This is a genomic window from Robertmurraya sp. FSL R5-0851, assembly GCF_038002965.1.
GTDB classification, from domain to species: Bacteria; Bacillota; Bacilli; order Bacillales; family Cytobacillaceae; genus Robertmurraya_A; species Robertmurraya_A beringensis.
In genome coordinates this window covers 1,437,732-1,495,402 of the sequence record NZ_JBBOOE010000001.1, presented here as the reverse complement: position 1 = coordinate 1,495,402, position 57,671 = coordinate 1,437,732, and the positions used below count along the sequence as shown (strand labels likewise).

Genomic DNA, 57,671 nt, shown 5'->3' with positions numbered 1-57,671 from the left:
TCAAGGGCAGCTAGTACGGCAATGGATAGATAATTGGAATATTCCTCAGGGACAGATATATCTGTTAATAATCCAAGGACGACTCCAATGATCAATCCTAAAAGGGGAAGCCACATGATTAACTATCTCCTTTGTCAGATTTTACTTGCTCCATACCTCTAATTCGAATAGAATCTTCAAAGGCTGGGACAGCAATGGAAAGCTCAGGCTTCTTTATGGTGACGGTTAAATTATCAATAAAGAATTCTTCTGCTGATTTAGAAACCTGCATTTGATTGTACAGCTTTTCCGCAACGGTAAAATCCTCCGTCAAAACGATAATTTCAATTGGAAATTTTGTTAAGGAACGTCCGTTTATTTTCGTTTCGCCATTTATATCACGGATTACAGTAGTATTGATCACCCTTTGACCTGCGACCGAAACATGTTTTGCACCATACATATTTATCTCATTTAGCAGTCGTTCTAATAGGTCCGGTGAAAGTGTAGCACCAGAAGTCCCTAAGATCAATTCTTCATTCAGTTGTTCTATGTATATCGTCAAACCTGGGCCAGTCAACTCTGTTAGTCCTGCTTCTTGCTTTAATTCCTCTAGAGTATTCCTTAACGTGTTTCCTTTTCCCTGTTCTCTTTCCGTTTCGTATTCGTTCAATTTTTCTTCAATGGAACGAATTTCTTTAATCAGTCGGGATTGAAGTTCCTTTTCCTTCAGTAAATCCTCACGAAGCTGCCAGGTATCCCTTGTGTCTCGTACCTCTGGTTTAGAGACCGTTTGAAATTGGATAGCAAGCATGAATCCAACAATGACCCCGATGATTACCAAGCTGTTTATTTTCTTTCTGTCCACGTAAAAATCACCTAGCTTTCTTCATTATTGTGGACAAAACATTCAAAAAGAGTTAAGTGCCTAATAACGGATCTAATATAACTTCTTCTTTTTTCTGGATCGTTACTTCAATATTGTCATTTACCAGCATATCTTTAATTCCTCCTGTTAAATTCAAAGCAGAGGTCATCACATCAGGATCACCAATAGCCGTAATAACAAAAGGAGCAGGATGTTGATATCCATCCACTTCAATCACTGGACCATTACAAAGAATATAGGAATTATGTGTGAGCCTTTGCCCATTAATCGCAATTGCCGAAGCACCCGAAATATATAACTCATTAATCACTTTAAAGACATGGTGCTCATGAACAATATAGTTATTTATGTTTTCTTCATTAGGATTGTAGTCACCATCAGCAAGGGACACTTCTACTCCCTTCCCTTTTACCTTGACTTTACCTACAAACATACGATATTTTTCCGCGTCTTCCGCGAGATTGAAGAAAACTTGTTCTTCTTTCGCTAATTCTTCTTCAATCTCTACAATTTTATCTTGTTTTTCCTTTAATTCATTCTGAAGCTCTCGGTTTCTTTCTTCCTGTGAAATCAACTGATTTCGCAATTCTAAATCACGATTCCACTGCTTGTCCGTTATCGTATTTTGTGCTTTTTCCTGCTTAGTTAAATGGTAAGAAAAAGACACCATATAACCTAATACAAGGAAAACTAACGAGAGGATAACATGTTTACCCTTCACCCTCTTCTTCACTTGTTTCAACTCCTCCTGGGTCGTATGATTTAAAATACGAACCCACCTCTAAATCAATGACACCCTTTTGTGACGGATCTAACTGACTAACGATGGAAGGGTAGTGTATCATTTTTTTTGAGAAACTCCTTAAAGATGCACTGACTTCATTTCCATCATTCATATATAAAGAAATATGGAAACGATCCGTTTCTTTCGGTGTGTAGTTCACTTCTGAAATGGAGTAAAGAATTTCAAACGGGAGCTCTTTCAGGCTATTAACCATCTCTTCAAGGATCTCACCTTCTGTAAAACCAATTAATATCGGGGCATTAGAAGGGGAGCTTGTAATCCCTTCATCCTCTAGTATTTCACCATTCTCTAACACGGGAATAAACGAATTTTCATTTGCAATAACGGCAATCCGATCATATTCCTCTACAGTAATTAATACACTATTAGGAAATGACCATTTTACAGTTGCTGATTTTATTTCCGGAAGCTTCTCTATTTTCGTTTCCACTTCTTTCTTATCAAGCTTCCAAATATTCATTCCAGTGGACAAGCCACTGTTTTTCACAAGAAGTTCAGCCTTATATAAGTCATTACCACTAACACTTATTTTTTTAATATGACTGAGCGGTGATTGGAAATAAACGACACAAACGATTAACAAGAAGAATAAACTTAATAAGGTTACAAGTCTTCTATTTGCCTTTTTTCGTCTTTGTTGTTTCAATTTGGGAATCCGTTCTTCAATCGAGACTATTTTCCCCTGATCCAATCCAATCACCTCACTATCGCTAATATATTTTGTGTAAAAAACAGAGAATCCAATAATTTTTTATAAGTGAAAACAACGGCACGAGAAATCATGCCGTTATTTTTAGGTAATAAGTAATTTCCCAAGTATTTATTATATCACATACTGATACTTTGTAAGGGGGACAATCATCCTATTTTATTCCTATTATTTCAACTTCTGTTTCCATTTTTACTTCATACAAATCATATATCGTATCCTTAACATGCTGAATTAACTGTAAAACATCGTCAGCTTTTGCGTTTCCTGTATTTACGATGAAATTCCCATGCATTTCTGATATTTTAGCCCCACCGATTTGGTATCCCTTTAAGCCAGCAACCTCAATTAACTTACCTGCATAATTTGGCAGTGGATTACGAAAAATGCTACCCGCACACGGGAAATTCCATGGCTGGGTTTCTTTGCGGTAGTCTTTGTTCTTTTGCATTTCACCAAAAATAGAATCCTTGTTTCCTTCTTTCAATGAAAAAACAGCTTCAACAACAACACCTGGACGCTTTTTTTGCAACACAGAGGTTCGGTAAGAAAACTCCATTTCCTCATTAGCTACCCATTCTAATGTGCCGTCTTCAAAAAGCACAAGAGCTTTTTCGAGTATCTTTGATATATCAGAGCCATGTGCCCCCGCGTTCATAAACACTGCACCACCGACAGACCCAGGAATCCCACTAGCAAACTCTAATCCGGATAACCCTTTTCTACTGATGGAAGTTGCCAAGCTTACAAGTGAATGTCCACCACCAACCGTAAGTGTAGTTCCATTAATTTCAACCTTATCTACCCCTGCACCAAGCTTAATTACCACACCGGAAATTCCTCGATCAGACACGAGTAAGTTTGACCCTCTTCCAATAGCAATCCACTGTACTCTATACTTGCGGATCAAATTCATGGTCGCTTCTAAGTTTTCTACTGATGAGGGCTCTACAAAAAGTTCTGCAGGTCCACCAATCTTAATCGTTGTATGATTCGCCATTGGCTCATTTTCTTTTACCGTTCCAATCTTAGACTGCTTTAATTCTTCAGCTAATCCAATCATTCCTACCTCCCCTTTCAGTCGGAGTTATTTTATCTTATGCATCGTGTCAAACCTAGGCTACAAACCTAGGAATCATTATTATCGACCGTTTCTTTTTGTTAGTAACGTCTCCATTAATCGATACAGTCTCTGGGCCGCATCACGAATCCCTAATTTATAGGCTGCTTTCTTCATTTCTTTTAAGCTCTCTTTATTAAGTAAGAGAGAATCCATTTGCTCTACTAATTTAGTAGCCGTTAGGTCTTTTTCAAGCATTAAAATGGCAGCACCATGATCACTTAAGGCGCGAGCATTTTTTTCCTGATGATTGTTTGTCACATATGGGCTAGGAACAAGTATGCTAGGTACGCCTAAAGATGTCAATTCAGCTAATGTCGTTGCACCTGCTCGAGCAACAATTAGATCCATTCCTGCAAGCACTTCTGGCATATTATGAATAAAAGGCTTTACTATGACGTTATCAGGGTTCCCGACTAATTCCACTTCTTTGAGTACTTCATCATAGTGAACCTCTCCGGTTACATATAATACTTGATAAGGTTTTTCACTAAGCACTGACAATGATTTTAAAATGGCTTCATTTATAGGCCGTGCTCCACGACTTCCACCTACTACTAATACAGATGGAACATTTGTTTTTAAACCAACAGACAGTTTCCCCTTAATCCCATCCTTATTTAATACTTCAGATGCTCTGGGATTTCCTGTAAGTTCAACCTTTTCTTGAGGAAAATAGCTTTTCGCTTCTTCAAAACAAATAGCAACTTTATCGACATATCGACTTAAAAACTTATTCGTTAATCCCGGTACACTGTTTTGTTCATGTATGATTGTTGGAATTCCAAGCTTAGAAGCAGCATACACAACAGGACCGCATACGTACCCGCCCGTTCCTATGACTACATCTGCTTTAAATTCTTTTAAATATTGCTTACTTTTCTGAACACCCTTTAAGAATCTAATCACCGTTTTCACATTATCTATTGAAAGTTTACGTTTAAACCCAGTAATATGTATGGATTGAAAAGGAATGTTTTCTCTTTTAACAATGGTATTTTCTAATCCTTTTTCAGTACCGATATATAAAAACTCAGCATTATTATGTTCCTTTTGTATCTCTCTAATAAGCGCAAGAGCCGGATAAATATGACCACCGGTTCCACCACCACTTACAACTATACGCAATTCTTTCCACTCTCCTTAACGTTGAAAAATCAACTATTCATAGGTGATAGTCATGATGTCTTCTGAAAAAAATCACCCTCACGTTTTACCCCATTTTACTATATTTCAAACGACAAATCGAAAAACAACGAACGATTGTCATCTAAATGTAATAATAAACAGAAGAGAACCCTGCATGAATAACAGGGTTCTTAAACTTACCTATCTCATAATTTCGAGTGTTTACTAATATTCAGTAGCACCCCAATGGCCATAAGCATGAGTGTTAAGGAAGAACCTCCATAGCTTAGAAACGGGAGAGTAATTCCAGTTACCGGCATAAGCCCTGTAACCACACCCACATTGATCATTACTTGAATAGCAACCATTGCCACAATTCCAACAGCTAAGAAACTTCCATATAAATCTGGAGCACCCAGTGCAATACGAATTCCACGCCATAATAATAAAGCGAAAAGAAGTAGTACAAAGGAGCCTCCAATGAAACCTAATTCTTCTGCCAAGATAGCAAAGATAAAATCGGTTTGTGGTTCAGGTAGATAAAAGAATTTTTGCCTACTTTGTCCTAATCCTAAACCAAATAACCCGCCTGGTCCAATCGCATATAGTGACTGAATGATTTGAAAACCACTTCCGAGTGGATCCTCCCATGGATCTAAAAAGGAGGTAATCCTTTTGATTCGGTAAGGAGCTGAGATAACTAAGCCAACAAACCCAATTACCCCAAGCAGCCCTAAGCCGACAAAATGACCAATCCTCGCACCAGCAATAAAAATCATGACAACCGATGTTCCAACCATCACCGTTCCAGTCCCTAAGTCAGGCTGTAGCATAATCATCCCGAAGGCAAGAAATACTAAACCAAGGGATGGCATTAAACCTTTTCTGAACGAAGTGATCTTTTTTTGATTTTCTGAAAGAAACTTAGCTAAAAACGCAATCATTGCAAGCTTCATAAACTCTGAAGGCTGAATTGAAAACGCACCTACCCCAATCCAGCTTCGGGAACCATTTCTTACATTTCCTATCCCTGGGATGAGTACAAGAATAAGAAGCACAAAGCAGATGATTATGATCATTTTTGCAAAAGTTCGCCACGTCCAATAATCGACATTCATAATGAAGAACATGGTCACAATGCCGACCCCTGCAAACAACATTTGTCGTTTAGCAAAATAAAAAGAATCATCAAATTTATAGTCAGCCCAAATGGCACTCGCACTATAAACCATAATTAATCCGGTCGCTAATAGGGTAAATGTTACAATCAATAATATCAGATCTGGAGTAGCTTTTTTAGTCGGCAAAAGAACACACCTCGAATGCAAGTTTTAGGGCTTACAGTGAGGATTAAACCTTAATTAGAAACGATTATGTTAAAATTGTCTCCATAAGACAAGCCCTTACTTAAGCTTATGCACCGCATTGATAAAAATGTCTCCTCTAACCTCAAAAGTTTTGTATTGATCCCAGCTAGCACATGCAGGTGATAAAAGGATCACATCTCCTGCATTTGAGTGTGTAAAGGCAACAGGTACGGCTTTTTCCACATTATCGACACGGAGAATTGTTTTTATTCCTGCCTTCTGTGCTACTTCCTCAATTTTACGAGCCGTTTGTCCAAACGTGACAACAGTTTTCACATTGTGCAAGAATGGAATTAACTCGTCAAATCCGTTTCCACGATCCAATCCTCCGGCAAGTAACACAATAGGTGTCTTGAATGCAGTCAAAGCTTTTTCTGTCGCTAATATATTTGTTGCTTTTGAATCATTATAAAACTTACGTCCTTCGATCTCTCCTATATATTGAAGACGATGCTTAACACCTGTAAAGGTCGTCAAAACCTCAACAATGGCTTCGTTTGAAACATTTGTAAGCTTCGCTGCAGCTACTGCTGAAAGGATATTTTCAAGGTTATGCGCTCCAGGTAAAACAATATCAGAGATTTCAATAATCTTTTCATCTTTAAAATACAAATAATCATCTAATACATAAGCACCATTTGATTGGAATTCTCTTGTAGAAAAAGGAACACAGTCTGCCTTGCTTTTTTGACCAATTTCGAAAGTGCTCTCTTGATCTCCATTAACGATAAAGTAATCCTCTTCTGTTTGGTACTTAGTTATATTTGCTTTCGCGCTCCAATACTCTCCTTTGGTACCATGATAGTCTAAATGGGCCTCATACAGATTAGTGAGTATAGCAATCCTCGGCTTGAATGTTGTAATTCCCATTAGCTGAAACGATGATAGTTCAATAACAATTGTATTTTCAGATGTAGCTTGCTGAGCCACCTCTGATGCGACTGTTCCAATGTTCCCCGCAATCAAAGGAGCCTTATTTCCCGCCTTTAACATTTCAAAGATAAGAGTGGTTGTTGTAGTTTTTCCATTTGTACCTGTTATAGCAATAAAAGGAGCTTCAGAAATTTGATACGCAAGCTCAACTTCAGTAATAATGGGAATCCCTTTTTCAATGGCCGCTTGGATCATCTCATTATGATAAGGAATACCTGGGTTCTTTACGATAAGCTCGAAGCCATCATCTAAAAGCTCGACGGGATGACTTCCGCAAATAACTGTAATCCCTTGTTCAAGCAATCCTTGAGCTTCTGGATTCTCAAACAATGGTTTGTTATCATTTACAGTGACAAACGCACCTAAACGGTGCAACAAATTTGCTGCACCGACCCCACTCTTCGCTAAACCTAGTACAAGTACTTTTTTATGAACATAATCTTTAATATCTCTCAATTACAACCACACCTCAATATAGATTCCTAATACTGCACATAATAACCCAACTGTCCAGAATGTGACAACTACTCTCCATTCGGACCAACCGATTAACTCATAATGATGGTGCAAAGGACTCATACGGAATATCCTTTTACCAGTTGTTTTAAAAGAAATCACCTGCAGAATGACAGACAGGGTTTCAACAACAAATATTCCTCCGATAATGATAAGCAGAATTTCTAGTTTAGTTAAGATGGCAATAGTTGCAATCGCTCCCCCTAAAGCAAGAGATCCAGTATCTCCCATAAATACTTTAGCGGGATGGGCATTAAAAACAAGAAATCCTAGGACTGCACCAACAACTGCTAAAGAGAAAATGGCTACATCATATGCCTCTTGGTTCCAAGACAATACTGCAAAAGCTCCAAAAGCAATAGCCGCTGTCCCCGAAACAAGACCATCTAGACCATCTGTTAAATTGACAGCATTCGAAAATCCGACCAACCAGAAAATGATAAAAAATACATACAGCCATCCAAGGTCAAAAGAAATGTCAGTTAGTGGAATGGAGACTGTTGTTGAAAATTCATTTTGTCTTAAAATAAAATAAAAAATAAACGAAATAACGATTTGTCCAAATAGTTTTTGTTTTGAGGTTAATCCTAAATTTCTCTTCATGACTACTTTAATAAAGTCATCTAAAAATCCTAATAAACCAAATCCAATGGTTACAAAAAGTAGTAAATATGTTTGTACGGAAAGCTCTGAATACTTCGATGTCATCACAATAGTTGTAACAACGATAGATAATAAAATCATTGTTCCGCCCATCGTCGGAGTACCTGATTTCTTTTGATGCGATTTAGGTCCTTCTTCTCTAATGCTTTGTCCGAATTTCAACCTTCTTAAAAACGGAATCAAAATTGGGGATAGGATGACCGAAATAAGAAATCCCACTAATATTGTGAATAAAATAACTTGCTCCATCACTTTCCCCCCACTTTTTCCATCACGGAAACACTAGTATGAATAAGCTGTTTATGTAGTACAGCAATATCATATGTTTGTTCCTCTGTATTCAGAAGTTTTTCATGTGAAAATTTGTATAATATCATGTAAATTCTAGCCTTCCTTGCTTTACGCTTTATTTTTTTAATATGGCATCCTTTGCAACAAGTCTGTCGTCAAAATGGTGGATATCTTTTCCTACTTGCTGATAGGTTTCATGACCTTTACCAGCAATGAGAATAATATCATTTTCTTCGGCTTGGCTAATCGCCTCGAAAATCGCCTGCTTTCGATCTTCGATGACTTTATATTCTCTTCCTTCAACCCCTGTTTCCATCTCTTTTAAAATCGCAAATGGATCTTCACTTCTCGGATTATCAGAAGTAAAAATGGCTTCATCGGCAAAATCACAAGCAATTCTCGCCATCAATGGTCTCTTTGTACGGTCACGGTCACCGCCGCAGCCAACAACCACATGCGTCTTCCCTACAGCAAATTCTTGAATGGTCTCAAGTGCATTCTGTAGACTATCTGGTGTATGCGAGTAATCAACAATAACCGTAAAGTTTTGCCCTGCGTCGACGAGTTCAAATCTTCCTGCTACCCCTTCCATTATACTTAAAGCGTCCGTTATGACGGATAATGGAATTCCAAGTGCCATTGCTGCACCTATAGCCGCGAGTACATTGTATACATTAAATTTCCCAACGAGTTTGATCGTCACGTTAGAGGTACCGAATGGAGTAACTAATAAAAAAGTAGTCCCTTTAGCTGACATGGAAATACCAGATGCTTTAATATCTGCATCATTCTGAATTCCATATGTTAGGATATGTGCTGAAGTGGAATGTGCGTACTGCTCACTAGCCTCGTCATCTGCATTTAGTACAGCATATTTTGGTTGATTGAGTGTAAACTTATTCCCTAGCTGGGCAAACAATAAACCTTTTGCTCTCTTATACTCCTCCATCGAACCATGAAAATCTAAATGATCCTGTGATAAATTGGTAAATACAGCAACATCAAAGTCCGTTCCGTGTACTCTTCCTTCCACTAGCGCATGAGAGGAAACCTCCATAACCGCACTATCAACAAGATTTTCAATCATTTGATGAAAAATGTTCTGTAAAGTTAAGCTTTCAGGAGTCGTATTTTTTGTTTCAAGAACATCCTCACCAATTTTTGTATACATGGTCCCAATTAGCCCAGTTTTTTTTCCTGCCTCTTTCAGAATATGTTCGATAATATGACTCGTTGTTGTTTTCCCGTTTGTCCCGGTGATTCCAACAACTTTCATTTTCTGACTTGGCTGCCCATAGAATGCATCTGCTATAACCGCCATTGCACGTTTTGTATCTTTTACAATTACAACAGGTACATCCACTTGTAAAGGTCTTTCTGCTATAACGGCTACCGCACCAGACTTAACTGCATTCTCAGCAAAGTCATGACCATCGACAGTAAAACCTTTTATACAAATAAATAAACTTCCATCTGTTACTTTACGATTATCATTATGTATGTGTAATATGTCTGGATTCTCACCCTTAAAAGGAACAAACGGTTGAAGGTAATTGACCAGTGTATGTAGTTTCATTTCCTCAAATCCTCTCATAATTTAACCTACTTCCCAAAAAAAGCATGCGCCTATCTATTTTACATGAAGTTACTCTATTTCGCTATTCTATAATGTAGCATTTTGAAAAGACGGCGAAAAAATTTCGCCGCCTGCTCACTGAATCAGTCTATTCTTCTTTCTCTTTCTCTTTCTCGTCTTCTTTCTGTTCCACATTATCAAAATACAATCGAATGGTTGATCCTTCTTTTAACTTTACCCCTGCTTCCGGAGTTTGTTTTACAACTACATTCCCCTCTCCGGAGGTTTCAATTTTTAGATTAACAAATAGATCACCAAGTTCTGTTTTTGTCATCCCAACAACATCAGGAACCTCAATCAATGGTACATCAGGCCACTTGTATTCTTTTTCTAGCTGCCCCTTCCTTGGTTCAACTCCTAAAGCCCTCAAACTATCACCCATAATGCTACCTACAATTGGTGCGGAAACCACTCCCCCAAACTGCGTGGTTCCCTTAGGATTGTCAACAGCCACATACACAACGAGTTGCGGGTCGTCCGCTGGAGCAAATCCAATAAAAGACACGATATGATTGTTTTCCATATACCTTCCGTCCTTTACCTTTTGCGCTGTTCCTGTTTTACCACCTACTCGGTAACCTTCAACAAAAGCCCTTCCACCTGACCCTTGTGCCACTACACTTTCAAGAGCGTATCGAATTTTCTCTGACGTTTCTTCTGAAATTACCTTTCGTTTCGCTACTGGTGATTTTTTCATTACAATTTCACCCGTTCGCGGGTCAACTAATTCCTTCGCAATATAAGGGGTGTATAACGTTCCACCGTTAATTGCTGCCGATATCGCAGCCACCTGTTGAATAGGCGTAACTGAAACCCCTTGACCAAATGCAGTCGTAGCTAACTCCACTGGTCCAACTCGATCTAGATTAAATAAGATTCCTTTTCCTTCTCCTTGCAAGTCAATTCCTGTTTTCTGTCCAAATCCAAAATCTTTAATATACTTAAATAATGTATCTTTTCCGAGACTTTCACCTAATTGGACAAAACCTGGGTTACAGGAATTTTGCACAACCTCCAAATAGGTTTGCGACCCATGTCCCCCTCGTTTCCAGCATCTTAGTGTCGCTCCACCAACCTTGACCGATCCAGAATCATGAAAGTGATCATTCTCTAAATCTACTTTCCCCTCTTCAAGTGCAGCTGCTAGTGTAATAACCTTAAAGGTTGATCCTGGTTCATACGTACTCCAAACAGGGAGATTTCGGTTATATACTTCAGGATCTACCTCTTGGAACTCAGCTGGATCAAACCCTGGCCGGCTTGACATAGCCAAAATCTCTCCTGTATTCGGGTCCATAGCTATAGCGATCATACCGTCAGGATTATATTGTGCTTGCGCATTATCTAACTCTCGTTCAACGATTGTTTGTACTTTAGAATCTATTGTTAGTTTTAAATCTAATCCATCAACAGGAGCCTCATAGTCATCTGCCATATCATTCATTCTTTGCCCTTTGGCATTTGCATAGAATTTTACAGATCCTTCTTCCCCCATGAGCTCTTTGTCATAATACGCTTCAAGTCCTGTTAATCCCTGATTATCACTTCCAGTGAAACCGAGAACATGAGATAAATAGTTACCAAACGGGTAGTGGCGTTTCGAATCTTCTCCGATATATACACCTTCTAAGTTCAAATCACGAACTTCATTCGCCTTTTCATGGGTAATTTTTCGCCCCTCATTAATTCTCACGATCGACGCTGACTTTGTTACATATTGGTACGCTTTCTCTTTTGAAAAGTTTAAAACGGCAGCTAGCTGCTCTGCTGTTTTCGCAGGATCCTTCACCTGTCTTGGCACTACATAAACGGTCGGTGCACTTTTATTTGTAGCGAGTGCAACACCGTTACGATCAACAATTTCACCCCGCTCGGGTTCAAAAGGAATATTCCGACTCCAAAGATCCTTCGCTCCGTCAGTTAAAATATTTCCTAAGGCAAATTGTACATACCCTAGCCTTACATCAATAATAAAGAAAATGAGAAACCCTACTAAAAGTGAGATCGTTAGTCTTTTTCGTACTGTAACATTTGACACTCGCATCTTCGTTAGAACCTCCTAACAACATATATGGCTCGTTCCACTATATGCTTGTACAAAAAAAAATAGAACGCACAAGCATCACTTGTACGTTCTAAGATTATTCTGATTCCACTTCTTCTGTTTGCTCTTCTGTTTACTCTTCTGTTTGCTCTTCTGTTCCTTCCTCTGTTTCCGTTTCCTCAGAGGCATCATCACCGAGCTTCGTTTCTTCGTCTGTCGGTGCCTTCAAGTGAATCACTAAATGATCACCCGCTGCTATAACACTACCTACACTGATATTTTGCTTTGTCACATAGCCGCTTCCAGTTGTATTTAGTTGTAAATTTGCAAGTGAAGCAATCTTAACAACATCCCTTAAGGACCAGCCTGTAACATCCGGCATCGTTAAGTCTCCATCTGTTACAAGGAATACTTTTTCTCCGGCGAGTATTTTCTCTCCCGCTTGTGGAGATTGTGCAATTACGCTCGTTCCATTCCCTATAACAATACTGTGCGCTCCAAAGCCAGTTATTTGCTCTCCAGCTTCTCCAATATTTTTATTTAAGAAATCTGGAACAGTAATTGGCTCTACTTCCTTTTGTTCAGCTGGCTCAATATTTAAATACTGAAGACTGTTTTTCATCACAGGATTAAAAATCATAGAAACCGGTATAGATCCTTCTGAATAATGTTCTACCTTCGGCTGCTGTACGGCAACATAAATAATTAATCTCGGATCATCTGCTGGTGCCATTCCTAAAAACGAAAACACATAATCATTTTTCCCATTTAAGTACACACCATTTTGGGTCATGCTTGCAGTACCTGTTTTCCCAGCAACCTGATAGCCTTCAATATTATATCGGTTATACCCTGTTCCCTTCGGCGAACTAACCACGGTCTCTAGATACTCAAGAACCTGGTTGGCGGTTTCCTCGGAGATCGGTGTTCCGACAACTTCTGTTTCTGTTTGCTTAATCGTCTTTCCTGACGCTGGATCAACAATCTTATCAATCACATGGGGTTTTACCATCTTACCGCCGTTTGCAATGGCAGTGGCTGCTTGAATTTGCTGAATGGGTGTGATGGCTGTACCTTGGCCATACCCTGTTGTAATTTTATCGATTGGGTATTGGTAGACAATTTTTCCACTCGTTTCGTTTGGAAGGTCAATCCCAGTTGGCTGATCAAATCCAAACTTCGTTAAATACTCTCGAAACGTATCATACCCGATCTTTTCCTTCACAAGTTTAGCAAACGCTACATTTGAAGATCTTTGTAATCCTTCTAAGTAGGAAATTGTCCCCCACCCGCTACCATTATGGTCGTGAATCCTTTGCGAATTTTCCGTTGGTTTATATGAACCTGATTGGTACCCTTCGTTGGGATTGAAAACCCCTTCCTGAACGGCAGCCGCAAGAGTGAAGATTTTCATTGTTGATCCTGGTTCAAATGAGTTTTCGATCACTTCATTATGCCAGGTATCAGAAATTCCTTCTCTTGTTGTTGGATGGAACGTTGGTCTTTGCGCCATCGCTAAAATTTCACCTGTCTTCGGATCAGCTACCACCGCAACCATTTTAGCTGGATCATACTCCTCTTCCACTTTGTTCAAAGCATCTTCAAGAAGACTCTGGATCTTTTTATCGAGTGTTAAATAAATATCATATCCATCCTTAGCCGCTGTTACATTTTCTTCACCGCCGGGTAGGATATCCCCCCAAAAGTCACCAGGGTAGTTTACTTTCCCGTTAATACCGGTTAATTCCTCATTCATGGATTTTTCGATCCCAAGCTGCCCAACCGTTTGATTCGTTTCTTCATCCACATCAACATAGCCTACGACGTGAGAGGAAAAAATGCCGTTTGGATAAAAACGCTTTGATCCACGTATAAATGTAATTCCTGGAAGTTTCAGATTCTCAATTTCCTTCTTAACTTGAATTGAAATATCTCTCCCCTTCGTTCCGAACTCTACCTGCTTAGCACCTTCTTTAGAAAGAATTCTATAAATCTCTGATTCTTCTAAATCAATCACTTTTGACAACTCTCTGGCCGTCTTTTCTTTGTCAACAACATGTCTTGGATTTTTAGGATTAGTAGTTAATGTTTCATCCAGAATCGCAACTAACTTGAAGGAAGCTGTATCTTCTGCAATCACTTCACCATTGTTGTCATAGATCGTTCCTCTTGTAGCCTCAATCGTTGCCTCTTTCTCATATTTTTGCTGAGCGATAGCAGACAAGTTCTGCCCGTGCACTTCTCCTGTTGCCAAAATCGTTACATACCGAAAAATTAAGACAAAAAAGAGCAGGCTAAATATTATAAATAATATCGCTGCTCCCACATTCATATTGGGCTGTTTCTTTGTCATTACTCCTGCACAACCTTAACATTATTGTCATTAAGCTTTAATCCAAGCTTTTCTGCCATGCTGCGGATTCGATCTGGAGTGCTTAACTCTCCTACTTGCATACTCAAATCATTATTAATCTTTTGTTGATCCTCTAACTTGACAGAGGTATTTTGAATATCCTTATTCAATTCATAAATTGCCGCTTGATTTGAGATAATATGTACGGCACCAAAGCATAGAGCGGCACAAAAAGTGACACCAAGGATTTTCTCTCCAGGAGACAACCATGAGTTGGTCTTTCTTACCTTTTGAGGTGCTTGTACGGTTTGTTGCTGCTGTTCCTGCTGAAGCTTCCTTGCTAAGTTACTCATCCTATTCCCTCCTAGATAGGTTTACAGCTTTTCGGCAACACGTAGTTTTGCCGAACGTGCTCGATTGTTATGTTCTAATTCTTCTTCTGATGGCACAATTGGTTTTCTCGTAATTAACTTTAGTTCTGGTTTGTATTCATCCGGGATAATAGGCAATCCTTTTGGAAGGTCTGGTGTTTCACTGCCCTTCTTAAATATCACCTTACATATCCGATCCTCTAATGAGTGGAAAGTAATGACACTAATTCTTCCACCAGGATTCAGTAAATCAATTGCTTGATTTAACGAATCTTCAAATACACCTAATTCGTCATTAACTGCAATTCGGATGGCTTGAAAAATTCGTTTAGCTGGATGTCCACCTTTTCTTCGAGCCGGAGCCGGTATTCCCTCTTTGATTAAGTCTACTAGCTCTCCTGTTGTTGAAATTGGCTTTATTTCCCTTGCCGCCTCAATTTTCCTAGCAATTTGTTTGGAGAATTTCTCTTCTCCATACTTAAAAAATATTTTCACTAATTCTTCAAAACTCCAGGAATTAATAACATCGTATGCGGAGAGATCTGCCTGTTGATCCATTCTCATGTCTAAAGGGGCATCATGGTGATAACTAAATCCTCGTTCCGGTGTGTCTAATTGTGGGGAGGAAACGCCTAAATCATAAAGAACTCCATCAACCTTTTCAATCCCTCGCTTGTTTAATTCCTCTTGAAGGTATCGAAAATTACTTTTTACAATAATTAATTGCCCTTCATATGCTGCTAATTTTTCCTTTGCATTTTCAATAGCTACGTCATCTTGGTCAAAGGCAAATAATCTTCCTTCCTTTGACAACTTGGATAGGATAAGCCCACTATGCCCCGCTCCACCCATTGTACAGTCCACATATATACCATCAGGTTTAATATTGAGTCCATCAACCGTTTCGTGCAAAAGCACGGTAGTATGTTCAAACATTGTTGTCCACCTTTCGAATTACGCCCATGAATAGAATACTTAAATATCAAACCCAATCATATTCTCTGCAATTTCAGCAAAAGATTGCTCAGATTCTGTAAAGTATTCTTCCCATAATGTCTTACTCCAAATTTCAATTCGGTTTGAGACTCCGAGAACGACGCATTCTTTTTCAAGCTTTGCGTATTGCATTAGTGGAGTAGCAATGTTTATTCTTCCTTGTTTATCCACTTCACATTCAGTCGCACCTGAGAAGAAAAAACGGGTAAATGCACGAGCGTCTTTTTTAGTTAATGGTAACCCTTTGAGCTTTTCCTCAATCAGATCCCATTCACTAAGAGGATAACCAAATAAACATTGATCTAAGCCGCGTGTTAACACAAAGGTTTCTCCTAAGTGTTCACGGAACTTTGCAGGCACAATTAAGCGTCCCTTCGTATCAACATTATGATGGTATTCACCCATAAACATGCCCGCTACCCCCACTCTCTACCCTAAATGTACCACAATCCCCCACTTTCCTCCACATGTTTTTATAAATTCTCCCCACACTGATATTTTCCTGCAAAAATAGAATGAGAATGATTCCCCTTTTTCTTATAAAAACCTTTAAAATCATATAAAAATTTATAAAAACCGACAAAAAAGACCTTATCATAACGACAAGGTCTTTCCTAGTTTATAATTTTACCACTTGGTGACTACCATCAAACAAATACGATTGTGTTATTAATTCATCGATAAACGACAATCCGTACTGGTTAAGGAAATAAAAGAGGTTCCAAATTCTTTCTTGCGGTGAACCAGATGGCTTAAGTCTACGTTCGATTCGATTATATTTTTCTATAACCACTTCATGCTTTTGTAGCAACGCAAGTTCAAGTCGATTTTCCATAAAATCAATTTGCTTTAATAATAAGCTCTCATTTTTTTTCAACAATGGTAGCATGCCTTTATAATGCTGCTCTGTCTTTTTCTCAATTTCCAGGTAGTTCTTAACTAACTGGTCTTTTGTTTGAGCAAACAATGCTTGGAAACTACTGTCACGGTTGGTATCTAGAAATAATTCCTTTTGCTTTCCTGTTCCCGCAGTTAATACGTCTTCTAGCTTTAACCCTAATTCTTCCATGTCTGAGCTCACATTTCGTTCAATCAAACTAATGTTTAACCGCGGAACAATCGGAGGCATTTTCATATCAAAATGCTCAAACACTTCCTTTAACTCAGCCCAGTAAGCAATCTCTCCAGGTCCTGCAATAAAGGCTAATGTTGGAAACAGGCATTCTTGCATTAGAGGTCTTGTCACGACATTATTGCTTAAGCGTTCAGGAAACTCACTAGCAATCTCTAGCATTTCATCATATGAAAAAGAGATAGAACCAGACGCACCAACAAATTGTTTTTGTTCCGGAATATAATCTAATAAAATCCTCTCATGAGAAACTTCATCGTAATAAAAAAGGTTCGCACAAGAATCATTGATCACAATCGTTTGTGACATTCCTATACCTTCAAGCTCTTGCTGCTTCTTTTTTACTTTTTCAGTGATCTCTTTCGTACTTTTAATTTGATTAATAAAATATTCTTTTTCCAGTTTTCTTAATCCCTTATCACCGGAGTCAACGATTAGTAAACCATATTCTTTAAACAAACTCATCGTAATATGTGCAAAAAAGTCAACAAACGTTACTGAATTTTCAATAGCAGCATCAGCAAATTGAAGCAGGGATTTCGTGTGTTCCGTCTCCCCATAGGAGGAGATGATGTCAATAACCCAATTCTTTAAAACATCCTTCTTGATTTCAATATGGCTAACCATTCGTTTATCAAGAACTTTCTCAGGGTAGATTGACTTTTCAAGTTGATTTTCTTTTTCTACAAAAATATGATTCACTTCATCATAGTCGTGGTCTTCACCTGCTATCCAGAAAACCGGAACCACCGGGACAGATAGTTCAGCTTCCTGCTTCTTAGCAAATAAAATAATAGAGAGGATTTTATGTATACTGTATAGAGGTCCAGTTAAGATACCTGCTTGTTGTCCCCCGATGACCACCACGCTATCCGGGTTCCTTAGTTTAGAAATGGATGCAACAACTTCATTCGAACTCGGGAAATTACTCATATACTCCCCAATATAGTCAGCAAGCTCTTCCCTTTTAAAGCTTATATTTTCTAGATCTTTTACTCTTTCCTGATAGCTCGCTGTTTCTTGAAATTGATAATGAAATAACGGACGTATGAATGAATTCCCAGTACTATAATCGGTAGCAAACTGATTCGTTGATGGGAGAAAGAGATTAACCATCTCCATTTATGTACTTCCTTTCTCTTTACAGTATTTCTAATCTTCAGTATAGCACTGTGTTAATGGAAAATAAAAACCTTTGCATTTTCATTAAGCAATCAATTACGAAATCGATCTTGTCACACTTAAAAAGATACCTACGCATATTAATATGATATAGGCAGAGAAAAACAATAAGAAATTAAATCTCCAAAATCCCCGAAATACTTTTTTCAAATCAACTTCTTCATTTAATTTATACTGAAGGAGCAAAGATAGAATAGCCATGACAATCATTAAAATAAGAATAAGCCAGAATAATGAAAAGTCCCAGATCGTAACAATAAGATAATGAACAGAAAGGATAAAAAGTACTGTAGAGAAATCCAACGCAATATGAACTGCTTTTCTATGTTTTTTTGTCATTTGTTTAGCAATAACAAAAACAATAAAATAACCTATAATTGGAACAGTCACTAATGTGGCAAACACTGTAGCAAAAAAGCTTCCCATTTTACATCCTCTCCCCCTTTATTTCTTTTCCTTTAATACAATGATAAAAGGCTAAAGTGAGCGGCGCTTCTATGTCCTTTCTTTTTGCTTCCTCAAGCACGTACCCGAGAATGGCATCAATTTCTGTCCTTCTATCATTTTTTACATCCTTCAGCATAGAAGACTCGTTTTTTGCTGTATTTTTACACACGTGAACAAGATTTTCATAATATGCATGAGGGTCTAAACTCAGTGCCAGACAAACCTCATCAAACAACTGTTCAAATAGCATTTGATAGTATTTATTTGTTAATAGACTTCCATTGGTAACACCTAAAATAGCGGTTAAAGGATTAATTACTGCATTCACAACGAGCTTTTTTGTCAGCATGAACATGTAATCCTGTTCGAATTGAGCCGGAAAATTCTTGATGGACTGTAAGACAAGCTCATCAAGAATCCACAGGTCTCCTTCAACCGAACGAAGAATTGCTAGTTTTGTTACCCCTATCCCTGTATGACTCACGGAATGGTTATTTATTCTTAATGCTCCATGCTCAACGGAACCTATAAATAGGGACCTTGTATTTATTTTGTTCAAAAGAGATAAATGTCCCATTCCATTCTGAACAAACAATAGTGGTAAATTCTTAGGAAACGATAGATCCTTTACTATTTCTTCTAACATATATTCCTTCACACAAAGAATCACAAGTTCAATTTCATTTTCGTCCCATTCACTAATCGGTCGAACGTTAATGGGCAAACAGATAGATTCTTCACCGTTTTTCCTTACTATACCATTCGTACGTATACTTTCACTCTGATCCTCTGACCTCGTGTAAAGGATTACATCATTTTCTTCTTGTAAGTAAGAAGAAAACAAAAGACCTACTGCTCCACCGCCAATGATCGCAATTTTCATTCTATCTCCCTCGATGCGTCAATATTACTATTAGTTTACCAGAAGAAATTGAAAGAAGGTATTAGAAAGGTCATTCGTATCAAAAAAGACCTCCAAAAAGAGGTCTTTACTCACACCGGATACACCGGATGCTTTCTATTACTAAATACAACATCCTTTGTTTCATACATTGAAAATCTCTGAATCAATACATGACGTAAATCATTTGCTCCTACAACGTCATCCACGATTAATTCAGAAGCTAATTTATAAATATCAATATGCTCTTTATATTCTTCATGCTTCTGTTTCACAAAAGCTAAACGCTCCTTTGGATCAGAGATTTCATTAATTTTATTCGAGTACACTGCGTTTACCGCAGCCTCCGGACCCATGACAGCAATTTGAGCTGTTGGTAACGCAACACAATAATCAGGTTCAAATGCGGGGCCAGCCATCGCGTATAGTCCCGCACCATAAGCTTTTCTAACAATGACGGAGATTTTTGGAACGGTAGCTGAACTCATAGCAGCAATCAATTTTGCTCCGTGACGAATAATTCCAGCCCTTTCTACTTTTGTACCTATCATAAAGCCTGGAACATCTGCTAAAAACAATAACGGGATATGAAAGGCGTCGCATAATTGAATGAACTTTGCTCCTTTATCAGCTGAATCAATAAACAAGACACCACCTTTTACCTTTGGCTGATTGGCTATAATCCCTATAACCCTACCATTCATCCTAGCCAATCCGGTAATAAGTTCGCTTGCAAACAGCTTTTTAATTTCAAAAAAGCTTCCTTCATCCACCAATGTATTGATACAGTCATACATATTAAATGGTGCATTTTGATTTGAGGGTATGATCTCCTCCAGATGCTTTTCAAATTTCACATCCACGGCTTTGATTATACTTGGCGCCGCTTGATAGTTTTGAGGGAAGTATTGTAAATAGGTGATAGCTTTTTCAATGGCATCCTCTTCACTTTGAGCGAGTACATCCCCACAGCCACTGACTGAACAATGCATCCTTGCTCCACCCATCTCTTCTAATGTGACCTTTTCACCAATAACCTTTTCTGCCATACGCGGTGATCCAAGGTACATCGAGGCGTTACCATCGACCATAATCACAATATCACAAAAAGCAGGAATATAAGCCCCACCTGCTGCAGATGGACCAAACAAAATACAAATTTGAGGGATCATCCCTGATAACTTTACTTGATTGTGGAATATTTTCCCTGCTCCACGACGATTTGGGAACATCTCAAGTTGATCAGTAATCCGAGCCCCTGCGGAATCGACCAAGTATAGAAGTGGAACCTTTAATTTCTCAGCCACTTCCTGAATTCGAATAATCTTTTCTACCGTTCTAGCTCCCCATGAACCAGCTTTCACCGTGGAGTCATTGGCCATGACACAAACCGTTCGCCCTTTAATCTTCCCTAGAGCTGTAATGACACCATCTGCCGGAAGTTCCTCCTTTTGACAATTGGCAAACTTCCCATCCTCTTCATATAGGCCATCATCGAATAATAGCTCTAATCTTTTTCTGACAAAAAGCTTTTTTTGTTCCTCAAGTTTCTCATGATATTTCCTTTGACCACCTTCTTCAATCTTCCTAATTCTTTTCCCTAATTGTTCCGAAAAATGCTTCTCCATCTTTATCCCTCCTCGGCTGGTTCATGGAATTTACCCTTTATTCCAATACGATTAAGACGTCCCCTTCATTAACAAAATCACCCTCAGAAACCTTTATTTCCTTCACTATCCCTGCTTCTTGACTTTCCACAGGAATTTCCATTTTCATTGATTCCAGGATAACCATTTCTTGATTTCTTTCTACTTGATCCCCAACTGATATGTTGATTTGAAGAATAGTCCCAGCCATTGTTGAAGTAATTTGTAACATAAAAACTCCCCCTTGTTAGTTAAATTTTTTCACTGATAGGTAATTAGTAAAATACTTTCCAGTTTTAAAATCAGCATCGTTTATAATATGCTTAAATAATGGAGCATTGGTTTTAATTCCTTGAATTTGAAGTTGGTTAAAAAAACCAGATGCTTTCTCAATAGCCTCATTTCTGTTTTCCCCATGAACAATACATTTCGCGATCATTGGATCATAAAATGGAGTTACCACTACACCCTCTTTATATCCAGAGTCCACTCTCGTATCACCTTTCCCCCAATCCAATACCTCAATATGCCCCGGTGAAGGCAAAAAGCTCACAGGGTCTTCTGCATATAATCGAAACTCAATGGCATGCCCTTTTGATTCAAGCTCCTCCTGCTTATACGGCAATATTTCTCCCCTCGCTACGAGAATTTGCCATTCTACAAGATCCATGCCAGTAATAGCTTCTGTAACCGGATGCTCTACTTGTAATCTCGTATTCATCTCAAGGAAATAAAAATTCTCTTCCTCATCGACGATAAATTCCACAGTTCCAGCATTCTCATACCCTACTGCTTTTGCTGCCCGGACAGCCGCCTGTAGCATTTTCTCTTTAGCACCCTCTGTTAAAAATGGAGAAGGTGATTCTTCTACCACCTTTTGATGGCGACGCTGAATCGAACAATCCCTTTCAAATAAATGAACGATGTTACCAAGCTTATCACCAAAGATCTGGACTTCTATATGTCGTGCATATTGTATGTACTTTTCAACATAAACTTTTTCATTTGCAAAATATGTTTTTGCTCTTTTTTTGGTAGTTTCTAAGTTTTTACGTAGAGTTTTTTCATCCTCGCACCGAACCATTCCGATCCCACCACCACCTCCACTTGCTTTTAAGATCACAGGATAACCTATAGAATTAGCTGCTGCTACTGCCTCTTCTTCTGTCGTAAGCTCTTCATTACTGCCAGGTACAACAGGAATTCCTGCTTCCAACATCTTTTTACGTGAAAGAAGCTTATCTCCCATCATTTGTATAGTTTTGGAATTTGGACCAATAAAAATAGTACCCTCTTTTCGAATGATTTCAGCAAAGCTAGCATTTTCAGATAAGAATCCATACCCAGGATGAACAGCGTCAACCTTCTCTTTTTTAACAACATCTAATATTGCTTTCTGATTCATATAAGACTTTCCGACAGGAGCTTCACCTATTCGATAGGAGGTGGTTGCCTCAGATACAAAAGGTAAATCCTTGTCGGCATCTGAATAAATAGCAATGGTTTGTATACCCATTTTGTTGCATGTTTTAATTATTCTTGAAGCTATTTCTCCCCGATTAGCAATTAGAATCTTTTGCATCATTGTTCCCCTTTCTAATTGGACATTTAGGCATCTAAAATCATTTCTTCATGAGCAAGCCAATATCCTTCAAATTTTGAAAGCGTTTTCGTAAATAATAAAGCAGAATTTTTTGTTAATTTGTTATATAATTAAAGCAAGTCTAGTTCATATGCAGTAGTGAAGATTCCATTCATGTTTATTCAAGGGGAAATAAACTTATACAAAATAAAACGAATTTCACTGCAACAAGACAAGGGGGAAGCTATATGGGGTACAAGGTTGAAAAACTAAAAGTAAATTATAAAACGCTAGAAGAGTTTAAAAAGTTTAAGGAATATGGATTACAAGAGCTCTCGATGGTAGAAGATTTAGAGGCAAATATTATAGAGAACGATAGTGAATCTCCTTTTTACGGAATTTATTTTGGAGATAAGCTTGTAGCTCGTATGAGCTTATATCAAGTGGATGCAAAATACAACCGCTACTTTGTTCCACCGTGTGACTATTTAGAGCTTTGGAAGCTTGAAGTTTTACCAGATTACCAACACAAAGGGTACGGTTCTGCATTAGTAGCATTTGCGAAAAATATCGGTCTTCCAATCAAGACAAACCCAAGAGTAAATTCAAGAGAATTTTGGATTCATATGGGCTTTCAACCAGTTGAGTACGATCTCGGACGTGACTTTGGAGAAAATCCATTAATATGGTCAACCGATCTGGAAAAGGAATAGTAGCGAACAAATAGAAAAGCGGACATTTGTCCGCTTTATCTGTTTGTTCTTTATTTTTTCTGCCGGTCTTCTTCGTGTAATACTACCATCTTTCTAGCTCTCTCCATAATATCGATAAGCGCTTTATAATCTTGTTCCATGAGCTTTAGTTCCTTTTCAAGCTTCTCATTTTCTGCCGCTAAATAATAAAGCTGTTTTTCTAATTCTTGAATGTGCTTTTTATAGTTATCATGCTCTTCCTTTTGACTTGAATCTGCTTTCTCGTACAGTTCCTTTAAAAATGTAACAAGATCATTGAACTCTATTTGAAAGGAGCTAGTCTGTGTTACTTCTACAGCAGGTTGCTCATTCAATTCATTTTCTTCCAATTCCTCAAACTCACTTGGAGCAATAGCATTCTTCTTAAGTTCTTTTCTCTGTCTTTTTGCTATTTCAATTCCAGATTTGTATTGCTTACGTACGTATGAATTCCATCTGAATCCACAAGCAGCAGCGGTTCTTGAAAGTTGTTTTCCTACTTCCTCGAATGCTTGTAGCTGTGTTCCACCTCCTCTAATATTACGTAAAACTACTTCTGCAAGTAGCAAATCTTCATCTTGTGACCAAGCATCTTGACGATTTGTTGGCATTGTCAAATCCCTCCTAGTGTTTTTTATTCATTCATATGCTTCTACTAGGAAAGATAGACTGATAATGTAAGAGGTTTCGTAACAATTTCTCTTTTAAACGTAAAAAATGTTTATATATTACTATTTTTTCTGTTAATGAAACGGTTCACCTTCTCATGGTGGGCATCCTTTTCCCATAGAATGGAACATTGACGAACTTCCCTTAACACTTGCTCCTTCAACTTAAGTGGGTCTCTTCTACTAAGAACAATTTGCTTATAGGCTTGAAGCACATCTGTCTCTATGGACGGCATCGTCTCTAATCCAGACCGTAGGCCCTCCAAATGACTTCCTTCATACATAAAATCAATAAATCCCATTTCTTTTAATTCCGAAGCTTCGTATATTTTTGCTTTCATTAGCATTGATAGAGCTTGACTAGAAGACATCCTCTCAAGGAGCATCGTCCCCCCACCCCACCCCGTCGTAATGGCTAGATTTCCTTGTACAAATCCAGCTCTGGCACCAGAATGAGCAAATCGAAAATCACATGCGGCAGCAATTTCACACCCGCCACCGATTGCTATTCCGTTTATTAATGCAATGGTCGGCTTAGGAAGCATAAATAAGTCATACAGTATGTTTGCCATTCGAGAGAGCATCGCATATGCTTCTTCCTCAGTCTTTAATTTATGAAAAACAGACAAATCTCCACCAGAACAAAAGGCTTTATCTCCTTCACCTGTTACAACCAGTCCTAGATGGTTGGATTTCTTCACGGTATCGATAGCTTTTTGAAGCCCATCCATCACTTCAAAATTCACTGCATTTCTTCTTTCATGCCTCTTGATAACAAATTGTAAAAATCCTTCTTTTAATTCAATAATCTCATAAACCAAAAGAATCCCTCCAGCAGATAAAAGAGTAAAAAATAAAAAAATGCAAAAAGCGCCTTACTATTAAGTAAGACGCTTACGCCAATCAAATTAGTCGTTTACAACTTCTTTTCCTTTGTATGTTCCACAAGCTTTACATACACGGTGAGCAAGTTTCATTTCACCACAGTTTGGGCATGCTACCATACCAGGTACTTGTAGTTTAAAGTGAGTACGACGCTTTCTTTTCGCAGTTTTAGATGTTCTTCTAAAAGGTACAGCCATTCTTCCCACCTCCTTAAAGAGTATTAAGAAAGTTATGAAGTCCAAGTTTCCTCGAGCTTCAAATGTTTCTTGTCTTCTTCACATTCATTGTGAAGAAGGATCATTTTGATCCAGTAATTTCGCAAGTCCTGCTAGACGAGGATCAATCTTATCCTGCTTCTCCTGTTCATGAATAACTTCCCAATCTTTACCCGATTGAGGAGCACCATCCGTCCCAGTGTAGTCTTCACAAAATACTTGCATAGGCACTTCTAGCAAAAGGATTTCTTGTATGACCGGTAAAAGATCAATCACTTCACCTTTTACTTGATGAACTTCCTCTTCAAGCTCATAATCGAGTCCTTTTAAGAGGAAAGTTTCTGTTGTTTCGACATCAATTGGAAAATTCACGTCAACTAACGTACGAGAACAAGGCAACACGAGATAACCCTTTATTTTTAAATGAAAGGTTACTTTTGACGAATCTATATCAGCTCGTCCCGTCACACGAATTGGTGATACGCGACGTATGGTTGGATCAATCTTTATAATCTCTTCCATATTAACTGTTTCATCGACAGGAAAGTCCTTGCTTCGATATTTTTGTAACTGACTTAATGTCCATTTCATACGAATCACCTCAAGGCAACAAAGGTAATTATAGCTTTCATATAATTATTTGTCAATATTTTTTCTTTACACTATAATGTAGACATTAAACACTGTTTTTAATCGTAAAAAAGCATTATTTGCTTATTATCTTTATTTTTCACAATAAAATCAAGGAGTTTTTTATGAAGGCTGTTGGAGTAGTAGTTGAGTACAACCCATTTCATAACGGACATTTCTACCATGTAGAACAATCAAAGATATTGTCAGGTGCTGATGTGGTCATTGCTGTCATGAGCGGTCCCTTTTTACAACGTGGAGAACCTGCCCTATTATCAAAGTGGCAACGCGCTAAGATGGCTTTATTAGGTGGAGTTGATATTGTCTTTGAACTTCCTTACGCTTTTGCCACACAAAAGGCAGAGATTTTTGCTCGTGGAGCGATTGACATTTTAGCTGCTTCAGGTTGTGATTATGTCTGCTTTGGTAGCGAATCGGGTCATTTAGAAGACTTTTATTCTACACTAAATTTTATAAATACCCATCAAGAAACGTTTGACCATCATATCAAAAAGAATATGGATGAGGGAATGAGCTATCCAAGAGCAACTTCTTCCGCTTTCCAAGAGCTTAGACCCTCCAGTCAGATGATGGACCTTTCAAAACCAAACAATATTCTTGGCTTTCAATATATTCGAGCAATTGAAGAATTAAACCTAAGCTTAACACCGCTTACGGTAGCCAGAAAAAATGCGGATTATCATGATCAAGAATTATCGTCCACCCATATTGCAAGTGCAACAAGCATTCGTAAATCTATCTTTACGAATAATGGACAATTGGATGAACTTTCTTCTTATGTCCCTAACACAACCTACACTGAACTTGTGGACTATAAAAGACAGTTCGGGCAATTTCTTCAATGGGAAAACTTTTGGCCACTTCTTCAGTATCGTTTATTAACAACTGATCAAAATGATCTTGCTAAAATTTACGAAGTAGAAGAAGGCATTGAAAATCGAATCTTACAACTGGTTGAAAAAGCTAGTTCATTTTCTGAGTTTATGACGTTGCTAAAAACAAAAAGATATACATGGACACGTTTGCAACGGCTTTGCGTTCATATTCTAACAAATACAAGTAAAGAGCAAATACGAGACCTGAGCGACCGTGCTAGCTATCTATGCCTACTCGGGATGACAGATTTGGGAAGGCAGTATTTAAACAAGTGGAAAAAGCACAGTAGCCTACCAATTGTCTCAAGACTTGCCTCCTACAAAGGAAAAGAGATTGAGCTTGATATTAAGGCGGCTAAAACATATGCACTCGGATTCGAGAAAGCCTATCGTCACATTGCTTTATCCTTAGACTATAAGAGTGCGCCTATGTTCATTACAAAAAAAGAAGAATAGCTCGGGAGGCTATTCTTCTTTTTGCTTTAATGCTTCTAAATACGTTATTGCATCTTCAAATGTATTAATTGGAACGATTTTCATCTTTGTATCAATATCCTTTGCCGTTTGGACAGCTGCTAAGTAGTTTGAATTCGCAGCCCCATCTTCATTTGGGGCAAAGAAAATTTCAGCATCTGCTTTATCTGCAGCAATTACCTTTTGTTCAATGCCTCCGATACGTCCGACTGTTCCGTTTACATCGATTGTTCCTGTCCCTGCGATATTGTATCCTTTAGTTAAATCCTCTTTTACCAATTGATTATATATTTCTAGAGAGAACATGAGTCCCGCTGAAGGGCCTCCAATATCACTCGTCTCAACTGTAACCTCTGGATCCACAATAATTTCTTTATCATCCACTAAACCAATTCCTACACCAACCTTTGTTTGATCAGCTTCAAATGCTTTTAATGGAAGAGTAACATTTTCTTCTTTCTCATTACGTTCAAAATATAAAGTGATTGTATCCCCTGCTTGTTTATCACCTACATAGGTAATAAACTCTTCTGAAGATTTAAAGTTAAGTTCATCTACTTGAAAAATACGATCACCAGGCTCTAATTGCCCCATCGCAGGCATTCCATCCATTACACTTAATACATAAACTCCATTATATTCAAATGAAATCGGTTTATTCGCTTTTTTATAAGCTACCTCAATAGCTGCAAGCTTAGAGGTTGACATTGAATGCAACTGCCTAACTTTATATTCTTCATCGCTTTCTTCTTCCGCTCGAATGGCTGATAGAGGATAGATTTCTTGGTACTCACTGATTTTTGCTAACAAATACGTATATATATTTGCTTGCCCCATGACAACCGTAGTAAGCATGAAGCTCCCTTCTTCCTTGTACCCACCTTCCACCTCAATAATAGGTTCGAGTTCCTTTGCCATTCCGGGCTTTGTTATATAATAGGGTAGTGAAAAAAAGGCGCCGACTAGTAAAGCGATGGCTATTGTATATAGTACAGCACGCCCGATCCATTTTTTGTTCATTTTATTCTAGTACCCCTTCCAATTACTTAGCAGCTCTTTTATCTTCGGTACGGTTTTTAGAGCCTCTTCTTCACCAATTGCAATAATCTCTTCGATATTTGTAAACGCGCGAGAATTAAACATTTGTACAGGAGGACGAATCATAATATCAGACTTTACTTCCCGATTTGAAACGAGCTCCATTTGCATAATGTCAATACTTTGCATAATCACATCATAAATTGTTGTAATTTCTGCTGTGGATTTTACTGGACTAACATCAACCGCAACAATAATATCTGCACCCATATCTTCCACGACAGAAACCGGAATTCGATCAACAACGCCCCCGTCTACAAGTAAGCGACCATTATGCTTTTCTGGCACAAAGATTCCAGGAATAGAGATGCTAGCCCGTACTGCATCAGCTATTGGGCCCTGCCTGAAAACGACCTTTTCACCAGTCATTAAATCAGTCGCTATCACTGCAACAGGGATGTCTAATTCTTCAATATTTTTTCCATGAGTAAATACTCGGATAAGCTCCTTTACTCGTTTTCCAGCAACAAAGCCCATCTTGGGTACAGTATAATCTAAATAATATTTTCTTTTAAATGCTTTAGAAAGCTTATATAGCCTCTCTACATCTAATCCTGCACCATAAAAACAGCCGACAAGTGCCCCCATGCTGCTTCCAGCAACAAAATCGATAGGGATTCCTTCAGCTTGTAACACTTTAATTACACCTAAATGGGCAAAGCCTCTTGCCCCACCAGAACCAAGTGCTAATCCAATTTTCGGACGAGACAAGTACTCCTCCCCCTTTAAAAAGATTGTGTTACACATTCTAATCTTATGGTCTATTTTCATTTTGTATGAGTATATTGATTTATGAGGACAAGACCTATTAAAGAAATCCGTATTTGTAACCTTCCATGTAGGGGTCCCCACTTTTCTCATATTTTATCACTTCTTTCCATACTTGCACAGTAAGTTCACCTTCAAGGGAGGATATAGGTGTGTTTCGATCGAGACTAAAAACCGTAGTATTAGCACTATCCGTAACATTAATGGCCATTTCGTTGATAGCATTCCCACAAGAATCTGTTGATGCATCAATTCGTGGCTTAGACATGTGGTGGGAGATTGTCTTTCCTTCTTTGCTTCCTTTTTTTATCGTTTCAGAAATGCTTATAGGTTTTGGAGTTGTTAAGTTTATCGGAGTATTATTAGAGCCCCTGATGCGCCCACTATTTAAAGTACCTGGTGTAGGAGGCTTTGTTTGGGCAATGGGGATGGCATCTGGATACCCTTCAGGAGCTAAACTCACTGCTAGATTAAGACAGGAAGGACAATTAACTAAAATAGAAGCAGAAAGATTAGTTTCCTTTACGAATTGCTCTAACCCCCTCTTTATATTTGGAGCTGTTTCCATTGGTTTTTTTGGAAATGCAAAACTCGGCTTTCTATTGGCATTAGCGCACTATTTAGGCAATATTACGGTTGGGTTAATTATGAGATTTTACGGAAATGACACGGAGGAGAAAAAACGTACCAAGGAGCAAAAATTCTCTATTACTCTCGCATTAAGAGAATTGCATCGTACAAGATTGAAAGAACAGAGACCTTTAGGCCGTATGCTCGGTGATGCCGTTATGTCATCTGTGCAGACATTACTTATGATTGGCGGATTTATCATATTATTTTCAGTGATAAACAAGCTTTTGTTCCATCTACACATCACCGCTTTTTTAGGACAGTTTGTTGAATTTATCCTTGTAAGCTTGCATTTACCCGATGTATTAAGCATTCCATATATTTCTGGATTGTTTGAGATTACCTTGGGAAGTCAGCTAACTAGTCAGGTTCAGGAAGCAACCCTTATGCAACAAGCGGTTATTACTAGTTTTATACTTGCCTTTAGCGGATTTAGTGTACAGGCACAAGTAGCAAGTATCACCTCTCAAACCGATATTGCGTTTAAGCCTTTTTTTATTGCTCGTATTATGCATGGTTTTTTTGCTGCAATATATGCCTTTTTGCTATGGGGAACCGTTTATGAAGGACTGGCAAAAAGTGATCAGCCCTCAAACGCCATACCCGTGTCTGTCCTAGAAACAGGATCTTGGGCTTTAAACACGTACTCTTACCTAGCACAAATCGGTCCACTCGTGACCATTGTTTCTCTAGTAATCTATATTTTTGTTTATACAAGAAGATTAAATGTAAAATGAAAACGAGCACTTCTAGGTGCTCGTTTTCTTATGTATTTATTTGACTGTGTTCTTCTCCATTAGTGCTTTTTCTACTAGAGGTGGAACCAATTCAGATATTTTCCCTTTGTATTTTGCTACTTCTTTTACAATGCTTGAGCTTAAGAAAGAATACTGACTATTCGTCATGATAAAGAATGTCTCAATTTGGTCATTTAAAACTCTATTCATACTAGTGATTTGCATTTCATATTCAAAGTCCGAAACGGCTCGTAATCCACGAATAATGGCACTTGCCCCGACTGAACTAGCATAATCCACAAGTAACCCCTGAAATGAGTCGACCTTCACATTCGGCAAGTGCTTTGTGACTTCTCGGATCATTTCCGTACGTTCTTCAACTGAAAATAAAGGTTTTTTAGATGAATTACTTAAGACTACGACAAAAACCTCGTCAAATACTTTAGCACCTCGTGTAATAATATCTAGATGGCCGTATGTAATCGGGTCAAAACTCCCTGGACAAACAGCAATACTTGCCATAAGATGTCACTCCCTATTCTTCTTCCGATTTAAGTGCATAAATTGAAATAGATATGATCCCATAATTCTCAAATTTCATTTGCTGCAAACTTCCAACCTCAACAGGAAGGACAACATCCTTTGAGTGTTCACAAACAATAATTCCATTATTCGTAAGGAGTTTTTCATTTTGTATGGTTTCAAGCAAGTGCTCAAGTTGTTGTTTCTTATATGGAGGATCAAGAAAAATATAGTCAAACTTGATCTCCCTTTTCATTATTGCTTTTAAAGCTCGATCCGCATCGTTTCTATATACTTCTGATTGATCTAATAACCCACATGTTTGTAGGTTCTCCTTAATTGTAGCTATTGCCTTTCCATCACGATCGACAAAAATTACGTTTTCTACTCCGCGACTCAGCGCTTCAATCCCAAGACTACCGCTACCAGCAAATAAATCCAGTCCTATTCCACCATTGAAATAAGGCCCTATGATATTAAAAATCGATTCTTTCACTTTATCTGTAGTAGGTCTTGTTGAGTTTCCAGGAACCGCTTTCAATGCTATCCCTTTATATTCACCAGATACAACCCTCATTGTCTCACCACTATCAATTCATAATCATGTAAATTTCCTTCTTATCCTATCATAATGTCCTTATGAAGCCAATAGTTGTAACTTATAAAGAAAATATCGTTTTTTCGTGTATATCCATCCAAGGAGTGGAAATAATGTAAATAACAACATCTATTCGAGATGTTGTTGCCAACCGCGGAGAAGACTTACGTTTCCCCATAAGTTCTTCCTCCGGTTTCTCCTCTCCCTTTGCCTTCTATCCAGTAGGATATAGAAGGACCCTGCAGAAAATTTTCTGCAGGGTTTTCTTTTTTTAATGGGTTGATTCCTTCAGATAAACCGTATTCTCATCCTCATCAATCTGTATGTTAAACAATGAGGTTAACCATTGATAATCAATATAAATGGTATCATTAATCATCGTCAGTGGATTTTCTAACAGTCCATAGTCTTCTTCATTATAAATAAAGATATTTTGATTAACGTAAAAGCGATAACTATTTAGTCCCTTTGTAAGCAATAAGGTCTCATGATCAGAAAGAACCTTTACTTGAAAACCTAGGGATGATAACGTCTCCTCAAATGGGAAAAGTTTTTGATCTCCCATATAAATAATGTGAAGATTCTTCTGAACTTTACCCTTTACAGAAATATTTCTCTTTTCTAAGAAATATAACGGAATCAATTTCGTGTCTTCATTTTTATTTTCATCAAAGAAGCTTGTTCGTTTCCCCATTACACCTGCAAGTACTTCATCTAAATATGGAGGAGTATAAAGTGTTTCCTCTGACAAAAACGTTTGGAGATAGCTCTCTAACTCCTTTTCAGTCAGCTTCGATTTTAATTCTTGGATTGCTTGATTACTTTTAGAAATTTGGCTTTCCATGTTTAATAACAAGGACACATGAAGATCAACTAACCAGCTTTGTTCCATCGGAAGATTCTCAAACTTTAATTTTAATAATGAGTAAAGTAGTTTCTTTTCTATCATTTCTGGTTTTATGTTTGGACGAGTAATCATTATTCCGTTGCCATTGCCCTCTTGTAGCTCGTTGGTTATTATCACAGATACATGAGGTCTGTTAGAGATCTGCTTTAAGGAGTTAAATATTGGGTGAAGATTTCCCTCCTCCTCGGAGTAAAATAGACTCTCGGCATTCGCCGAGTTAGATGGTACAAGGATTTTCTTGTACCATTTTTATTTGATTCCTCCTACTTTTAGTAGGGGGATGTTTCACGTTTTATAAGAAGAATTGGAAATTCCTCAGTGAAATTTTGTTGATTTTTTTGTCGAAAATACTTGACTTTTTGAAAACACCACAATAATCGCCGGCGAAGGGATTTATTTCCTTATAAACCGTGAATTGGGGTGTTGAGGTGAAGCCAACTGTCGTTAGTCATGAAGATTACCAAAACTTCGTTTTAGAACAATTAAGAAAGCATTACTCTGGTAACGTCCTTACTATTGTAAATAATGATTGGCCCATTATTTACAAGTTATGGATCACTGACCTTTCTCAGATTACCTCGTGGCTTCGGAGCTCTTATTCGAATAAAGGTCCGGAGCCTCGTGATCCGTCTTCTATGATGCGCTCTTACCTTTTGCTTCTTTTGGCTAAACCAACTCTCAGTATTACTGAATGGGTTGATGAATTGTATCGAGTGCCTTTCTATGCCATCATGAGTGGCTTTGAACCGGGGAAAGTTCCTGGTATAGGGACTTTCTACGATTTTTTCCACCGTTTATGGGGAAGGGATAACGCTAATATAAAACCCAATATCAAACCGAAACGCCAAAAAAAGAAAAAGAAGAAACCCAAGAAAGGCGAAAAAGCGTCCCCATCAAGTCCAGGTATAGTTAGAAAGTTAATCGATCGTTTTTTTCGTTATGATGCTAAGAAAAAAGTGCTGCCAAGCGATCGATTATTTGAATTATTTCAATCTCAATTTCTCCATGTATCAGCGAACCTAGGCTTACTCGGAGACTTGGACGCTCTAGGGGTTGTCGGAGACGGTACCCCGATTGAAACGGCTAGATTTCCAAGAAGCAAGCGTACTTGTGAATGCAGTGCCCAAGGACTAACGAATTGTAACCATCCTCGTCATTATTCCCAACCTGACATCGACTCAGGGTGGGACAGTTCACGGGAACGCTACTTCAACGGATACCATCTCTACATGTTATCCACTAGCGACAGTCGATACGACCTACCCTTGTATCCAAGACTTCAACCAGCTTCCCGGCATGATTCTGTCAGTCTTGTTGCCAGTTCTATTGAATTTTCGCAACGCACTACCTTGGGCACAATTGGTAAGATTCTCTTGGATGCTGCTCATGATGCGGAACCTATTTATGAATTGCTAGATCATTATAATATCGAGCCTTTCATTGATCTGAATGTTCGAACCAAGAAAAATTTCAGCACTGAAAGCGATATACAAATATCTCCCGAAGGGACACCAATTTGTTCTGCAGGGTTAAAAATGAAGCCCAATGGTTTTGATAAATCCAAAAACCGGCAGAAATGGAGATGTCCACTCGCATGCGGCACAAAAATTACTTGTGAGAATCCCTGTTCTAAAGCTAAATACGGTCGAACATTTCATACATTCCGGAAGGACAACCTTCGGTTGTTTACTAAGACTCCGAGAACGTCTGAAAAGTGGAAGCTAACTTATAAGCGTCGTACATCTGTAGAACGGTCGAACAAACGTGAAAAGGTTGATTATCATTTAGAATTAGGTCGTCATCGTTCCACGAAAATGTGGTACATTCGGACTTATGCCATTATGATGTGCCAACATATTGATGCTTGGTACGACGTTAAAAAAGAAAAGCTGAATCTCGAAAATGTCATTTTTAAAAAGTCTGCTTAATCATTTTTAAAAATTTTATAAGCAAGGCTTATTTGGTATGCATTTTTTTGAAAAAGGAAATGAAAAAAAGGAATTTTCATCGAATCGAAGCTAATTTCCAGTTATTTTTTTACAAATCCCATAAAAATGACTTAGTTATTCCGAGAGTCTATTAAATCATAAGCTTGCTGTCGACTTCTTCTTGTAATAAAGAATCAGCCTGCCAATAAAGGGAGGGATTAGCTAATTGGCCCTCAAATACATAATAATCAATAAGATCAAGCTTTTTGTTTCCTTTTAAGGGAATACCCATTACCCATGTTCCATTTCTTTTTGTTGAATCGATAAGCTCGACCTTTGTTTCAGTCACTTGTACATTTGAAAACGAAGCTAACCATTGATTAAAAAGAAAGGCTTTTTCATTTACTTTTATCGGTAGTGTGAATTGTATTTGGATATTTCCTTTACTATCAGGTTTAAGTGATGTTTCACTTTCTTCCTGTCTTCCACATTCACTTCCATCCTCAAGAAGACATTTCCAGGAAATTACTTCACTAGGAAGTACAAAAGGAATTTCCTTTTTTCCTGTAAGACCACTTAGCTTTTGCGTGATTACTAATATGTCTGTTTCTGTTTGAATAGAAATCCTTTGATTCGCATTCTCCATGTCAGCAGGCTGTTCAAGTTCTTTTGAATAGGCATCCCATTGCCAAAATAACAAGCCACTGATAACAGCTGATAATATGATAAAAAATGTGAACGGTATCTTCCACATATCCATTCCCCTTGTTAAAATCTCTTAAATCTCTTACCATTACAATAGCAGATAGAGAGAATCACGTCACACAGTATTTTTGAAAGAAATACGAAATTTGACTTAGTTCGACACCACTCTGCAAGTCCATATACAAAAAAAGGAGGTCATTTCATTGATCCAGAGGTTTATTGAATTAGGAGAGGGCTATTCAGATATATACGAGTTACTAGAAATTGCTAAAGCAAATAAACATCGACTCATGCATTTCATGGCGTTACATACAGAAATAAATAAAAGATCAGTCACTTCATTAGTCGTTGTTTTAAAGCCCACTGATCCTGGCAACTTCCAACCACTGTATGTTTGTCGTGAAGGAATTCCGAATCCACATGTGACAAAAAACAAGCGTTTTGAGTTATTTGAAAAGTTAGCTAGTGAATATAGGAAAGAAATTATTCAATTTGATGTAAAACCTTCTACTGATTTTTCGGAAAAGGAATTATTCTATCAATATATAATAGGCATCTTGCGTTTAAATCATTATATCGCTCCACTACAATAAAAGATCAGGAGGTTATCCCCTCCTGATCTTTTATATTCCCATTTTATAGTCGTATTCCTTTGCCTTATCTGGTCTCGAATTCTCGTATTCAACCTTTAAGAAAGGTTTAAAGGATGGCTCGACTTTTTTAACAAAGGAGTAGCTTTTTATTTTTTCCATGACTGTTTCCGTTTCATCTTGATTGCAATATAAGACCACGTACTTCAATCTTTTTGATACGTAATGAACATTCCCAAATTTGCGAAGCATTTTCGCTTGCTTAAGAGAAAATAGCCATACAATAATTCCTTGACGTTGACCTAGCATCGCTTTACTCCTTTTTAATTACACAATTGTCTTTTTATTCTAACACATACATGGGCATAAAAAAAGCATAGGAATTCTCCTATGCTTACAGTTAATTTATGAACATCCACAGCTACCGCCTGTGCTGCAACCTCCACCACAACTTGATTCAAAGAAAGGATTTCCGGTTGGAACTTTAATAAAGTCAGAAACTGACCGACCTATAAGTACACTTATTTCATCAAGAAGTGCTTGTAGATCATTCTCCGCTTTTTTGAATTCAGCTACATTAAGGTCGAGATCGACTTCTCTCTTCAAGTTGCGGATTTCCATCATGACAGTTTTATAGTCAGGATGGTATCTTCCAAAACGTTCCACCTCTTCATAACGATCCTTCATTTGTATGAACGCTTTAATTTTGTTTTGTGTTTCTCTATCTTTTTTTACATTATTCAAGCATATATTATAAGCCTCAACGACGGTTGACTCTAGCACCATTGAAGCCAATTCCTCTGCATACTCTAGAATTTCTATAGTTTCTGATGTAGCAAGCAATCCGCTCACCTCCGATTCATATTTTACCATGAATGAGCGAAGAAATGAACTTTTTACATCCTACCTTATGAGAACTTCAAAATCTTTTATCATATCTTCTTGTTTTTGATTTTTTTCAACTACTTGTAATTGAATTTGGTGAGAGCCTTTTGAAAGCCCTTTAATAATAAAGGCAGCTGTTGTTACTACTTTTTTCTGTTTCCCATCCACAGAGACAATTAAGCTCGTATTACGATTGGTAAATGAAATATCAGGAATAAAACACTCAACGTAAACATTATTTCTCTTCACATGATGCTGAACTGTAAATGAATGTTCCGATTTCATTCCTAATACGACCACATCATTTTCTGCTCGTACAGTGTGCATAGGAACAATAGATATTTCTTTTTTCACTTCAGGATCTGGGATATCTTTATGACAAGCATTTAACATAAGTCCAATCAGAAAAACACATACCATTTTCTTTACCAACTTTGCTGCCCCCAATCACACAATTTTACATATTTTGTGCAATTATCAGCAAGCTTAGTCAAAAATCCAACCAAAAAGCCTTCAAACTCTTGTAAAGTGAAGGCTGCTTATTGGTTACTATTCATGGCTTGAAACATGCTCATCATCATATTCGCCATTTGCACACTATGATTGAGTTGCTCCACACGATGAGGAATGGTCTTTTTATAATGGTGTAATGCTGAAATTTCAAAGCTTTGTATGTCATGTGGATTTCTTCCTAGCTTTCTGTACCAAATGGGCTGTTCCCTTAAGAATTGTTTTAATTGCGGTTGCATACGTAAATACTCATTAATTTCTTCTCTCATCTAATAGCCCCCTTCTAATCTTGTCTAAAGTGAAACGGATGTGACGGTGGGCTTACATTTTTTTTAGGTGGATTTGGGCTACTATTCCCTCCTTGTAGGGAGGAAATCACACCTTGAATCGCACCTAAGGCAGAACTAATACTCACGATATGATGTTGAAGCTGGTTTGGATCCATATTCCTTACAGCACCTAGTACCGTTGACATCCAGTCCTTTTTAGATGATTCTTCCGTTGAAGTTTCTTTTGTAGATTCCGTTGATTGGCTACGATGATCATCAGTTCCATCTTCTTTAGAATCCTCCTCACCGAATAGATACCATTCCTCGTATAACTCTTGCCAAGTATTTGTCCCGCTTCTAACCTGCTTAATAAGTTCAGGGTGGGCTCGAACATACTCCTTGAACTTTTGTACGGAAGGATGTAGTTGCTTTTTGGCCATTTTATTTCACCTCAACATAAACGAATGCCTATAATACGATATGAAAAAAAGAAAAATATGTGCACCAAAGATTTCATGATAAAATGGAAAGGATAGGAAAGATAAAGGGAGGGATATAATGGGATAACACCACGTTTATCTCTAGCCTTTTGCAAATGGAACGGAAAATATCGGATGATGATTGTGAAATAACCATTCCTATTTCTCCACTTTTATATAATACTTTGCATATTGTACATGGAGGAATGACCGCAACTTTGCTTGATACAGCAATGGGTGTATTAGCAAATTCACTTGTCCCTGAAGGGTATGGTGCCGTCACAACTCAGTTGAATATAAATTATATTGCCGCTGGAATTGGAGAACATATGGTCTGTACAGCGAAAATGGAACATAAAGGCTCAAAAACACTCGTATTATCCGCAGAAATTCACCGTTCAGATGGTGTTAAGATAGCCATTGGGACAGGTAGTTTTCTTGTCATTGAAAAAAAAATATAGGGTGAACCCACTTGGTAACTGCCATTGTAATACCTATCATTATTATTTATTTTTATCTTATTTCAAAGCGTGAGTTACAATCTCATACGGAGCAATGGTTAGCATTAGAGCAAGTATATGAAGAAGCAATTGTAACAGGAAAGATTCATCAAATAAATATAACAAAAGAACGTTTTTATTATCATCGATATATACATATAGTCAAACTCACACTTATTCATAACGGGACAACAACTGTTGTCTCAAAGATTACTCCAATTGTAAAAGGGAAAGTCCTTACCAATGATTTCGAGATCGGAGTTGAAGTGCGAGTGTACGGTAATTGGAAGGAAGGTCATTTTCGATTTGGTAGATATGATATACTTTAAAGTAAAAAAAGGAGCACTCAGCTCCTTTTTGTCATTCTTTCCAAGCTTGGATAAAGTTTTGCGTGTAATACTTTTTATACACACCTACTCCGATATGGGTAAAGTCTTCGTTTAATAAGCTTTCCCGGTGACCTTTACTATTTAACCAGCCTTCCATAACTGCTGGAGCATCCGCATAGTTTGCGGCAATATTCTCACCAGCTACCTGATAAAAAACTTCCCCGGCCTCTAAGCGATCGGTGAGCTCGCCGAACTTTTCAGATGTATGCGAAAAAGTATTGCTTTCTTCCATATCCTTGCTATGTCCATAGGCTACTGTTGCCGTTTTCTCGTCCCACTGTAAGCTAGCCAGTCCAAATCTCATTCTCATAATATTTGTAATATCATATATTTGTTTTTCATTTGCATCCTCTACTTTTTCATCTGGTACCATCTCATCTGGTTCAATCTCTTGCAACTCACCAAAATAAACCAGTTCATATGGTCTTAGCTTCAATAAAGTTTCTGCATCCATTACCCTAAAACTAGATAATGTAGCCGTAAATTTATCAATATAGAGTTGAACGAAAATATCCCCCATTTTCAACAATGGCCTTGTATTTAGATCCGATTCTGATAATTCAAATTGATAGGAACTCCCCTCAAAATCTAACCCTATTTCTGTTTCTACATAACTAGAAGAAAAGATTTCATCTACATGTTGGCCTATCTTAAAGGGACTTATATTCACTTCCGAACCGATGGCATAAACGGTTACTACCTTCCCGTCTTTCACACCAATCTGAGAATAATTTGCAGGGTCTGCATTATAAATCCACCAATCAAACCCATAATAAGTCTGATCTACTCTGTTAGGTTGGCCTAGGTTTTCCTCTAAGGTTTCTTTAGACATTCCGATATAAGTAGAAACTCCGTCCGTTGGTCTTTCAGAGTTTGTTCCTTCATCGCTCGAATTATTTGAAATGTCCTGGTTACTTCCTTTCTTTTGCGTACCGTCTTCTACGAGTATCTCCTCGTCACCATTTTGAATATTTAAATAAAATACAATTCCTAAGATTGCAGTAATCAATATCAATATTCTTCCTAAACTTCTCAGAGGCCATCCTCCTCTCTATCATTCTTTCTATCATTGTATGCAAGCATTATATAAATAGTATAGTATTTCATAGAAAATAAAATAGGATAATAAAGTAGTTATTATCTTATTATACTCTACCAGGCTCTGTACATAAATAAAATAAAGACACCAAAAGGTGCCTTTATTAATGCATGTCAGAAGAAGTATGTTCGGAAATGTCAGATAAGGCCTTACCGGCTTGATAGTCGGTGATCTTTTCAACAGCCAAATCCCCTAGAGCTACTATTCCAACTAGTTTTTTTCCTTCTGTTACTGGAAGACGTCGAATTTGATGCTTGGCCATTAATTCAGCTGCCTCTCTAGCAGTTGTTTCAGGTGATACCGTTATAATCTGCTTACTCATGATATCTTCGACTTTTGTCGAACCAGGATGTTTTTCAGCAACACCTCTAACGACAATATCACGATCGGTAATCATTCCGATTAACTTATCACCATCGACAATTGGAATCGCACCTACGTTTAGCTCTTTCATTTTAAGTGCGACCTCGTACACATTATCAAGAAGCGTGCAGCATTCGACTTCCTTAGTCATCAACTCATTTATGGTCTTCATCCTGAGCCCTCCTAAAAAATATCATCAGTTTTATCGTTCCCTTTTGTATGGTCAACTATTCCGCAGTGTATATGAGAAAACATATGTTACTTTTGTGAACGTTCTCATTGCAACTTCCTATAATTTCTACTATTATTAAAAATGAAGAATTTATCGTTACATATTGAACATTTCAGTTTCAAGTAGACGGGGATCGTGTTTGTAGGAGGGAAAATAATGAAGTTTGAAAATGTAGGTCTTGAGAGCGTAAAAGCAGATTTAAATCGTTTAGACGAAGTGATGCTTGATCATGGGTTAGTTCGTGAAGGACAATGGGACTATGAAAGAGTAACATACGACCGTAAGTTTATCCTAAAAGAAGGAACTTTCTATCTTCGTGTATTCGGATATGCTGTAGAAGGTGATGTTGGAGCACACAAAGCAACCGTTCAATTAATGACACCGCTATTAGGAAAGCATTATTATCCACACGGTGTAGAATACGGTGAAGGTGAAACTTTTCCAAAAGGACTTGTCAGCCAATGCGAAAAGCTTCTAAACGAAGTAAAAGTAGAAGTGGAGAAATTTTCTAAATAAAAAAGACGCATTTTGCGTCTTTTTTATTATCTAAGTTTCACGTCAATATAACTTACTTTATACCCCGTCAACAGGTATACTTCCTCTTGAATTGCAGCCTGTAAATTTTCTATTTTACCGATAATTCCCCTATAATTAATGGCACTTATTCTTAATATAATCCCAACAACACTTTCTTTCAAAATCACTTCATACGTTTGACTTTTTTTGGAATGAAATGGTCCTTGGAAGCAATCAATAATAGGTCCTCTTTTTTTGAATAGGACATAGTCATCGCTTTCATTTATATTAGACTCGACTATTGCTGAAATAATGTTGTGAACGGCTCGATTGCTTTCATTTTGCTCAAACATACTTACCAACATAATCCCTCCTTTTAGGCTCGTCTAATAAACACAACAAACTATTTAAATTCATATTTTTATTATTTTCATTGGTTATTTTATTAAATGCATACTATAATTTAAGTGTTCCGAAATTAACAAATATTTTTTATTTATGGAAGGAGAACAACTTTGTTACTCAGCTTTTTTAAGAAACGGTATTTATTAATTTTTATAGGTGTCTGTATAGCAGCCCTGTTGTTATATCTTATTCTGCCCGTATCTATTCCTTTGATCACTGCATTTATAACAGCATTATTCCTTGACCCTCTCGTACGAATGTTACAAAATCGCACCAAACTTAATCGGAAAGTATCTGTTTTAGTTGTATTTTTGGGCTTCTTACTCTTCGTGGGGGTGACCGGCTATTTCATTGTTACAAAAGTCATTACAGAAGCCATACAAGTTGTTGAATACGCTCCTCAGCTAATAAATGAGATCAATCGGGCTTGGCTAGATACTGAAGAGAAATTAACCTCTGCTGCTAAGGAATTACCGAAGGAAGTAGTAGATGGAATTAGCAACCAGGTACAAACCTTTCTTAATGGAACGAAAAACGATTTAGTAGCTTACGTAAACATCGATAATGTTCGGTCATTGCTTACAAATATACCCAGCTATCTTGTCAGCTTCTTAGTGTATTTGATTGCACTATTTCTTTTCCTATTAGATTTACAAAGGTTAAAAATTTCTTTATATAGCCATTTAACTGAGAAAACAGCTGATAAAGTTAATTTTATGACCTCCCGTCTATCCTTTGTTGTAATCGGATTTTTTAAGGCTCAATTTCTTGTTTCTGTACTCATTTTCTTAGTTACACTAATTGGGTTATTCATTATTACTCCAAAAGTAGCTTTATTAATGGCCACTATCATTTGGATTATAGATTTTATCCCCATCATTGGGTCTATAGTGATCATGGCACCATGGGCATTATTTCATTTCATAACTGGAGATGTAGTGTTAGGTACAAAACTATCTATTTTAGCAGCTATATTGTTAATTATCCGTCGGACGGTCGAGCCGAAAGTGATGGGAACACATATTGGTCTCTCACCATTATCTACTTTAATAGCAATGTACCTTGGTCTTAAGTTGCTAGGAATTCTAGGGTTTATTATTGGCCCTTTACTATTAATCGCATTCAATTCGGCAAAAGAAGCTGGCATTATTAAGCTGAATTTTAAAATTTAAAAAAGCGCAGTCTTCATATTTGAAGTCTGCGCATTTTACATGCATTAAAAGAAATCCGGAAAATATGGACGTAATCTTGGAATTTTCCTTTTAAGCTTCTGTAGATCATCTATGCTTCCTGTAATTTCTCCAAGGTGATACAGCTCATCAGCAGTTTTGTATCCTAACAATAGCGTAGACAATGTTCCTATGCCCATTTGCAACCCAACCTTAGGTGGATGTGCACAAACACTTCCTTCTTTCTCCTTGTAAGCTGTAAAAGAATCATCAGAAAGTAAATACGAACCAATATTCCAACTACAGTATTCATCATTTACATGAATAAATACCTTTTCACCAGTTAACTCGAAGGAGTAGGATTTTAAAAACCCTTCTACATTAACAATTCTAGCCATAAAGTATGGGTGAACATCCGTCTTTTGTTTTGGTTGTTTTAAGTAGTATGGAAATAGGTCATGAGTCGAAGTGGTAACTACTACCTTGTCAATCATGGAGTCATGCTGACAGATAAAATTCCATAGTCCAATGGCTGCCTGATGAGTACAAGTAATAATTTCAATGATTTCCATCTCTTTATTTTTCACTGAATAGACGAGATAACCTTCGTAATCACCATTGTCATTCACATACGCAGCCAAATGGTCCTCACTGTATACGTGGTCTTTCCACCATTTTTGTGTTCGAACAAGCATACCACTATGAGATGCTGCATAAGTCTCATATACTCTTTCAATTTGTGCTCTTTCATCCTTAGGAATGTCTCTTAAAATTTTCCCTTGGTTTGAAGGCAACATATCTAAATCTTTCTTCTCAATCGTTACCTTTTTGTTATCTGCAAAAAGCTCCCAACCGAATCTACGATAAAACTGGACATCAAAAGGGTGAAGAAAGGATATGTATTGCTGTTTCTGATTCATATGTTGTAAGGCTTCAGTAATAAGTTGTTTCACATAGCCGTGACGCCGGTATTCTGGATACGTTGACACTCCAGCTATGCCTCCCATTTGAAATTTGTTATCGTTTATATAAATAGAAAACGGGATAATATGTAATTTTGCAACAAGTTTTTCTCCATCCTTGACCGCAAGAATGTCGTGGGATTTTAGCATCTGTTTTCTTTTAGGGATATCATCCGCACTTACCTTATATTGAAAGGCATACATTGACAATTTCATGGCTTCCTCATAATCATTTTCTGTTAATACAACAAATTCCATCATTCTCACCCCATATCACAACTTCTGTAAAACATATTCAAAAAAAAGCGCCACAATTACTTGTAGCGCTTTTATGCATCATTAAAACCCTAGTATTGCTTTAATAACAGAGGTGGTTTCTCCTCCGTGGTATATGACGTACAATAGCAGGTATACCGCTACACCTGTAATAGCAGTAAAAAACCACACGATGCTAGTAATGGGCCCAAGTTTTCTATGCTTTTCTAGTTGCTTTTTATAGCCTGTATACAACGAAATGATCCCTAATACTGCTCCAACCGTTGCTAATGTAATATGAAAGATCAAAAAGATTGTATAGTAAATTTTAATATCATCTGGTCCACCAAACGCTGTATTACCAATAAAGATGGTTCGGCTAGCATAGATGACAAAGAAGATAATAGCGAATATTCCTGCTAAAAACATCGTTTTTTGATGGGCCTCTATTTTACGTTGCTTGATTTGCCACCATCCAATCGCAACAGTTAGACCACTTAGCACAATAAAGGTTGTACTAATTGTAGGTAAAATAGGTAATGTGAAATCCATTTGTTTCTCCTCTTAAAAACTTATTTTATTTAGTAGGCTCTGGTTGAAAGGTAGTTTGATTTACAGGTAACTCATCAATCGTTTGTTCCTTTCTGAACCAATTAAAGAACACCTGTGCTAAGATCACACCATACACAACCTCTTGTATGACCTTCATGAGCACTCCACCCGTTTGTTGATCCTCAAGCAGCGACATTGAATTAAACATCTCTGGCCCACTTAAATTTAATGAAGCTAGCGTCGTTGATGGAACACATAATTCAAGTGCGCTTGCCCATGCGTTTGGATCAGAAAAAGTAGTATACATCGGTGTATCTGCAAAGATAATTAAAGCACATGCTGGTGTTAATAAAATTCCATCTGCAAAGATATAACCTACCTTTTTCAACCCGTTTAATGTTTCATACTCTTCTAACTCGTTCACTAGTGGCCACCACATACAAATCGCTAATAAAAATAATGCCGAAGTATAGATGGCATGCAACCACATATCTGTTTTTACAATATCAAAAATATTAGGAACGTGGTAGAAAGAAAACACTCCATTAAAAAGAATAAGTGCAATTAGAGGTTTTGTGAAAAATCCAAACAATGGTTTGATGATTGGTTTAGATAATACCGATCTCCACATCCATGGAGGAATTCCATAAATAAATAGAATAGGAATCACTAAGTATAGAATGGCCATTTGGATCATATGAACGTAAAACATTATATGTCCTAACAAATCAATGGGAGATCCCTTCACCACATACAAAAGTACCATAGCTGATGTAAAGCTAATCCATTGTTTTTTAGTTAATACCTCAGATTTTGAAAAGAGAGATCGGTACTTCGTAGTTACGAGAAAATAGGTAGCTAAAAACACAAGTAAAAGGATTAGGAAAAATGGACTCCACAATGCCCTAAATCCAAATATATCAAGCGACAATGACGATCACCTCGTTATTTTTAAGTCAGTTATATTATACCTGATTTGTCTTGCATACTACAACGATTGAGGTTTTCTTCCTATATTTAGCGCAAAAAGAAAATCGGCTCAGGAAGCCGATTTTCTTTCATACACTTACCACCAAATAATGGTCATAAAAGCTAATATTGTTATTAACCCAACTAATAAACCTGAATATAGGAAAAGCGCTGGCGCTTCATGTCCCTTATGACTCATATGCATGAAGTAATATAATTGAAAGACTACTTGCACGACAGCTAGCAAAAGAATGAAAGGAACGATAAACCATGCCGAAAAATCACCATAGCCTACAGCAATAAATGCTACAAATGTCAAAAAGATCATCATAGAAAATGATACAATTTGATAGCGCATTTCCTCTGCACTTTTCTTTTTACGATATTCAATGTCTACTCTAGGGTTACCTGAATGTGTTTGTTCACTTGCCATCAGTTTATCCCACCATTCCCATTAAATATACTACCGTGAAAATAAATACCCACACCACGTCAATAAAGTGCCAGTAAAGACTTGCAACATAGAACTTTGGCGCATTGTACAAATCTAACCCACGCTTTGCATTTCTCACCATTAAAGTGACGATCCATAGAAGACCGAAAGCAACGTGACCCCCGTGGAAACCAACAAGAGTATAAAAGGCAGATCCAAATGCACTACTAGTAAATGTATGATGATATTCATGTACATAGTGATTGAACTCGTAAATTTCAAGAAGCAAGAATGCAAATCCTAGCAGCACAGTTAAGCCTAACCATAGCTGCATCTTTTTGAAATTGAAGTTTTTCATGTGGTACATTGCATATACACTTGTTAACGAACTAGTTAAAAGTAGCATCGTTGCTACAAATACTAGCGGTAATTCGAAAAGATCCTTTGCTAGAGCGTGTTCAGCATTTGGAACCTTATCCTTTAAGGCTAAGTAAGTTGCAAAAAGTGATGCAAAGAGAACCGTTTCTCCACCTAAAAATAACCAAAAACCTAAAAACTTATTTTTTCCTTCAAGGGTTTGCTTTTCAGGTGCGGCAGGCCATGTTTCAGCAGTAAACTTATCTTCTACATGCATTATGCCTTCCCCCCCTTATCATCATCGTTTAATAAATCTTCCTTGTGAATATGGAAGCCATGGTCATCCTTAACAGAACGAACAAACATTGATAAAAGTGTGATACCCATTCCTGCGATCAGAACCAATACACCCCAATTATAATCTTCACGGTATAGCGCACCAAATGCGGCCACAAATAATCCTAGTGAAATCATAAATGGAGTAAATGAGTTGTTTGGCATATGAATGTCACCAAGCGGCTCAGCAGGTGTCATACCTTTTTTGCCTTCCATTTTTTCAATCCATAGTGGATCTAATCCACGAACAAGCGGAAGCTGTTTAAAGTTGTAGAAAGGTGGTGGTGATGGAATTGCCCACTCAAGTGTACGTCCATCTTCCCAAGGATCATTTCCAACCTTTTCATTTTTCACACTTGTAATCACAATGTTGATTAACAAGATTAATGTAGCAATCGCCATAAAGAATGCACCAATTGTACTTATTAAGTTCCCAGCATCCAAACCTTGGTTAGGTAAGAATGTAAAAATACGTCTTGGCATCCCCATTAATCCAAGGAAATGCTGGATAAAGAATGTTAAGTGGAATCCAATTAAGAATAACCAGAAAGTGATTTTTCCTAATGCTTCGTTTAACATTGTTCCAAACATTTTTGGCCAATAGAAATGGGTTGCTGCTAAAAGACCAAATACAACTCCACCAACAATAACATAGTGGAAATGGGCAACTACGAAATAAGAATCATGGTATTGGTAGTCAGCTGCTGCTGAAGCAAGCATAACCCCTGTTACCCCTCCACCTACGAAAGATGGAATGAATGCAACGGCATAAAGCATAGGTGTTGTGAACTTGATGCTTCCTCCCCACATAGTGAAGAGCCAGTTAAAGATTTTTATACCAGTTGGAACAGCAATTGCCATCGTTGCAACAGCAAAGATTGCATTAGCAATTGGACCTAATCCAGTTGTAAACATATGGTGAGCCCAAACCATGAATCCTAAGAATCCAATAAGAACCGTAGCGAACACCATAGATGAGTATCCAAACAGACGCTTTCTCGAGAAAGTAGCAAAAATTTCCGAGAAAATACCGAATGCCGGTAAGACTAAAATATACACTTCTGGGTGTCCAAAGATCCAGAATAAATGCTCCCAAATGACTGTATTTCCACCATTTGCAACATCAAAGAAGTTTGAACCAAACATACGGTCAAAAATCAGCAAGAATAGTCCCACTGTAAGCGGAGGAAATGCAAATAGGATAAGTGCTGATGCCACGAACGTAGACCATGTAAACAATGGCATTCTCATGTATGTCATACCAGGTGCACGCATATTGATAATCGTTACTAGAAAGTTAATTCCCCCCATTAACGTTCCCGCACCAGAAATCTGTAACCCTAGTGCATAAAAATCTATCCCGTGTCCTTCAGATGCCATCGATAGAGATGCATAAGAGGTCCAACCTGCATCTGGTGCTCCTCCTAAAAACCAAGATAGATTTAAGAAGATACCACCAAAAAAGAATAACCAGAATCCAAGTGCATTGACAAATGGAAACGCAACGTCACGAGCTCCGATTTGTAATGGCATAATGGCATTCATAAAAGCAAATAACAGTGGCATAGCTGCTAAGAAAATCATTGTTGTTCCATGCATGGTTAAAATTTCATTATATAATCCAGCGCTTACAAAATCATTGTTTGGTACAGCTAGCTGGATACGAATAAACATTGCTTCTAGACCACCTAGAACGAAGAATAGTCCACCAGCAATTAAGTAAAGGATAGCGATCTTTTTATGGTCTACTGTAGTTAAGTATTCCCACAAAGTCGCACCGAACCCCTTTTTCTGAGCATAGGTACTCACAATTCTGCCTCCCTTTCAAACAAAGTCCCCTATTAATCCTGTACCTTTAAGTTCATTAAGTATTCTGATACAGCATCTAGTTCTTCTGGAGTTAATGTGTTGTATGCATTTGTCATTTTGTTCCCTGGCTTATAAGCTTCAGGATCAGAAATCCAGTTTTTAAGTTCTTCTTCTGTATGGTCTAATACACCTGCAATACGAGATCTTTCACCAAAGTTTGTTAGATTTGGTCCAAGACGAGCAGCTTCTGGAGCACCAGTTGCTGGTGTTACAGCATGACAACCAATACAGCTGTTATTAAAGACTTCTTGACCTTGTTGAGCTAAAGGAGTTTCAGCCGTTTCAGGTTCCTTGACAGATTGCATATCAGCAACCCACTGGTCAAACTCATCTGGTGAAATCGCTTTAACTTTAAAGTCCATTAGAGCGTGAGATGGTCCGCAAAGCTCCGCACATTTCCCGTAAAATAAATCTCCAGCTTCATTTGCTTTTTGTTCATCAAATTGCAAATAAAATCGGTTCACGTTATCAGTGTTTGTATCCATCTTTCCACCAACCGCTGGAATCCAGAAAGAGTGCTTTACATCAGACGCCTTTAAGTTAAAGTACACCTTTTGTCCTGTAGGAACAACCAAGTCCTGACTCGTAATAATTTCTTCGTTTGGATACTCAAATTCCCACCAATAAAGGCTAGCACGGACATTGATAACTAATGCATCCGTTTTACCCTCTTCATTTTTCTTATCCATCTCAGAAACATCAGCAAACTTAAATGTAGAAGCTACTGTTGGAACAGCAAGAATAAGAAGTAGAATAATTGGGATAACAGTCCAAATGATTTCTAGCTTATGACTTCCTTCCACCTGTTTTGGAATGCTATCATCCTTGCGGCGGAATTTTACAACCACGATCGCGAAGATCAAGGTTACGACGATAATTACCCCTACCATTATCGCCACAGATAACATCATTAAATCGAATTGCTCTTTAGCAACCTCACCGGCTGGCTGTAGCGTTGACAAGAACGGTTCACCACATCCGGAAAGTAGTAGCGTTATGATTGCAATCATTGAAATCATTCGCCATTTCGCAAGCCTTTTCATAGCTTAATCAAACCCCTCTTTCGTAAAATATTTCTTCCCTGAAATGTTTGATCAGTAAAAAAATTTATAGACAACCTCTCCCTAATGACAGTAGGGAAAGGTTTTTCTAACAAAACATATTTTATATTAGTGTGACAATTACCATAGCTACAAAAAGAATAGTTAGATATTGTAGAGAATAGACAAACATGATCTTTGCCCATTTCATATCGTCCTTTTTCTTATAGCCATATAAACCAGTAACTAACCATCCTACATTTAAAGCTGACGCTAGGATTAGGAATGGTATACCTAAGCTGGTCAATAAGAATGGAAGCGGCAACAAGGAAACAATCCATAAAATGATATGTTTTTTTGTTGTTTCAAAGCCTTTTACTACTGGTAACATAGGAATGTTAGCAGCCCTATACTCTTCTACTCTTCTCATCGCTAGGGCATAAAAATGCGGTGGTTGCCAAGCAAACATGATTAGGAATAAACTCCATGCCATGATACTCAAATCCCCATCAACCGCTGACCAACCAATCAGTGGTGGTACGGCACCTGATATACTTCCTATGATGGTATTTGAAACAAGTTGGCGTTTTGACCACATTGTATAAAGGACAACATAGCTAAACACTCCTACAAGTCCAATTACAACAGCTGTTAATGTGGTTAATGCGAGAAAAATAGTACCTATAGTTATAAGAGTTAACCCCATTATAATCACTTTTCGTGGTTGAACATTTCCCGTTACTGTTGGTCTATCCTTAGTACGTTCCATAAGAGGATCAATATCTCTATCAATGTAGTTATTTATGGCACAGGAACCTGCTATAATGAGCGACGATCCTATCAACGTATAAAAAACAATATCTAGATTTGAAAAGAAGCTTTTTTCTCCAAAGTGAAGCGCTAACCAAAGTCCAGTAAAGGTAGTAATTAAATTGGAGTTTACAATGCCAATTTTAATTAGTGCAAGGAAATCCTTCCATGCATTTGTCTTTGGTAGATCAATGCCGTTATCATCGCCGTTTATCGTTGCTTCACTTATTGATCTTGAGCCCGCCATTTCATCTCCTCCTTTCCATGAACACAAATCCGGTCTCACGACACTACAATAACTATAGTACATTATTAGCTTTAATGCTATATTGTAATGAAAAACGACTATCACCGATTTTAGTCAATATTCTGCCAATAGTTTTCATTATCTTAATAGTGGAAATAATGTTAAATATTTGTGTAGAAAAATAACATTTCCTCAATCTATTAAATCATACTTCGTTCCATTTTTGTGAACTTTTTTTGAATTATTTTTGAATAATTTGTGTCTCGGTTTCTTTATTAAAACAGCCCATTTATTTTGTTAATATAACTTTTTCGCAGTTATATTAAGTGTGTATTTCCTTTAAAACAAATTAAAATATGTATTCCATCCATACCTATAATTATATTTCGAAAACAACCTATTAGTTTCCAATTCATTCATATTGTTAAATACATAATATATATTGTAAAAATTAAGTAGTTTGTGTAGTATCAAAAATGCAGTATTTCTCATATTAACTTCTATTTTTTTTTCTACTTATTCGTTATGATAAAGATATATTAAAATGTGGTTATTATTATACTGTTCATTATACATGTCAATAGAAACTTATGACAAATTTGTGAACTTGGAATGAGAAGGTGATTTTTTTGAACAGGGCCTTAAAATGGTTTTCTGTCCTTACAACGATTGGTATGTTATTCATTCTCTTAGGAGGAGCACTTGTTACAAAAACAGAGTCCGGGATGGGTTGTGGCCGTTCTTGGCCGTTATGTAATGGTCAACTTATTCCAACTGACATATCACTCGAGTTAATTATTGAACTTGCTCACCGTGTTGTTTCTGGTGTAGTTGGCTTAATGGTATTGGTATTATCCATTTGGTCATGGAAAACGATTGGTCATATCCGTGAGACAAAATTTTTATCGGCATTATCTTTTTTCTTCCTCGTATTACAAGGATTAATCGGTGCTGCCGCAGTTGTTTGGGGACAGTCAGATTTTGTACTAGCTTTACATTTTGGTATCTCTTTGATTTCATTCGCTGCTGTTTTACTTTTAACACTTCTTATTTTTGAGATAGACAAGCGTTTTGAAGCTCATAAATTAATCATTGATTCACGTTTGCGTAAGCATATTATAGGAGTTAGCGTATACAGTTATGTAGTCGTTTACACTGGCGCACTAGTAAGGCATGTGAATGCTAGCCTCGTATGTAGAGACTGGCCTTTCTGTTTGAATAACGCAATTGGCTTACCTACGAATTTTTTTGAATGGGTACAGATGGGACATAGATTCGCAGCTGGTTTAATTTTCCTTTGGATTGGTTATATTACTGTATTAGCTTATAAACATTACAAAAATGAGAAGGTTATTGTTTGGGGTTGGACAATAGCATTTATTCTAGTATCACTCCAAGTAATGACTGGAGCCTTAATCGTTTTCACTCGACTGAACTTAACAGTCGCATTAGCTCACGCATTTTTTATCTCTTGCTTATTCGGAGTATTAAGCTATTTTATCCTCCTCGTTACTCGAAGTAAAAAGAATCAGATTGCTCTTAATAAGAAAAATAATCACGCTCTATAAAAAAGGTGTTGCACATATGTGCAACACCTTTTTTCTGTTTATTTCTGTAACTCGATTAGTAGGTCACCCGTTTGAATGGCTTCACCATTTGAAACATAAATATCTTTAACAAAGCCTGAGAACGGAGCTTGAACGGTCGTTTCCATTTTCATAGCTTCTGTAATCATCAAGTGATCACCTTTTTCGACCTTTTCGTCTTTAGAGACTAACACTTTAATCACTGTCCCTGGCATTGAAGCTCCGATATGAGTTTCTTTCTTCGGATCAGCTTTAATCTTAGTGGCAACTGTGGATTTAATACTTTCATCCTTAATAACTACTTCTCTCGGCTGTCCATTTAACTCAAAGTAGACGATACGAGTACCATCAGCTTGAGGCTGACCAATAGAGATAAGCTTCACGATTAATGTTTTACCTGTTTCAATTTCGACTTCTATTTCCTCTCCTAGTCTCATCCCGTATAGGAAAGTAGGTGTATCTAACACCGAAATTTCGCCAAACTGCTCCACCATAGCCGTATAGTCTTTAAATACCTTTGGATATAATGCATAAGCAATGGCATCAAAGCTCGTTACAGGTCTTCCTAATTCTTTGAATAACTTTTCTTTTAAAGCTGTAAAATCAACATCCTCCAATAGTTCTCCAGGTCTTACCGTGATTGGCTCGCGACCTTTTAGGATCACTTTTTGAAGTTCTTCTGGGAAGCCTCCAACAGGCTGTCCTAAATATCCTTCAAATAATTCTACAACCGAATTAGGGAAATCAAGACTATCTCCTTTAGAAAGGACATCTTCTTCCGTTAGATCGTTTTGAACCATATACAATGCCATATCACCTACGACTTTTGAAGACGGAGTAACTTTAACGATATCACCAAACATATGATTTACTCGCGCGTACATTTCTTTCACATCTTCCCACTGGTCAGCAAGGCCAACTGCTTTAGCTTGTTGTTGAAGATTGCTATATTGACCACCTGGCATTTCGTGCTGATACACTTCTGTATGTGGAGACATCATTCCACTTTCGAAATCGTGGTAGTACTTTCTCACATCTTCCCAGTAGTAAGAAAGCTGTTCTAACGCTTTAATATCTACCTTCGGCTTACGATCATTGCCTTCAAGTGCATAGTACAATGTATTTGCACTTGGCTGTGATGTTAATCCTGCCATTGTGCTTAATGCTGTATCTACAATATCAACACCAGCCTCGATGGCTTTTGCATACGTAAATATTCCATTTCCACTTGTATCATGAGTGTGTAGGTGAATCGGAATATCAATGGTTTCTTTTAATTCAGAAATTAATTGATATGCAGCTTCTGGTTTTAATAAACCTGCCATATCCTTAATAGCTAAAATATGTGCCCCTTGATTTTGGAGTTCTTTAGCCAAATCCTTATAGTAGTTTAAGTTATACTTCGGTCTCGATGTATCAAGGATGTCTCCTGTATAACAAATGGCCGCTTCAGCTATTTTCCCCGTATCTCTTACGGCTTGAATAGCTACTTCCATCCCTTTAACCCAGTTCAGACTATCAAAAATACGGAATACGTCGATACCTGCATATGCAGATTTCTCCACAAACTCACGAATCACATTGTCTGGATAATTTTTATATCCAACAGCATTTGAAGCTCGGAGTAGCATTTGGAATAATACATTTGGAATCTGCTTTCTTAAAGTTAAAAGTCTATCCCATGGATCTTCCTTTAAGAAATTGTACGCCACATCAAATGTAGCTCCACCCCACATCTCCAAAGAAAACATATCAGGTAGTAATAACGATGTCGGCTCTGCGATATGCTTTAAATCTGTCGTACGAACACGAGTAGCTAGTAATGACTGATGTGCATCTCTAAAAGTAGTATCTGTTAAAAGAACTTCAGGTTGCTCTTTAATCCACTTTACTAAGCCCTCGGCTCCTCTTTCATCAAGAATTTGCTTTGTTCCACTTTGAACACTAAATGAATCTGTTACTGGGATTCTTGGCTTATCAAAAACAGGCTTTTTCTTTCTCTCAATTCCCGGGAAACCGTTAATGGTTACATTCCCGATATAAGAAAGCATTTTTGTACCTCTGTCTTTACGAACAGGGAACATAAATAACTCTGGTGAAGAATCAATAAATGACGTATCATAATTCCCACTGCGGAAATCTTTGTGCTTTACAACATTCTCCAAGAAAGGAATATTCGTTTTAATTCCTCGAATACGGAACTCTTGTAAATTTCTTACCATTTTTGCACAAGCTTGTTCATACGTTAAGGCATGTGTTGATAACTTAACAAGCAAGGAATCATAATATGGAGTAATAATAGCTCCTTGGAAACCGTTACCTGCATCCAATCTAACTCCAAAACCACCACCTGAACGGTACGTCATTAACCTTCCTGTATCCGGCATAAAATTGTTCAACGGATCCTCCGTTGTCACACGAGATTGAATGGCATATCCCATAATTCGAATATCTTCTTGCTTTGGAATACCTACCGTTTCATCATGTAGCTCATGACCTTCTGCAACCAATATTTGTGTTTGAACAATATCAACACCAGTGATCATCTCTGTAATGGTATGTTCAACCTGTACACGCGGGTTTACTTCAATAAAGTAGAAATCTTCTCCTGAAACAAGGAATTCTACTGTTCCAGCATTTAAATAATCTACATTTTTCATTAAATCAACAGCAGCAGCACAAATTCTATCTCTAAGATCTTCTGAAATAGAGATACACGGTGCAACCTCTACTACTTTTTGATGACGACGTTGGACTGAACAATCTCTTTCATAAAGATGGACAATATTACCAAACTGATCCCCAATAATTTGAACCTCAATATGCTTTGGCTTTTCAATATATTTTTCAACATATACTTCGTCATTTCCAAACGCTGCTTTCGCTTCAGATTTTGCTCGCTCGTAGGCTTCTTTTACTTCTTCTAAATGCCTAACGATACGCATACCTCTTCCACCACCACCGAGTGATGCTTTAATGATAATCGGATAGTGATATTCTTTCCCGAAAGCAATAACTTCCTCTAAGCTATTTACAGGACCATCGCTACCAGGAATGACTGGAATCTTTGCAGCTTGGGCTTGCGTCCTTGCTTTTACTTTGTCACCAAACATGTCAAGATGCCTTGATTTTGGACCAATAAAGATAATCCCTTCCTCTTCACATCTTCTTGCAAAATGGATGTTTTCTGAAAGAAATCCATAACCTGGGTGAATAGCATCTACATCACTGTGTTTTGCTATGTTAATAATTCCTTCAATGTCTAAATAAGCATCAATTGGTTTTTTACCTTCTCCAACGAGGTATGCTTCATCAGCTTTATAACGATGATATGCACCGGAATCTTCCTTTGAATATATAGCAACTGTTCGTATATTAAGCTCTGTACAAGCTCTAAACACACGTATAGCTATTTCTCCTCGATTTGCAACTAACACCTTATTAATCTTTCTTTGCAAGTAAAACACCCCATTCTGTATATTTATACTAGTTTGTATTTATAAAAAGCGCTTGGTCAAGTAACCAAGAGCGCTTATTTTTTTATTTGAAAGCCTTCAAAACGGTTATTAGTAGGAATCGTTTCTACTTTTTTATCGTTCGTTTCTTTAAACTTTTTCTCATAATTAACGAACATAGAAACATTTACCAAGATACCCATTGCAATGGAAAGTTGCAGAATAGATGAGCCTCCATAACTAATAAATGGCAATGGAACCCCTGTTAACGGAATGACTCCCGAAACACCTGCTAAATTTACAAATGATTGAATTCCTACCATCCCTGAGATACCTATAGCTAGTAAACTACCAAAAGCATCCTTTCCTTTTAAACCAATATAGATTCCTTTTAAGACGATAAAACCCAAGCTGAATAATACAAATGCAACACCAAATATTCCAAGTTCCTCGGATATTACAGCCATTATAAAATCGGTATGTGGCTCAGGTAAATACCCTAATTTTTGGACACTTTGTCCCAATCCAAGACCTTTAATGCCACCAGCACCTAATGCAAGGAACGAATTAACCATATGATAGCCTTCCTTTTGGGCTATCTCTTCAGCAAAAGGATTGAAAAATGCTTCAAACCTTCCGACACGTACGGAGGAAAATATTTTATCCTTAAATAATATAAGCAGTGGAATAGAAGGAATTGCACCTAACATAACTAATTTGCCTATATTTTTTAAATTCATTCCAGACGAAAGGATGATCACACCTGAAATAGCAACAATGAGTGCAGCTGTTCCAAAGTCTGGCTGAAGTGCAATTAAAAAACAAACAATGATAATAAAAGCGAGAGGTGGAAGTACACCATGATTAAACTGATTAATATACGATTGTTTTTTTGCATACACAGCCGATAAGTAAACGATAGCACTTACCTTTACAAATTCAGATGGTTGCAGGCTTAGTGGGCCTATCTTATACCAACTTTGAGCATTTCCCGCGGAATGACCGAAGGGAAAAATAAATATGAGCAACGTAAAAGAAAATATCACAATTGGAATTAAAAAACGATTGCTTAGCATAATTTTGTATGGAAATGCAGAAAAGAAAAGAAATAAAACAGCCCCAACAATTAAAAATATTTTTTGGCGATCATAAAAATGATCACTTTCATATCCATACCTTTGAATAGCTGTAACCATACTTGAGCTATATATCATAACAAGTCCAAATATCGATAACAATACCACAACTAGGATTAATGAATAATCATATGATTTTAGTATTTTTTTAAACATGTAACCCTCTTCCCCATCTTCTTAGTCGTAATATGTATTATATTATAACATTGAATTTCCTGCATTTGATGTGAAGAAAAGTTCAACTGAAAATTATTATCTTAATAATATCAAATTTTCAGAATAAATACTTTATAAAAAAACTCAAACAGTCTCTCTTGAGAAAGTTTGAGCTTTCGAAAGTACGTTATTTTCTTTGCGATGCTTCATGAAGGGCTGATAGTTCTCTTTCTAGTTCTCCTAAAATCGCCTTACCTTCTTTTTCTTCAATCAAGCCAAGGCGAACAGCAAAATCTATTTCACGAGATAGACCAAACATTTGTGTATCCAGAACCTCTTCATATAATGGACACTGAGGCATCGTTAAGTTATCCATTTGTACTTTAATTAACTTTAGAATTTTATCAGCGTCAGCCTTTAATAAGGCATTTGCTCTTTCTTTATGATCTAATACCATGTCAGACGCCAACTTAGTCCCCCCGTTTCCGAGCGTTTATCCTATCTATAAATTTTATACGTTTAAGAGGAAAATTGCAAGGATAATCAAGAGAACCCGTAGAAAGATTCAGCAAATTTTGAATATCCTCCAAAAATGACTTTTATTGGTTTTACGTCTATACTAAGGATACAAAGGGGGAACAGTTATGGAAAATATTATACCAATCAAAGGGAAAGTAAATTTTACAATCACCTTAGACCCTGGAGTTTGGATCTTTGACGATCGTAGAGTGGATTTGACTACCTATTTTGAGAGAAGTCAAGAAGAAGTAGATGATTTAGAAGAATATAAAAAGAGCATGTCTAAGCATTGGGATCGTGAAATAATGGAGGGAGCTGTTTTTCCACCGACTTTAAAGACCGAGAAGAAATTTGAAAAAGAAAAAGTTCTTACAGGAACATTTGGGATGCCACTAAAGCCATTTTTAAAAAATGCAGATATTAAAACTGGTGCTAAAAGCTTAACACTAGTGACAACAGATGGCGAAGTATCTATGCCTCTAGAGTTAGGACAAGAGTTAA

Annotated in this window: 61 protein-coding genes (2 of these 61 cut by a window edge); 11 read left to right on the top strand and 50 right to left on the bottom strand. The window is 37.4% G+C overall.

The annotated features are described in order from the left end of the window. The 21 genes from MKX65_RS07795 to MKX65_RS07695 form a co-directional block, all read right to left on the bottom strand. On the bottom strand, positions 1-116 hold the 5' portion of the coding sequence (locus MKX65_RS07795; RefSeq protein ID WP_160545668.1) for a small basic family protein. 235 nt of this gene lie to the left of the window's left edge; only the first 116 of its 351 coding nucleotides appear in the window; it begins with the start codon at positions 114-116; the stop codon falls past the left edge of the window. Between the two features lie 2 nt (positions 117-118). Next, entirely contained in the window at positions 119-847 is a 729-nt protein-coding gene (locus tag MKX65_RS07790; protein WP_340903123.1) for a DUF881 domain-containing protein, read from the bottom strand. Positions 848-899: 52 nt separating this feature from the next. Further along, on the bottom strand, positions 900-1,601 hold the full coding sequence (locus tag MKX65_RS07785; protein WP_340903122.1) for a DUF881 domain-containing protein: 702 nt from the start codon (positions 1,599-1,601) through the stop codon (positions 900-902). Further along, positions 1,579-2,373, bottom strand: coding sequence for a cell division protein FtsQ/DivIB (locus MKX65_RS07780; RefSeq protein ID WP_340903121.1), 795 nt, complete (start codon positions 2,371-2,373; stop codon positions 1,579-1,581). Before MKX65_RS07780 ends, MKX65_RS07785 begins: the two co-directional genes overlap by 23 nt. A gap of 163 nt (positions 2,374-2,536) precedes the next feature. Continuing rightward, positions 2,537-3,445 (bottom strand): UDP-N-acetylmuramate dehydrogenase, encoded by a 909-nt coding sequence (gene murB, locus MKX65_RS07775; protein WP_340903119.1) that lies wholly within the window; start codon positions 3,443-3,445, stop codon positions 2,537-2,539. A 78-nt stretch (positions 3,446-3,523) separates the two neighbouring features. Further along, a complete protein-coding gene (gene murG, locus MKX65_RS07770) occupies positions 3,524-4,630 on the bottom strand; it encodes an undecaprenyldiphospho-muramoylpentapeptide beta-N-acetylglucosaminyltransferase (RefSeq protein WP_340903116.1) in 1,107 nt (368 codons plus the stop codon). Positions 4,631-4,836: 206 nt separating this feature from the next. Further along, on the bottom strand, positions 4,837-5,937 hold the full coding sequence (spoVE, locus tag MKX65_RS07765) for a stage V sporulation protein E (protein ID WP_160545672.1): 1,101 nt from the start codon (positions 5,935-5,937) through the stop codon (positions 4,837-4,839). Positions 5,938-6,033: 96 nt separating this feature from the next. After that, positions 6,034-7,386 (bottom strand): UDP-N-acetylmuramoyl-L-alanine--D-glutamate ligase, encoded by a 1,353-nt coding sequence (gene murD / locus MKX65_RS07760; RefSeq protein ID WP_340903115.1) that lies wholly within the window; start codon positions 7,384-7,386, stop codon positions 6,034-6,036. Next, positions 7,387-8,361: a phospho-N-acetylmuramoyl-pentapeptide-transferase gene (mraY, locus tag MKX65_RS07755; protein ID WP_340903113.1), complete on the bottom strand. Its 975-nt coding sequence runs from the start codon at positions 8,359-8,361 to the stop codon at positions 7,387-7,389. Positions 8,362-8,515: 154 nt separating this feature from the next. Further along, a complete protein-coding gene (locus MKX65_RS07750) occupies positions 8,516-9,976 on the bottom strand; it encodes a UDP-N-acetylmuramoyl-L-alanyl-D-glutamate--2,6-diaminopimelate ligase (protein ID WP_160545675.1) in 1,461 nt (486 codons plus the stop codon). A gap of 148 nt (positions 9,977-10,124) precedes the next feature. Then, a complete protein-coding gene (locus MKX65_RS07745) occupies positions 10,125-12,080 on the bottom strand; it encodes a stage V sporulation protein D (protein WP_160545676.1) in 1,956 nt (651 codons plus the stop codon). 133 nt (positions 12,081-12,213) lie between these two features. After that, positions 12,214-14,433 carry a penicillin-binding transpeptidase domain-containing protein gene (locus MKX65_RS07740; protein ID WP_160545677.1) on the bottom strand — a complete coding sequence of 740 codons (2,220 nt, stop codon included), beginning with the start codon at positions 14,431-14,433 and terminating at the stop codon, positions 12,214-12,216. Further along, complete coding sequence (ftsL, locus tag MKX65_RS07735) at positions 14,433-14,786, bottom strand: cell division protein FtsL (RefSeq protein WP_160545678.1); 354 nt, start codon at positions 14,784-14,786, stop codon at positions 14,433-14,435. The genes MKX65_RS07740 and ftsL overlap by 1 nt, the downstream gene beginning before the upstream one ends. 21 nt (positions 14,787-14,807) lie before the next feature. Beyond that, positions 14,808-15,740 (bottom strand): 16S rRNA (cytosine(1402)-N(4))-methyltransferase RsmH, encoded by a 933-nt coding sequence (gene rsmH, locus MKX65_RS07730; protein ID WP_160545679.1) that lies wholly within the window; start codon positions 15,738-15,740, stop codon positions 14,808-14,810. Positions 15,741-15,779: 39 nt separating this feature from the next. After that, positions 15,780-16,211, bottom strand: a complete 432-nt coding sequence (gene mraZ, locus MKX65_RS07725) for a division/cell wall cluster transcriptional repressor MraZ (RefSeq protein ID WP_160545680.1) — start codon at positions 16,209-16,211, stop codon at positions 15,780-15,782. Positions 16,212-16,419: 208 nt separating this feature from the next. Next, on the bottom strand, positions 16,420-18,054 hold the full coding sequence (gene bshC / locus MKX65_RS07720) for a bacillithiol biosynthesis cysteine-adding enzyme BshC (RefSeq protein WP_160545681.1): 1,635 nt from the start codon (positions 18,052-18,054) through the stop codon (positions 16,420-16,422). Positions 18,055-18,150: 96 nt separating this feature from the next. After that, positions 18,151-18,540 carry a DUF3397 domain-containing protein gene (locus tag MKX65_RS07715; protein ID WP_160545682.1) on the bottom strand — a complete coding sequence of 130 codons (390 nt, stop codon included), beginning with the start codon at positions 18,538-18,540 and terminating at the stop codon, positions 18,151-18,153. 1 nt (position 18,541) lies between these two features. After that, the gene (locus tag MKX65_RS07710; RefSeq protein WP_160545683.1) at positions 18,542-19,444 is read right to left on the bottom strand and encodes a 2-dehydropantoate 2-reductase; all 903 of its coding nucleotides are present in this window, start codon (positions 19,442-19,444) and stop codon (positions 18,542-18,544) included. Positions 19,445-19,554: 110 nt separating this feature from the next. Then, positions 19,555-21,090, bottom strand: coding sequence for a carboxyl transferase domain-containing protein (locus MKX65_RS07705; protein ID WP_160545684.1), 1,536 nt, complete (start codon positions 21,088-21,090; stop codon positions 19,555-19,557). Positions 21,091-21,127: 37 nt separating this feature from the next. Beyond that, on the bottom strand, positions 21,128-21,340 hold the full coding sequence (locus MKX65_RS07700) for an acetyl-CoA carboxylase biotin carboxyl carrier protein subunit (protein ID WP_160545685.1): 213 nt from the start codon (positions 21,338-21,340) through the stop codon (positions 21,128-21,130). Positions 21,341-21,355: 15 nt separating this feature from the next. After that, entirely contained in the window at positions 21,356-22,690 is a 1,335-nt protein-coding gene (locus MKX65_RS07695) for an acetyl-CoA carboxylase biotin carboxylase subunit (protein ID WP_340903109.1), read from the bottom strand. 248 nt (positions 22,691-22,938) lie between these two features. Here MKX65_RS07695 and MKX65_RS07690 point away from each other — a divergent pair, with 248 nt between their 5' ends. Next, positions 22,939-23,403 (top strand): N-acetyltransferase, encoded by a 465-nt coding sequence (locus MKX65_RS07690; protein WP_160545687.1) that lies wholly within the window; start codon positions 22,939-22,941, stop codon positions 23,401-23,403. Between the two features lie 50 nt (positions 23,404-23,453). On the opposite strand, the gene MKX65_RS07685 is transcribed toward MKX65_RS07690, so the two are convergent. The 4 genes from MKX65_RS07685 to MKX65_RS07670 all read right to left on the bottom strand — a co-directional run bounded on the left by MKX65_RS07685 (position 23,454) and on the right by MKX65_RS07670 (position 25,780). Next, complete coding sequence (locus tag MKX65_RS07685; protein WP_160545688.1) at positions 23,454-24,032, bottom strand: RsfA family transcriptional regulator; 579 nt, start codon at positions 24,030-24,032, stop codon at positions 23,454-23,456. A gap of 110 nt (positions 24,033-24,142) precedes the next feature. Next, positions 24,143-24,910 (bottom strand): enoyl-CoA hydratase-related protein, encoded by a 768-nt coding sequence (locus MKX65_RS07680; RefSeq protein WP_160545689.1) that lies wholly within the window; start codon positions 24,908-24,910, stop codon positions 24,143-24,145. An 87-nt stretch (positions 24,911-24,997) separates the two neighbouring features. Beyond that, on the bottom strand, positions 24,998-25,171 hold the full coding sequence (gene rpmF, locus MKX65_RS07675) for a 50S ribosomal protein L32 (protein ID WP_023615018.1): 174 nt from the start codon (positions 25,169-25,171) through the stop codon (positions 24,998-25,000). Positions 25,172-25,255: 84 nt separating this feature from the next. Further along, positions 25,256-25,780 (bottom strand): YceD family protein, encoded by a 525-nt coding sequence (locus MKX65_RS07670; protein WP_160545690.1) that lies wholly within the window; start codon positions 25,778-25,780, stop codon positions 25,256-25,258. A 164-nt stretch (positions 25,781-25,944) separates the two neighbouring features. Here MKX65_RS07670 and MKX65_RS07665 point away from each other — a divergent pair, with 164 nt between their 5' ends. Next, on the top strand, positions 25,945-27,171 hold the full coding sequence (locus tag MKX65_RS07665) for a nucleotidyltransferase (protein ID WP_340903105.1): 1,227 nt from the start codon (positions 25,945-25,947) through the stop codon (positions 27,169-27,171). A gap of 9 nt (positions 27,172-27,180) precedes the next feature. Here MKX65_RS07665 and MKX65_RS07660 read toward each other — a convergent pair whose 3' ends face one another. Together MKX65_RS07660 and MKX65_RS07655 are read right to left on the bottom strand one after the other, a co-directional pair. After that, positions 27,181-28,209, bottom strand: a complete 1,029-nt coding sequence (locus MKX65_RS07660; RefSeq protein ID WP_160545692.1) for a SepM family pheromone-processing serine protease — start codon at positions 28,207-28,209, stop codon at positions 27,181-27,183. A gap of 6 nt (positions 28,210-28,215) precedes the next feature. Then, positions 28,216-28,998, bottom strand: coding sequence for a patatin-like phospholipase family protein (locus MKX65_RS07655; protein WP_160545693.1), 783 nt, complete (start codon positions 28,996-28,998; stop codon positions 28,216-28,218). A 209-nt stretch (positions 28,999-29,207) separates the two neighbouring features. On the opposite strand from MKX65_RS07655, the gene ylbJ reads away from it, so the two are divergent. After that, complete coding sequence (gene ylbJ, locus MKX65_RS07650; RefSeq protein WP_340903102.1) at positions 29,208-30,422, top strand: sporulation integral membrane protein YlbJ; 1,215 nt, start codon at positions 29,208-29,210, stop codon at positions 30,420-30,422. 36 nt (positions 30,423-30,458) lie between these two features. Here ylbJ and coaD read toward each other — a convergent pair whose 3' ends face one another. The 3 genes from coaD to MKX65_RS07635 all read right to left on the bottom strand — a co-directional run bounded on the left by coaD (position 30,459) and on the right by MKX65_RS07635 (position 32,434). After that, positions 30,459-30,944, bottom strand: a complete 486-nt coding sequence (gene coaD / locus MKX65_RS07645; protein ID WP_160545694.1) for a pantetheine-phosphate adenylyltransferase — start codon at positions 30,942-30,944, stop codon at positions 30,459-30,461. A gap of 13 nt (positions 30,945-30,957) precedes the next feature. Next, positions 30,958-31,521: a 16S rRNA (guanine(966)-N(2))-methyltransferase RsmD gene (gene rsmD, locus MKX65_RS07640; protein ID WP_160545695.1), complete on the bottom strand. Its 564-nt coding sequence runs from the start codon at positions 31,519-31,521 to the stop codon at positions 30,958-30,960. A 292-nt stretch (positions 31,522-31,813) separates the two neighbouring features. Further along, entirely contained in the window at positions 31,814-32,434 is a 621-nt protein-coding gene (locus MKX65_RS07635; RefSeq protein ID WP_340903100.1) for a stalk domain-containing protein, read from the bottom strand. 443 nt (positions 32,435-32,877) lie between these two features. Here MKX65_RS07635 and MKX65_RS07630 point away from each other — a divergent pair, with 443 nt between their 5' ends. Continuing rightward, positions 32,878-34,377 carry a transposase gene (locus tag MKX65_RS07630; RefSeq protein ID WP_340902990.1) on the top strand — a complete coding sequence of 500 codons (1,500 nt, stop codon included), beginning with the start codon at positions 32,878-32,880 and terminating at the stop codon, positions 34,375-34,377. Positions 34,378-34,528: 151 nt separating this feature from the next. Here MKX65_RS07630 and MKX65_RS07625 read toward each other — a convergent pair whose 3' ends face one another. Continuing rightward, positions 34,529-35,131, bottom strand: a complete 603-nt coding sequence (locus tag MKX65_RS07625) for a hypothetical protein (RefSeq protein WP_340903098.1) — start codon at positions 35,129-35,131, stop codon at positions 34,529-34,531. A gap of 154 nt (positions 35,132-35,285) precedes the next feature. On the opposite strand from MKX65_RS07625, the gene MKX65_RS07620 reads away from it, so the two are divergent. After that, entirely contained in the window at positions 35,286-35,675 is a 390-nt protein-coding gene (locus tag MKX65_RS07620; RefSeq protein ID WP_160545697.1) for a DUF7147 family protein, read from the top strand. Between the two features lie 30 nt (positions 35,676-35,705). Here the strand turns inward: MKX65_RS07620 and MKX65_RS07615 are convergent, their stop codons facing one another. The 5 genes from MKX65_RS07615 to MKX65_RS07595 form a co-directional block, all read right to left on the bottom strand. After that, entirely contained in the window at positions 35,706-35,981 is a 276-nt protein-coding gene (locus tag MKX65_RS07615; protein WP_160545698.1) for a YlbG family protein, read from the bottom strand. Between the two features lie 96 nt (positions 35,982-36,077). Beyond that, complete coding sequence (locus MKX65_RS07610; RefSeq protein WP_340903096.1) at positions 36,078-36,515, bottom strand: YlbF family regulator; 438 nt, start codon at positions 36,513-36,515, stop codon at positions 36,078-36,080. A gap of 60 nt (positions 36,516-36,575) precedes the next feature. Next, positions 36,576-36,989 carry a hypothetical protein gene (locus tag MKX65_RS07605; protein ID WP_340903095.1) on the bottom strand — a complete coding sequence of 138 codons (414 nt, stop codon included), beginning with the start codon at positions 36,987-36,989 and terminating at the stop codon, positions 36,576-36,578. 107 nt (positions 36,990-37,096) lie between these two features. Beyond that, positions 37,097-37,336: a YlbE-like family protein gene (locus MKX65_RS07600; protein WP_160545701.1), complete on the bottom strand. Its 240-nt coding sequence runs from the start codon at positions 37,334-37,336 to the stop codon at positions 37,097-37,099. A gap of 14 nt (positions 37,337-37,350) precedes the next feature. Next, on the bottom strand, positions 37,351-37,776 hold the full coding sequence (locus MKX65_RS07595) for a YlbD family protein (RefSeq protein ID WP_160545702.1): 426 nt from the start codon (positions 37,774-37,776) through the stop codon (positions 37,351-37,353). Positions 37,777-37,913: 137 nt separating this feature from the next. Between MKX65_RS07595 and MKX65_RS07590 the strand changes: the two genes are divergently transcribed. Further along, a complete protein-coding gene (locus MKX65_RS07590; RefSeq protein WP_340906178.1) occupies positions 37,914-38,276 on the top strand; it encodes a PaaI family thioesterase in 363 nt (120 codons plus the stop codon). Between the two features lie 11 nt (positions 38,277-38,287). After that, positions 38,288-38,644, top strand: coding sequence for a hypothetical protein (locus tag MKX65_RS07585; protein WP_340903093.1), 357 nt, complete (start codon positions 38,288-38,290; stop codon positions 38,642-38,644). Positions 38,645-38,675: 31 nt separating this feature from the next. On the opposite strand, the gene MKX65_RS07580 is transcribed toward MKX65_RS07585, so the two are convergent. Next, positions 38,676-39,713: a CAP domain-containing protein gene (locus tag MKX65_RS07580; RefSeq protein WP_340903092.1), complete on the bottom strand. Its 1,038-nt coding sequence runs from the start codon at positions 39,711-39,713 to the stop codon at positions 38,676-38,678. A 193-nt stretch (positions 39,714-39,906) separates the two neighbouring features. Beyond that, positions 39,907-40,338 carry a CBS domain-containing protein gene (locus tag MKX65_RS07575; RefSeq protein ID WP_160545705.1) on the bottom strand — a complete coding sequence of 144 codons (432 nt, stop codon included), beginning with the start codon at positions 40,336-40,338 and terminating at the stop codon, positions 39,907-39,909. Between the two features lie 216 nt (positions 40,339-40,554). Here MKX65_RS07575 and MKX65_RS07570 point away from each other — a divergent pair, with 216 nt between their 5' ends. Next, positions 40,555-40,914 (top strand): YugN family protein, encoded by a 360-nt coding sequence (locus tag MKX65_RS07570; RefSeq protein ID WP_160548586.1) that lies wholly within the window; start codon positions 40,555-40,557, stop codon positions 40,912-40,914. A 26-nt stretch (positions 40,915-40,940) separates the two neighbouring features. On the opposite strand, the gene MKX65_RS07565 is transcribed toward MKX65_RS07570, so the two are convergent. Then, positions 40,941-41,279, bottom strand: coding sequence for a hypothetical protein (locus tag MKX65_RS07565; RefSeq protein WP_160548585.1), 339 nt, complete (start codon positions 41,277-41,279; stop codon positions 40,941-40,943). 150 nt (positions 41,280-41,429) lie between these two features. On the opposite strand from MKX65_RS07565, the gene ytvI reads away from it, so the two are divergent. After that, the gene (gene ytvI, locus MKX65_RS07560) at positions 41,430-42,491 is read left to right on the top strand and encodes a sporulation integral membrane protein YtvI (protein WP_160548584.1); all 1,062 of its coding nucleotides are present in this window, start codon (positions 41,430-41,432) and stop codon (positions 42,489-42,491) included. A 44-nt stretch (positions 42,492-42,535) separates the two neighbouring features. Here ytvI and MKX65_RS07555 read toward each other — a convergent pair whose 3' ends face one another. The 8 genes from MKX65_RS07555 to cyoE form a co-directional block, all read right to left on the bottom strand. Continuing rightward, on the bottom strand, positions 42,536-43,708 hold the full coding sequence (locus MKX65_RS07555) for a GNAT family N-acetyltransferase (protein ID WP_340903090.1): 1,173 nt from the start codon (positions 43,706-43,708) through the stop codon (positions 42,536-42,538). An 81-nt stretch (positions 43,709-43,789) separates the two neighbouring features. Next, positions 43,790-44,257 (bottom strand): DUF420 domain-containing protein, encoded by a 468-nt coding sequence (locus MKX65_RS07550; RefSeq protein ID WP_160548581.1) that lies wholly within the window; start codon positions 44,255-44,257, stop codon positions 43,790-43,792. A gap of 25 nt (positions 44,258-44,282) precedes the next feature. Further along, positions 44,283-45,188: a cytochrome c oxidase assembly factor CtaG gene (gene ctaG, locus MKX65_RS07545; protein ID WP_340903088.1), complete on the bottom strand. Its 906-nt coding sequence runs from the start codon at positions 45,186-45,188 to the stop codon at positions 44,283-44,285. Positions 45,189-45,323: 135 nt separating this feature from the next. Then, on the bottom strand, positions 45,324-45,659 hold the full coding sequence (gene ctaF / locus MKX65_RS07540; protein WP_160548579.1) for a cytochrome c oxidase subunit IVB: 336 nt from the start codon (positions 45,657-45,659) through the stop codon (positions 45,324-45,326). Positions 45,660-45,663: 4 nt separating this feature from the next. Further along, entirely contained in the window at positions 45,664-46,293 is a 630-nt protein-coding gene (locus tag MKX65_RS07535) for a cytochrome (ubi)quinol oxidase subunit III (RefSeq protein WP_160548578.1), read from the bottom strand. Then, the gene (ctaD, locus tag MKX65_RS07530; RefSeq protein ID WP_340903084.1) at positions 46,293-48,161 is read right to left on the bottom strand and encodes a cytochrome c oxidase subunit I; all 1,869 of its coding nucleotides are present in this window, start codon (positions 48,159-48,161) and stop codon (positions 46,293-46,295) included. The genes MKX65_RS07535 and ctaD overlap by 1 nt, the downstream gene beginning before the upstream one ends. Before the next feature lie 32 nt (positions 48,162-48,193). Further along, on the bottom strand, positions 48,194-49,264 hold the full coding sequence (gene coxB, locus MKX65_RS07525) for a cytochrome c oxidase subunit II (RefSeq protein ID WP_160548577.1): 1,071 nt from the start codon (positions 49,262-49,264) through the stop codon (positions 48,194-48,196). 121 nt (positions 49,265-49,385) lie between these two features. After that, positions 49,386-50,318, bottom strand: coding sequence for a heme o synthase (cyoE, locus tag MKX65_RS07520; RefSeq protein WP_160548576.1), 933 nt, complete (start codon positions 50,316-50,318; stop codon positions 49,386-49,388). Between the two features lie 629 nt (positions 50,319-50,947). Here cyoE and MKX65_RS07515 point away from each other — a divergent pair. Beyond that, the gene (locus MKX65_RS07515; RefSeq protein ID WP_340903083.1) at positions 50,948-51,886 is read left to right on the top strand and encodes a COX15/CtaA family protein; all 939 of its coding nucleotides are present in this window, start codon (positions 50,948-50,950) and stop codon (positions 51,884-51,886) included. Positions 51,887-51,924: 38 nt separating this feature from the next. Here MKX65_RS07515 and pyc read toward each other — a convergent pair whose 3' ends face one another. From pyc to MKX65_RS07500, 3 genes are all read right to left on the bottom strand, one after another. Continuing rightward, positions 51,925-55,362, bottom strand: coding sequence for a pyruvate carboxylase (gene pyc / locus MKX65_RS07510; RefSeq protein ID WP_160548574.1), 3,438 nt, complete (start codon positions 55,360-55,362; stop codon positions 51,925-51,927). A gap of 74 nt (positions 55,363-55,436) precedes the next feature. Beyond that, positions 55,437-56,651, bottom strand: coding sequence for an FtsW/RodA/SpoVE family cell cycle protein (locus MKX65_RS07505; RefSeq protein WP_160548573.1), 1,215 nt, complete (start codon positions 56,649-56,651; stop codon positions 55,437-55,439). A 187-nt stretch (positions 56,652-56,838) separates the two neighbouring features. Further along, entirely contained in the window at positions 56,839-57,108 is a 270-nt protein-coding gene (locus MKX65_RS07500) for a YlaN family protein (RefSeq protein WP_377057867.1), read from the bottom strand. Positions 57,109-57,295: 187 nt separating this feature from the next. Between MKX65_RS07500 and MKX65_RS07495 the strand changes: the two genes are divergently transcribed. Continuing rightward, positions 57,296-57,671 carry the 5' portion of a peptidyl-prolyl cis-trans isomerase gene (locus MKX65_RS07495; protein ID WP_160548572.1) on the top strand. It continues 122 nt past the right edge of the window, so the window shows 376 of its 498 coding nt (coding positions 1-376); it begins with the start codon at positions 57,296-57,298; its stop codon lies off the right edge, out of view.

Coding starts and splice junctions, on each gene's coding strand:
- bshC (WP_160545681.1), bottom strand. CDS start 18,054: ATGGAGATGGTTAATCTCTTTCTCCCATCAACGAATCAGTTTGCTACC.
- MKX65_RS07570 (WP_160548586.1), top strand. CDS start 40,555: ATGAAGTTTGAAAATGTAGGTCTTGAGAGCGTAAAAGCAGATTTAAAT.
- MKX65_RS07710 (WP_160545683.1), bottom strand. CDS start 19,444: ATGAAAATTGCGATCATTGGCGGTGGAGCAGTAGGTCTTTTGTTTTCT.
- MKX65_RS07695 (WP_340903109.1), bottom strand. CDS start 22,690: ATGCAAAAGATTCTAATTGCTAATCGGGGAGAAATAGCTTCAAGAATA.
- rsmH (WP_160545679.1), bottom strand. CDS start 15,740: ATGTTTGAACATACTACCGTGCTTTTGCACGAAACGGTTGATGGACTC.
- MKX65_RS07690 (WP_160545687.1), top strand. CDS start 22,939: ATGGGGTACAAGGTTGAAAAACTAAAAGTAAATTATAAAACGCTAGAA.
- MKX65_RS07750 (WP_160545675.1), bottom strand. CDS start 9,976: ATGAAACTACATACACTGGTCAATTACCTTCAACCGTTTGTTCCTTTT.
- MKX65_RS07505 (WP_160548573.1), bottom strand. CDS start 56,651: ATGTTTAAAAAAATACTAAAATCATATGATTATTCATTAATCCTAGTT.
- rsmD (WP_160545695.1), bottom strand. CDS start 31,521: ATGAGGGTTGTATCTGGTGAATATAAAGGGATAGCATTGAAAGCGGTT.
- MKX65_RS07740 (WP_160545677.1), bottom strand. CDS start 14,433: ATGACAAAGAAACAGCCCAATATGAATGTGGGAGCAGCGATATTATTT.
- MKX65_RS07685 (WP_160545688.1), bottom strand. CDS start 24,032: ATGCCAACAAATCGTCAAGATGCTTGGTCACAAGATGAAGATTTGCTA.
- MKX65_RS07535 (WP_160548578.1), bottom strand. CDS start 46,293: ATGCATGTAGAAGATAAGTTTACTGCTGAAACATGGCCTGCCGCACCT.
- MKX65_RS07600 (WP_160545701.1), bottom strand. CDS start 37,336: ATGAGAGAAGAAATTAATGAGTATTTACGTATGCAACCGCAATTAAAA.
- mraZ (WP_160545680.1), bottom strand. CDS start 16,211: ATGTTTATGGGTGAATACCATCATAATGTTGATACGAAGGGACGCTTA.
- MKX65_RS07575 (WP_160545705.1), bottom strand. CDS start 40,338: ATGAAGACCATAAATGAGTTGATGACTAAGGAAGTCGAATGCTGCACG.
- cyoE (WP_160548576.1), bottom strand. CDS start 50,318: ATGGCGGGCTCAAGATCAATAAGTGAAGCAACGATAAACGGCGATGAT.
- MKX65_RS07500 (WP_377057867.1), bottom strand. CDS start 57,108: ATGGTATTAGATCATAAAGAAAGAGCAAATGCCTTATTAAAGGCTGAC.
- MKX65_RS07550 (WP_160548581.1), bottom strand. CDS start 44,257: ATGGATTTCACATTACCTATTTTACCTACAATTAGTACAACCTTTATT.
- MKX65_RS07565 (WP_160548585.1), bottom strand. CDS start 41,279: ATGTTGGTAAGTATGTTTGAGCAAAATGAAAGCAATCGAGCCGTTCAC.
- ctaF (WP_160548579.1), bottom strand. CDS start 45,659: ATGGCAAGTGAACAAACACATTCAGGTAACCCTAGAGTAGACATTGAA.
- MKX65_RS07625 (WP_340903098.1), bottom strand. CDS start 35,131: ATGTGGAAGATACCGTTCACATTTTTTATCATATTATCAGCTGTTATC.
- murB (WP_340903119.1), bottom strand. CDS start 3,445: ATGATTGGATTAGCTGAAGAATTAAAGCAGTCTAAGATTGGAACGGTA.
- MKX65_RS07660 (WP_160545692.1), bottom strand. CDS start 28,209: ATGAACAAAAAATGGATCGGGCGTGCTGTACTATATACAATAGCCATC.
- coxB (WP_160548577.1), bottom strand. CDS start 49,264: ATGAAAAGGCTTGCGAAATGGCGAATGATTTCAATGATTGCAATCATA.
- rpmF (WP_023615018.1), bottom strand. CDS start 25,171: ATGGCTGTACCTTTTAGAAGAACATCTAAAACTGCGAAAAGAAAGCGT.
- MKX65_RS07705 (WP_160545684.1), bottom strand. CDS start 21,090: ATGGAGAAGCATTTTTCGGAACAATTAGGGAAAAGAATTAGGAAGATT.
- MKX65_RS07745 (WP_160545676.1), bottom strand. CDS start 12,080: ATGCGAGTGTCAAATGTTACAGTACGAAAAAGACTAACGATCTCACTT.
- MKX65_RS07715 (WP_160545682.1), bottom strand. CDS start 18,540: ATGGGAAGCTTTTTTGCTACAGTGTTTGCCACATTAGTGACTGTTCCA.
- MKX65_RS07700 (WP_160545685.1), bottom strand. CDS start 21,340: ATGTTACAAATTACTTCAACAATGGCTGGGACTATTCTTCAAATCAAC.
- MKX65_RS07555 (WP_340903090.1), bottom strand. CDS start 43,708: ATGGAATTTGTTGTATTAACAGAAAATGATTATGAGGAAGCCATGAAA.
- MKX65_RS07615 (WP_160545698.1), bottom strand. CDS start 35,981: ATGCTAGGTCAACGTCAAGGAATTATTGTATGGCTATTTTCTCTTAAG.
- MKX65_RS07635 (WP_340903100.1), bottom strand. CDS start 32,434: ATGGAACAAAGCTGGTTAGTTGATCTTCATGTGTCCTTGTTATTAAAC.
- ftsL (WP_160545678.1), bottom strand. CDS start 14,786: ATGAGTAACTTAGCAAGGAAGCTTCAGCAGGAACAGCAGCAACAAACC.
- MKX65_RS07670 (WP_160545690.1), bottom strand. CDS start 25,780: ATGAAATGGACATTAAGTCAGTTACAAAAATATCGAAGCAAGGACTTT.
- coaD (WP_160545694.1), bottom strand. CDS start 30,944: ATGGCAAGTATTGCTGTTTGTCCAGGGAGTTTTGACCCGATTACATAC.
- MKX65_RS07665 (WP_340903105.1), top strand. CDS start 25,945: ATGAAGGCTGTTGGAGTAGTAGTTGAGTACAACCCATTTCATAACGGA.
- MKX65_RS07595 (WP_160545702.1), bottom strand. CDS start 37,776: ATGGCCAAAAAGCAACTACATCCTTCCGTACAAAAGTTCAAGGAGTAT.